43 protein-coding genes and 1 tRNA gene (1 of these 44 running past the window's edge) are annotated in these 57,671 nt (G+C 65.1%); 24 read left to right on the forward strand and 20 right to left on the reverse strand.

Annotated elements, in window-relative coordinates; translation table 11 throughout:
- The first annotated feature begins 490 nt into the window (after positions 1-490).
- A complete protein-coding gene (locus AC56LW_RS09335) occupies positions 491-3,370 on the forward strand; it encodes a PAS domain-containing protein (RefSeq protein WP_499633711.1) in 2,880 nt (959 codons plus the stop codon).
- Here the strand turns inward: AC56LW_RS09335 and AC56LW_RS09340 are convergent.
- From AC56LW_RS09340 to AC56LW_RS09360, 5 genes are all read right to left on the reverse strand, one after another.
- A complete protein-coding gene (locus AC56LW_RS09340; protein ID WP_499633713.1) occupies positions 3,367-4,932 on the reverse strand; it encodes a GH39 family glycosyl hydrolase in 1,566 nt (521 codons plus the stop codon). The genes AC56LW_RS09335 and AC56LW_RS09340 overlap by 4 nt on opposite strands.
- Positions 4,929-5,333: a helix-turn-helix domain-containing protein gene (locus tag AC56LW_RS09345; RefSeq protein WP_499633721.1), complete on the reverse strand. Its 405-nt coding sequence runs from the start codon at positions 5,331-5,333 to the stop codon at positions 4,929-4,931. Before AC56LW_RS09345 ends, AC56LW_RS09340 begins: the two co-directional genes overlap by 4 nt.
- Positions 5,334-5,374: 41 nt before the next feature.
- Positions 5,375-7,579: a beta-glucosidase family protein gene (locus tag AC56LW_RS09350; RefSeq protein WP_499633723.1), complete on the reverse strand. Its 2,205-nt coding sequence runs from the start codon at positions 7,577-7,579 to the stop codon at positions 5,375-5,377.
- A gap of 58 nt (positions 7,580-7,637) precedes the next feature.
- Positions 7,638-9,317 (reverse strand): sodium:solute symporter family transporter, encoded by a 1,680-nt coding sequence (locus tag AC56LW_RS09355; protein ID WP_499633725.1) that lies wholly within the window; start codon positions 9,315-9,317, stop codon positions 7,638-7,640.
- An 89-nt stretch (positions 9,318-9,406) separates the two neighbouring features.
- Positions 9,407-12,403, reverse strand: a complete 2,997-nt coding sequence (locus AC56LW_RS09360; protein WP_499633726.1) for a TonB-dependent receptor — start codon at positions 12,401-12,403, stop codon at positions 9,407-9,409.
- A 497-nt stretch (positions 12,404-12,900) separates the two neighbouring features.
- Here AC56LW_RS09360 and AC56LW_RS09365 point away from each other — a divergent pair, with 497 nt between their 5' ends.
- From AC56LW_RS09365 to AC56LW_RS09410, 10 genes are all read left to right on the forward strand, one after another.
- Positions 12,901-13,329, forward strand: a complete 429-nt coding sequence (locus AC56LW_RS09365) for a hypothetical protein (RefSeq protein WP_499633728.1) — start codon at positions 12,901-12,903, stop codon at positions 13,327-13,329.
- A gap of 136 nt (positions 13,330-13,465) precedes the next feature.
- Complete coding sequence (gene fdnG / locus AC56LW_RS09370) at positions 13,466-16,540, forward strand: formate dehydrogenase-N subunit alpha (protein WP_499633730.1); 3,075 nt, start codon at positions 13,466-13,468, stop codon at positions 16,538-16,540.
- Positions 16,541-16,543: 3 nt separating this feature from the next.
- Positions 16,544-17,473: a formate dehydrogenase subunit beta gene (fdxH, locus tag AC56LW_RS09375; RefSeq protein WP_499633732.1), complete on the forward strand. Its 930-nt coding sequence runs from the start codon at positions 16,544-16,546 to the stop codon at positions 17,471-17,473.
- 10 nt (positions 17,474-17,483) lie between these two features.
- Positions 17,484-18,113, forward strand: coding sequence for a formate dehydrogenase subunit gamma (locus AC56LW_RS09380; protein WP_332532100.1), 630 nt, complete (start codon positions 17,484-17,486; stop codon positions 18,111-18,113).
- A gap of 145 nt (positions 18,114-18,258) precedes the next feature.
- Positions 18,259-19,290 (forward strand): formate dehydrogenase accessory protein FdhE, encoded by a 1,032-nt coding sequence (gene fdhE, locus AC56LW_RS09385; RefSeq protein WP_499633735.1) that lies wholly within the window; start codon positions 18,259-18,261, stop codon positions 19,288-19,290.
- 2 nt (positions 19,291-19,292) lie between these two features.
- On the forward strand, positions 19,293-20,750 hold the full coding sequence (gene selA / locus AC56LW_RS09390) for an L-seryl-tRNA(Sec) selenium transferase (protein WP_499633737.1): 1,458 nt from the start codon (positions 19,293-19,295) through the stop codon (positions 20,748-20,750).
- Complete coding sequence (gene selB / locus AC56LW_RS09395) at positions 20,747-22,666, forward strand: selenocysteine-specific translation elongation factor (protein WP_499633739.1); 1,920 nt, start codon at positions 20,747-20,749, stop codon at positions 22,664-22,666. Before selA ends, selB begins: the two co-directional genes overlap by 4 nt.
- Positions 22,667-22,709: 43 nt before the next feature.
- Positions 22,710-22,805, forward strand: a tRNA-Sec gene (locus AC56LW_RS09400).
- A 41-nt stretch (positions 22,806-22,846) separates the two neighbouring features.
- Complete coding sequence (locus tag AC56LW_RS09405; RefSeq protein WP_499633741.1) at positions 22,847-23,293, forward strand: glycine cleavage system protein H; 447 nt, start codon at positions 22,847-22,849, stop codon at positions 23,291-23,293.
- Positions 23,290-23,676 (forward strand): DsrE family protein, encoded by a 387-nt coding sequence (locus AC56LW_RS09410; protein ID WP_499633743.1) that lies wholly within the window; start codon positions 23,290-23,292, stop codon positions 23,674-23,676. The genes AC56LW_RS09405 and AC56LW_RS09410 overlap by 4 nt, the downstream gene beginning before the upstream one ends.
- Before the next feature lie 310 nt (positions 23,677-23,986).
- Here the strand turns inward: AC56LW_RS09410 and AC56LW_RS09415 are convergent, their stop codons facing one another.
- Positions 23,987-27,217, reverse strand: a complete 3,231-nt coding sequence (locus tag AC56LW_RS09415; RefSeq protein ID WP_499633745.1) for a di-heme oxidoredictase family protein — start codon at positions 27,215-27,217, stop codon at positions 23,987-23,989.
- A 306-nt stretch (positions 27,218-27,523) separates the two neighbouring features.
- Here AC56LW_RS09415 and AC56LW_RS09420 point away from each other — a divergent pair, with 306 nt between their 5' ends.
- The 3 genes from AC56LW_RS09420 to AC56LW_RS09430 all read left to right on the forward strand — a co-directional run bounded on the left by AC56LW_RS09420 (position 27,524) and on the right by AC56LW_RS09430 (position 30,969).
- Positions 27,524-28,222: a hypothetical protein gene (locus AC56LW_RS09420; protein WP_499633747.1), complete on the forward strand. Its 699-nt coding sequence runs from the start codon at positions 27,524-27,526 to the stop codon at positions 28,220-28,222.
- Between the two features lie 132 nt (positions 28,223-28,354).
- Positions 28,355-29,317 carry a heme o synthase gene (gene cyoE, locus AC56LW_RS09425; protein WP_499633749.1) on the forward strand — a complete coding sequence of 321 codons (963 nt, stop codon included), beginning with the start codon at positions 28,355-28,357 and terminating at the stop codon, positions 29,315-29,317.
- A gap of 95 nt (positions 29,318-29,412) precedes the next feature.
- Entirely contained in the window at positions 29,413-30,969 is a 1,557-nt protein-coding gene (locus AC56LW_RS09430) for an alpha,alpha-trehalose-phosphate synthase (UDP-forming) (RefSeq protein WP_499633750.1), read from the forward strand.
- A 35-nt stretch (positions 30,970-31,004) separates the two neighbouring features.
- On the opposite strand, the gene AC56LW_RS09435 is transcribed toward AC56LW_RS09430, so the two are convergent.
- From AC56LW_RS09435 to AC56LW_RS09450, 4 genes are read right to left on the reverse strand one after another with little or no spacing between them, the layout of a single operon-like run.
- Entirely contained in the window at positions 31,005-31,718 is a 714-nt protein-coding gene (locus tag AC56LW_RS09435; RefSeq protein ID WP_499633752.1) for a glycosyltransferase family 2 protein, read from the reverse strand.
- On the reverse strand, positions 31,715-32,350 hold the full coding sequence (locus AC56LW_RS09440; protein WP_499633754.1) for a class I SAM-dependent DNA methyltransferase: 636 nt from the start codon (positions 32,348-32,350) through the stop codon (positions 31,715-31,717). Before AC56LW_RS09440 ends, AC56LW_RS09435 begins: the two co-directional genes overlap by 4 nt.
- Positions 32,322-33,095 (reverse strand): PIG-L deacetylase family protein, encoded by a 774-nt coding sequence (locus AC56LW_RS09445; protein ID WP_499633756.1) that lies wholly within the window; start codon positions 33,093-33,095, stop codon positions 32,322-32,324. Before AC56LW_RS09445 ends, AC56LW_RS09440 begins: the two co-directional genes overlap by 29 nt.
- Positions 33,083-34,108 (reverse strand): acyl-CoA dehydrogenase family protein, encoded by a 1,026-nt coding sequence (locus AC56LW_RS09450; RefSeq protein ID WP_499633758.1) that lies wholly within the window; start codon positions 34,106-34,108, stop codon positions 33,083-33,085. The genes AC56LW_RS09445 and AC56LW_RS09450 overlap by 13 nt, the downstream gene beginning before the upstream one ends.
- Before the next feature lie 176 nt (positions 34,109-34,284).
- Between AC56LW_RS09450 and AC56LW_RS09455 the strand changes: the two genes are divergently transcribed.
- Positions 34,285-34,743: a DUF2721 domain-containing protein gene (locus tag AC56LW_RS09455; protein ID WP_499633760.1), complete on the forward strand. Its 459-nt coding sequence runs from the start codon at positions 34,285-34,287 to the stop codon at positions 34,741-34,743.
- A 130-nt stretch (positions 34,744-34,873) separates the two neighbouring features.
- Here AC56LW_RS09455 and AC56LW_RS09460 read toward each other — a convergent pair whose 3' ends face one another.
- On the reverse strand, positions 34,874-35,254 hold the full coding sequence (locus AC56LW_RS09460) for a translational machinery protein (protein WP_332532083.1): 381 nt from the start codon (positions 35,252-35,254) through the stop codon (positions 34,874-34,876).
- Positions 35,255-35,434: 180 nt separating this feature from the next.
- Between AC56LW_RS09460 and AC56LW_RS09465 the strand changes: the two genes are divergently transcribed.
- Positions 35,435-35,848, forward strand: coding sequence for an Rrf2 family transcriptional regulator (locus AC56LW_RS09465; RefSeq protein ID WP_332532082.1), 414 nt, complete (start codon positions 35,435-35,437; stop codon positions 35,846-35,848).
- On the opposite strand, the gene AC56LW_RS09470 is transcribed toward AC56LW_RS09465, so the two are convergent.
- On the reverse strand, positions 35,826-36,788 hold the full coding sequence (locus AC56LW_RS09470) for a LysR family transcriptional regulator (protein WP_499633762.1): 963 nt from the start codon (positions 36,786-36,788) through the stop codon (positions 35,826-35,828). The genes AC56LW_RS09465 and AC56LW_RS09470 overlap by 23 nt on opposite strands.
- Positions 36,789-36,886: 98 nt before the next feature.
- Between AC56LW_RS09470 and AC56LW_RS09475 the strand changes: the two genes are divergently transcribed.
- Positions 36,887-38,137 carry an SGNH/GDSL hydrolase family protein gene (locus AC56LW_RS09475; RefSeq protein WP_499633764.1) on the forward strand — a complete coding sequence of 417 codons (1,251 nt, stop codon included), beginning with the start codon at positions 36,887-36,889 and terminating at the stop codon, positions 38,135-38,137.
- Positions 38,138-38,147: 10 nt separating this feature from the next.
- Here AC56LW_RS09475 and AC56LW_RS09480 read toward each other — a convergent pair whose 3' ends face one another.
- Positions 38,148-39,158: a tyrosine-type recombinase/integrase gene (locus AC56LW_RS09480; RefSeq protein WP_499633766.1), complete on the reverse strand. Its 1,011-nt coding sequence runs from the start codon at positions 39,156-39,158 to the stop codon at positions 38,148-38,150.
- Between the two features lie 839 nt (positions 39,159-39,997).
- Here AC56LW_RS09480 and AC56LW_RS09485 point away from each other — a divergent pair.
- Positions 39,998-40,585 (forward strand): TMEM175 family protein, encoded by a 588-nt coding sequence (locus tag AC56LW_RS09485; RefSeq protein ID WP_499633768.1) that lies wholly within the window; start codon positions 39,998-40,000, stop codon positions 40,583-40,585.
- A gap of 102 nt (positions 40,586-40,687) precedes the next feature.
- On the opposite strand, the gene AC56LW_RS09490 is transcribed toward AC56LW_RS09485, so the two are convergent.
- From AC56LW_RS09490 to AC56LW_RS09510, 5 genes are all read right to left on the reverse strand, one after another.
- A complete protein-coding gene (locus tag AC56LW_RS09490; protein WP_499633770.1) occupies positions 40,688-41,650 on the reverse strand; it encodes an alpha/beta fold hydrolase in 963 nt (320 codons plus the stop codon).
- A gap of 147 nt (positions 41,651-41,797) precedes the next feature.
- Positions 41,798-44,752 carry a sensor histidine kinase gene (locus tag AC56LW_RS09495; protein ID WP_499633772.1) on the reverse strand — a complete coding sequence of 985 codons (2,955 nt, stop codon included), beginning with the start codon at positions 44,750-44,752 and terminating at the stop codon, positions 41,798-41,800.
- A 223-nt stretch (positions 44,753-44,975) separates the two neighbouring features.
- Positions 44,976-45,809 (reverse strand): alpha/beta fold hydrolase, encoded by an 834-nt coding sequence (locus AC56LW_RS09500; protein ID WP_499571936.1) that lies wholly within the window; start codon positions 45,807-45,809, stop codon positions 44,976-44,978.
- A 59-nt stretch (positions 45,810-45,868) separates the two neighbouring features.
- The gene (locus AC56LW_RS09505; RefSeq protein ID WP_499633774.1) at positions 45,869-47,740 is read right to left on the reverse strand and encodes an amidohydrolase; all 1,872 of its coding nucleotides are present in this window, start codon (positions 47,738-47,740) and stop codon (positions 45,869-45,871) included.
- Positions 47,741-47,767: 27 nt separating this feature from the next.
- The gene (locus AC56LW_RS09510) at positions 47,768-48,394 is read right to left on the reverse strand and encodes a response regulator (RefSeq protein ID WP_499633776.1); all 627 of its coding nucleotides are present in this window, start codon (positions 48,392-48,394) and stop codon (positions 47,768-47,770) included.
- A gap of 208 nt (positions 48,395-48,602) precedes the next feature.
- Here AC56LW_RS09510 and AC56LW_RS09515 point away from each other — a divergent pair, with 208 nt between their 5' ends.
- The 6 genes from AC56LW_RS09515 (at position 48,603) to AC56LW_RS09540 (ending at position 56,176) form a co-directional block, all read left to right on the forward strand.
- Positions 48,603-49,307, forward strand: a complete 705-nt coding sequence (locus tag AC56LW_RS09515; protein ID WP_499633778.1) for a YoaK family protein — start codon at positions 48,603-48,605, stop codon at positions 49,305-49,307.
- Between the two features lie 108 nt (positions 49,308-49,415).
- The gene (locus AC56LW_RS09520; protein WP_499502244.1) at positions 49,416-50,102 is read left to right on the forward strand and encodes a hydrolase; all 687 of its coding nucleotides are present in this window, start codon (positions 49,416-49,418) and stop codon (positions 50,100-50,102) included.
- A 76-nt stretch (positions 50,103-50,178) separates the two neighbouring features.
- Positions 50,179-50,475: a XapX domain-containing protein gene (locus tag AC56LW_RS09525; protein WP_499633780.1), complete on the forward strand. Its 297-nt coding sequence runs from the start codon at positions 50,179-50,181 to the stop codon at positions 50,473-50,475.
- An 18-nt stretch (positions 50,476-50,493) separates the two neighbouring features.
- Complete coding sequence (locus tag AC56LW_RS09530) at positions 50,494-50,898, forward strand: response regulator transcription factor (protein WP_499633781.1); 405 nt, start codon at positions 50,494-50,496, stop codon at positions 50,896-50,898.
- Positions 50,895-55,556 carry an AAA family ATPase gene (locus AC56LW_RS09535; RefSeq protein ID WP_499633783.1) on the forward strand — a complete coding sequence of 1,554 codons (4,662 nt, stop codon included), beginning with the start codon at positions 50,895-50,897 and terminating at the stop codon, positions 55,554-55,556. Before AC56LW_RS09530 ends, AC56LW_RS09535 begins: the two co-directional genes overlap by 4 nt.
- The gene (locus AC56LW_RS09540) at positions 55,553-56,176 is read left to right on the forward strand and encodes a response regulator transcription factor (RefSeq protein WP_499633785.1); all 624 of its coding nucleotides are present in this window, start codon (positions 55,553-55,555) and stop codon (positions 56,174-56,176) included. Before AC56LW_RS09535 ends, AC56LW_RS09540 begins: the two co-directional genes overlap by 4 nt.
- 7 nt (positions 56,177-56,183) lie before the next feature.
- Here AC56LW_RS09540 and AC56LW_RS09545 read toward each other — a convergent pair whose 3' ends face one another.
- On the reverse strand, positions 56,184-57,281 hold the full coding sequence (locus tag AC56LW_RS09545; RefSeq protein ID WP_499633787.1) for a porin: 1,098 nt from the start codon (positions 57,279-57,281) through the stop codon (positions 56,184-56,186).
- Between the two features lie 133 nt (positions 57,282-57,414).
- Positions 57,415-57,671, reverse strand: the 3' end of a protein-coding gene (locus AC56LW_RS09550; protein ID WP_499571953.1) for a response regulator transcription factor. 376 nt of this gene lie beyond the right edge of the window; 257 of the gene's 633 nt are visible here — the last part of the coding sequence; the start codon falls outside the window, past its right edge; it ends in the stop codon at positions 57,415-57,417.

The following is a 57,671-nucleotide window of genomic DNA, read 5'->3' on the forward strand; positions in this document are numbered from 1 at the left end:
CGGCGCCGTTACGCACAAACTAGCGCATCTGATTTACGGCGTTATCCGAACAGGCAAGCCATTCGACGCAAATTTCTTATCGAATCGGCTTGTAATTCAAGACGGTATCTGACCCCGCTGGTGCTGTTAAGCTCGTGTCCGAATGTCAGACCTGACCCCGCTGGTGCTGTTAAGCTCGTGTCCGAATGTCAGACCTGACCCCGCTGGTGCTGTTCTTTCCACACAGACCCCGTCACGGCGTCATTGGCCGCGGGATGGGATGGAACAAGACCGCGCACAGCGGTGCAAGCGTGCCGTCGCGGCCAGCGCAACATGCTAATATGACCACGTTTAATGGGATGTGGGTAGGCATGTGCGTCCCATCCTGTACCTCTTTACATGGTCGTGGAATGGCAAACGTCAAGGCTCTCGAATCGCAGTATGCAGTGGCTCCAGGTGTGGCGGGGCAGCCCGATGGGCGCGCCCGTTTGACGGTCCCGCTGTAACCGGGGTGGACACCGTCTTCCCCCAAGAGCGCCTGCTCCAGGTCCTCGACATCGTATCCGCCCTGGCTGGCCTCGACAGTATCGACGACGTGGTGCAGTTGTCGCTGGACCGCCTTTCCGGGATTCTGCCGCTCGACCCATCCGCGCTGTCCTTGATCGTTCACGGGCTGGTCCAGCCTGACCAGGACGCGCCATCTGCACAGCAGATCGAGCAGGCCCTGTGCGCCGGCGCTACCGCGCACACGCACGCATTCACGCCGCACGAGCGCGAACTGCTGCACCACGTCTGCGTCGCCATGGGCGCGGCCGTGGCACGCATTGGCCAGGCGCGCGCTGGCAACGCGTTGCGTGAACGAGTCGCAAAACTTGAACAGCGCTGCGCCCCGCGCGCCCTGGCGCCGGACCGAGCATGGGCCGTGAGCCTGGAGCCACTGTGCATCATCGATGCCAATGGCTATGTCGAGCTGGCCAACCCCGCGTGGCAGACGGTGCTGGGCTGGACCGAAGCCGAGATGTCCAGCCAGCCATTCACGGCGTTCGTGCACCGCGACGACCTCGCGGCGACGCAGGCGGCCTGGATCAAGGCGAGCGAGCGGGGGCAGGCGGTCGTGCGTTTCGAGAACCGCTACCGCACGAGTGGCGGGGTCTGGCGCTGGCTGTCATGGGTTGCCGTGCCGGAGGACGGCAAGGTGTACTGCGCCGCACGCGACGTCACCGACGAAAAGCAGCAGCGCGAAGCGTTGATACTGCGCACGCGCGAACGTGACGTGCTTGCGGCTGTGTTCCAGGCTACCAATCTGCTGTTGCAGGTGATCGATGCAGACTACCGCTTCCTGGCGATCAACCAGGCCAGCGTCGATGACTACTGGCGCCTGTTCAAGCGCCGTGTCGCGGTTGGCGATCGCCTGACCGACGTGCTGGCCGACCAGCCAGAGCAACTGCGGGCAGTTCTGGCGCTGTGGGACCGCGCGCTGGGCGGCGAGACCTTCTCGCTGCAGCAGACGTCCGGCCAGGCCGCACCCGAACAGCGCACCAGTGAAATGCGTTTCGAGATCTTGCGCGATCACGACGGCAAGCAAATCGGCGCCTTCATGACGGCACTGGACGTGACCGAGTGGCATGAGCAGCAGCAAGCGCTGGTCGAAACCCAGGAGGCGTTGCGGCAGTCCCAGAAACTCGAAGCGATCGGTCAGCTCACGGGTGGTGTGGCGCACGACTTCAACAACGTCCTGGCGGTGATCAAGTCGAGCATCGAGCTGCTGCGCCGGGTACAGCTTGGCGACGAGCGCCGCCAGCGCTTCATGGACTCGATTTCCAGCGCGGTCACGCGCGGCGCCCGCCTGACCGGTCAGCTGCTTGCCTTTGCACGCCGGCAGGCCCTGCAGCCGGCCGTGTTCGACGTCGGGAACAGCACGCGCGCGATCGGGGAAATGATCGGGAGCCTGACCGGCGTCGGGGTCGAGGTCGTGCTCGACTTGCCCGACCAGGCCTGTTTCGTCAATGCGGATCAGAGCCAGTTCGATACTGCGCTGGTCAATCTCGCCGTCAATGCGCGCGACGCGATGCAGTCGCGCGGAACGCTGTCGGTCAAGGTCGCGTCGGTCGAGGGCTTGCCGCAGCATGGCGTGCAGCCGGCAATCAGCGGCATGTTCGTGGCCGTGTCGTTGCACGACACCGGCGCTGGCATCGCGCCGGATAACCTGGACAAGATTTTCGAGCCGTTTTTTACGACCAAGGGCGTGGGCCACGGCACCGGCCTGGGGCTGTCACAGGTGTTCGGCTTTGCGCGCCAGTCGGGCGGCGATGTGCGGGTCGTGAGTACGCCAGGTGCAGGCACGACCTTCACGCTGTACCTGCCGTGTGCAGCGCAACCGCTTGCCGGCGGCAGCACACCGGGCGTCCAGCACGCGCTGCCCGGCGGCGGGGGACTGCGCATCCTGGCGGTCGAGGACAATCCCGAATTGCGCGCGATGGTCGAGAGCTCGCTGCATGAACTTGGCTACGCAACGACCATCGTGACCAGTGCGGAGCAGGCGCTGGCATTGCTGCGCGACGATCCGGATCCTTACGCGGCAGTGTTTTCCGATGTTGTCCTGCCGGGGATGACCGGGATCGACCTGGGGCGCGCACTGGCACGCCTGCAGATCGACATTCCCGTCGTGCTCACCAGTGGCTACAGCCATGTGCTGGCGCAGGAATCGGACCACGGATTCCTGCTGCTGCCCAAGCCTTACGCCCTGGACGATCTTGCGCGTCTTCTGCACGAGGCCGTGCTCCGGCGCGACCGCGCTGCAAGCGTTGCCAAGGTCAGTACGACGCATGCCATGACCCTCGTCGAAACCGTCTTTGGCCAGCCGCCGCGCGCGCCCGACGAAGGGGTCGAGCGCGTACGGCTGGCGGAGCTGGCGGCCCTGCACATCATGGATACCGAAGAAGAAGCGGCCTATGACGAGCTGACGCACCTGGCCAGCACGTTCTGCCAGACGCCGATCGCGCTGGTCTCGCTGATCGACGACAAGCGTCAATGGTTCAAGGCGCGCGTGGGACTGCAGGCCCGTGAAACACCGCGCGAACACGCGTTCTGCAGCCACGCGATCGAGCAACCGGAGCAGGTCATGCAGGTCGTGGATGCGACGCTCGATGCGCGCTTCGTCGGCAATCCCCTGGTGACGGGCGATCCCGGCATCCGTTTTTATGCCGGCGCGCCGCTGGTGACGTCAACCGGTCAGGCGCTGGGTACGCTGTGCGTGATCGATACCGAGCCGCGCAAGCTGACCGCCCATCAGCTCGACGCGCTGCGCCTGCTCGCTGCACGCGTCATCGAGCGTCTCGAGGCCCGGCGCGTCGAGTTGAGCCTGGGCGCGCCGCACGACAGCGAGCGCTAACGCGCCGCCTCAAGTTGCAGCAGGTAGACATCGTTCTCGCGCAGCGGCAACGCGGTGGCAAACACGCCATCGCGCCCGACCGTCACCGCTTGCTGCTTCGACGGCTTGCCGGTCGCCGTCGCCTTCAATGCCGCGACCTGCGGACGTGTCAGCTGCTTGGGCGAGCCCATGCCGATATACGCGGTGAATGCATCGTTCTGCTTGTAGCCCACCTGCGAGACCGTCATCGTGTAGGCACCGGGCTTCAGGCCGCGCATCGCCACCTTGACCTGGCCTTTCGACTTGGGCGGCAGGTCCTTGATGAAGTATTGCTGGTTGTTGATCCCCGCCGGCAGCGTGTGCGAGTAATCCCACAGCAGCACCTGGGCGTTACCCTTGTCGTCGAGCGTCGCCGTCGAATCCTGGTCGGCGTTCTTCAGTTCGCGATCGCCCAGCTGGTTGAGGAACTGGTAGGCAAAATAGGCTGGCTTCTTGATCCCCTGCGTGTTCATCAAACCGAACCCGCCGTGGAACGCTTCGAAGCGCGGACCGGCTTCTTCAAAAATGTCGGTAAACACCCAGTACGACATCGACTGCACGGCGCCAGTGCTCTGCTTGAGCTTTCTCAGGATGTAGGCCGGCTGGTGGTAGCTGTCGTGGGTCGGATCGGACGGCGTGTACGACGAGCTCCATTCGGTGTAGTGCAACTCGAGCTTCGGCATGCTGGAGGCCGCAATCTCCTTGCGGTTCTTGAGCACGTCGTGGGTCACGGCCATCGGGTCGGGGCTCAGGACCGTGCCGGTGGTGCCGAATTCGTCGAGGAAGCCCTGGTTCACGCCGTACGAGTGGGTGGAGACGAAATCGAGCGGGACCCCGTTCTTGCTGGCGTACCCGATCATCTCGGGAATCCAGGCCGCGCCGGCAGTGCCCGGGCCGCCCACGCGGTACGACGCGTCGACGCTCTTGACGGCGCGCGCGGCGTGCGCGTACAGCTTGAAGTACTCGTCCTGCGTGCCGGCCCAGAAGCCGTCCAGGTTCGGTTCGTTCCAGACTTCGAAGTACCAGCTCGCCACTTCGGCCTTGCCGTAGCGCTCGGTCCAGTGTGTGGTGAGCGCCTTGATCAGGCGTTCCCACTGGGCGTAGTCGCGCGGCGGCGTGACATTGCCGCGCCACCAGAAGATGGTCTTGGTGCCGCTGGCCATCGCGGACGGCATGAAGCCCAGTTCCACGAACGGTTTGATGCCGATGCTGAGCAGGTAGTCGAACAGCGCATCGACATACTGGAAGTTGTACTGCTCCTTGCCCTGCGCGTCGATGCGGAACACGGCCATGTCGTCGCTCAGCAGACCATGCATGCGGATGTAGCGAAAGCCGGTGTCCTTGCGCAGTTCGGCCAGCTGCTGCTGCCAGTCGGCGCGCAAGCCCTCATTGGCGCGGCCGGCGCCAACCGACAGGTTGAACATGCGATCGAGCTGGCCCTTGACCTGGGTGACGTCGACGTCGATGACACGTTGCTGCGCATGGACCACGGCTGGCAGGGCAAGCAGCGTCGCCAGCGTCATGGTGGTAATCGTGTGCTTCATGGGGTCTTTTCTCCGGATGTGGGCGAGGGGCAGATGGGCGTGCGATGCGCTTGCGCCCGAAATGCCTTCGGTGTGCAGCCATAATCGAGCTTGAACAGCTTGTTGAAGTACGAAACGTGGTTGTAGCCCACTGTGTAGGCGATGTCGGTGATGCTGGCCGAATCGCGTTCGGCCAGCAGGCGCGCTGCTTCGGTCAGGCGCAACCGGTTCAGGTAACCGGTGAACGTGCAACCCAGTTCGGCCTTGAGCACGTTGTTGACCTTGTTGCGGTTCACGCCGGCGCCATGCGCAACCGCGCCCAGCTCGAGCTCCGCATCCGCGAAACGGCTGGCGATCGCGTACAGGATCGCCGACCTCTCGCGGTCGCGCTGCGGGTCAAGCGAGTGCTGCTGGCAGGGCACGGGCGGTCAGTCTTTCAGTCGGTGGTCGTGCAGGACCGCAATCAGCGCGCCCCGGCGGCAAACTCGCGCGCCGGCAGGCGCACCGTCACCGTCGATACCGGCGCGTCGGCCGCTGTCGACAGGATCACGCGGTAGTCGCCGGCCGCGATCTTCCAGCGGTTGCTGGCGCCGTCGAACACGGCCAGCGTGCGCGGATCGATCGTGACTTCGCTGGTGCGGCTTGCGCCGGCGTCCAGTGCCAGCTTGTCCCAGCCACCGAGACGTTTCGGTGCTTCCCAGCCGGCGCCCACTTTCGACACGTACACCTGCGGCACTGCCTTGCCGGCGCGCGCGCCGCTGTTGGTCACGTTGAAGCGCACGCGGATGCTGCCGTTTGTCGCGTCGGCCTTCAGGTTCGTGTAGGTGAAGCTCGTGTACGACAAGCCGTGACCGAATGCGAACAGCGGCTTGTGGCCTTTCAGGTCGAACCACTTGTAGCCGACGGCGGCGCCCTCGATGTCGTAGTCGACGTCGAAGCGCGTGTCCTTCGGCAGGTCGATGCCATCGATCTTTGGTCGCGGCAGCTGGTTCTCGGCCAGCGGGAAGGTTTGCGGCAGGCGGCCCGACGCATCGACTTCGCCCGTCAGCACGCGCGCGATGGCTTCGGCGCCGTTCGTGCCCGGATACCAGGCCTCGACCACCCCGACCACATCGTTCACCCATGGCATGGTGACTGGCGTGCCCGTTTGCAGCACGACGACGGTGCGGGGATTGGCCTTGGCCACCGCTGCAATCAGTGCGTCCTGGTTGTTCGGCAGCGCCAGCGTCGGCACGTCGGCCGCTTCGGACGTCCACTGCGTCGCGAACACCAGCACCACGTCGGCACCCGCCGCGACTTTCGCGGCTGCGGCGGCATCCTTGCCATCGTGCCAGGTCATTTTGGCCTTGGTGCGCGCCGCCAGCGCCTTCATCGGCGAGCCTGGCAGGTAGACCATCGGGCCTGGCCAGGCGGCCGGGCCTTCGTTCGGCACGGCCATGCCGCCGCGCGGGTAGACCTGCGCCGAGCCGCCGCCCGACAGCACGCCCTTGTTGGCGTGCCCGCCGATGATGGCGATGCGCTGCACGTTCTTTGCCAGCGGCAGTACGTTGCCCGTGTTCTTGAGCAGGACGATCGCTTCTTCGGCATCAAGCTGCGAAATCTTGCCGTGCGCCGTGTAGTCGATCTCTTTGGCCTGGACCTTGACCGGATGATCCAGCGCGCCGTGCGCGCCCAGCGCCCACAGGATGCGGGCGACCATGTCGTCCAGACGGGCCTGCGGGACGTGGCCGTTTTCGACGGCTTCCTTCAGCGCGCCGTCGAAGTAGGGCGACTTGTCGAACGGGTAGCCCGACTGCTGGTCCAGACCCGCCAGCGCGGCCGGGATCGTCGAGTGGGCCGCGCCCCAGTCGGACATCACGTAACCCTTGTAGCCCCAGTCGCCCTTGAGCACCTTGTTCAGCAGATGGTCGTTCTCGCAGCCATACGGCCCGTTGATGCGGTTGTACGAGCACATGACCGAGCCCGGGTCACCCCGTTCGATGGCGATCTGGAATGCCAGCAGGTCGGACATGCGGCCCGCAGCATCGTTGATCTTGACATTCAGGTGGTTGCGGCCTGTCTCCTGGTCGTTGTACGCGTAGTGCTTGAGCGTCGAGACGACGTGGTTGGACTGCACGCCGCGAATCTGTTCGCCGGCCATGATCCCGGCCAGCAGCGGATCTTCGCCCGTGTACTCGAAGTTGCGGCCATTGCGCGGCTCGCGCGCCAGGTTCACGCTCCCGCCCAGCATCACGTTGAAGCCCGACAGGCGCGCTTCCTTGCCGATCATCGCGGCGCCCTCGAACGCCAGCTGCGGATTCCAGGTGGCGGCGGTGGCAATCCCCGCCGGCAGCGACGTGCGCTCGCGCGCGTCCTTGCCCGGCTGCGAGGCCACGCCGATGCCGGCGTCGGTCAGCCACTGCGGCGTGATGCCCAGGCGCTCGATGCCCTTGATGAAACCGGCCGACTGGGGCAACGCGCCCTCGGGCGCTTTCTGGCCCTTGAATTCGGTGCCGAAGTAGCCGAACACCATGCCGATTTTTTCATCGAGCGTCATCTGGGCCACCAGTTTGGCGGCGCGCTCTTGCGCGGCGTCCGGTGCGGTATTTGGCGCACCGTGCGCCGCACCAAAGGCGAGGGCGGCGGCGAGGGCGATGGCCGAGCGGCAGAAGGGCAAAGCTGGATGCATGTGTGTGTCTCCTAGTGTGTCTGTTTTTGTATTGGTACGTTGTTACCGCGGCGTGAGCCTACCACCACGCACTGTAGATCGCGATCAGCGCAATGCAGATGACGGTCGCGCCAAACGCGAACCCCGGCTGCACCTTGAACATCGACGCTTCGACTTCGACGCCCTTGCTCTGCTCGAGGCCGGCCTTTGGCCACAGCTTGCTGATGATGACCATGCCGATGATGACGACGACGAACACGATCGCCATCCGGTCGACGAAAGGAATCTCGTAGACGCCGGCGCTGTTCGGCACGGCGAAACCGATCGGCGCCAGGAACGACAGGTCCATCAGGCCGGGCAAAAACTTGAGGATGATCGAGCCGAGGAAGCCGCCGACCGTGGCAAACATCGCTGCGCTGGCCGTGGCCGGCCGCCAGAAGAAGCCCATCAGGAACATGGCCAGGATGCCGGGCGAGACGAAGCCCGTGTATTCCTGGATGTACTGGAAGCCGCCTTTCTTGTCGATGCCCATGAACGGCGCGATCAGCACCGCCAGCAACATGGCCACGACCACGGTCACGCGGCCGATCCAGACCATGCGCTGTTCGGAGATGCCCTGGTTGAAGGCTTTCTTGTGGATGTCGAAGGTGTAGATGGTGGCGATGCTGTTGGCCTTGCCGGCCAGCGAAGCGACCACCGCAGCCGTCAACGCGGCAAAGGCGATGCCTTTCAGGCCCGTCGGCAGCAGCGTGAGCAGCACCGGATAAGCGCGGTCCGGATTGACGTCCGCGCCCACGCCCATCGATGCGCCCAGCACGCCCTGCTGGTGCAGCACGAACGCCGCGATGCCCGGCAGGACGACGATCACCGGCATCAGCAGCTTGAGGCCGGCCGCGAACAGGATGCCCTTGCGGGCCGTGTGCAGGTCGGCGCCCAGTGCGCGCTGGATGATGTACTGGTTGCAGCCCCAGTAGTTCAGGTTCACGATCAGCATGCCGCCGATCAGGATCGACACGCCGGGCAGGTCAAGGTAGTTCGGGTTGTCGCGCGTGAGCACCATGTCGAAGTGATCGGGCGCCACGCCCAGCAGGTGGTTGAAGCCGGCCATCACGCCGCCGCCGCCATTGTTCTGCGCGACCAGGTCGAGTGCCAGCCAGGTCGTCACGAGGCCGCCGAGCACCAGGCACAGGACCTGGATCACGTCGGTGTAGCCAATGACCTTCATGCCACCCAGCGTGATGATGACGGCGAATACGGCCAGGAACACCATGCAGGTCCAGACATCAATGCCGGCGATGGCGCCGATGGCCAGCGCGCCCAGGTACAGGATCGAGGTCAGGTTGACGATCACGTACAGTGACAGCCAGAACAGCGCCATGACGGTGGCAACGGTGCTGCCGTAACGCTGTTCGAGAAACTGGGGCATCGTGTAGATGCGGTTACGGCGGTAGATCGGCATGAAGAAGACCGCCACCAGGATCAGCGTGAAGGCACCCATCAGCTCATAGACGGCGATTGCCATGCCCATCTTGAAGCCCGAGCCGCTCATGCCGATGAACTGCTCTGCCGAGATGTTCGACGCGATCATCGAGGCGCCGATGGCCCACCAGGTCAGCGAGCCTTCGGCCAGGAAGTAGTCATGCGAGGCCGATGCCGAGCGCTGCTTGCGCTTGTAGACCCAGAAGCCGTAGCCGGCCACGATGATGAAGTAGACAAAAAAGACGAACGTGTCCAGCGACGAGAAAGTCGAGCTTTGCATGGATCGGTTTTCCTGGAAAAGCAAAAAGCCCGCTGACCTGCCGCGCGGGGCGGCAGGTCAGCGGGCGTCGGGATTACATCGGCATCGACTTAGAACGACACGCCCAGACGCACGCTGTAGCGGGGACCGCTGACAAACCACGCACGGCCCTTGTCGCCGATGTGGTGCGTCATGATCTGCTTGTACTTCGCATCGGTCAGGTTGGTGCCCTGGAAGTCGAGGCGGAAGTTCTCGTTGAACTTGTAGCTGACGCCGCCATCGAGCTGACCGTAGTCGTCGGCCCAGATCGGCAAGCCCCAGGCAATCACGTTCTGGCCGAAGGTCGGGCTGTCCGGATTGGTGTCGACGCCGTTGGTGCCGTTGGTGCCGTTGTTGTTGTTACCCAGGAGGCTCTTCGAGCGCCAGCTGTAGGCCAGACGCGCCGACCATGGGCCCTTGTCGTACAGCAGCGCCAGGTTGTACGAGTTGCGCGACAGGTATTCCAGCGGCAGGTCGCCGAAGGTACGGCCATCGGTGTCGCAACCGTTCAGGTTCAGGTTCAGGTTGGCCGCGCCGCTCACGTTCGAGCAGTAGGTCGAGAACACCGGGCTGTACAGGTCGCGCTTGCTCTTGACGTGCGTGTAGTTCGCTTGCACGCCGAAGCCCGACAGCCAGCCTGGCAGCTTGTCGAAGTACTGCTGGTATGCCATCTCGATACCGCGCGCCGAACCGCGTGCGCCGTTGACGGGCGTCGCCACATTGAAATCGATTACACGGCCGGCCGAGTCGGTCAGCTGGTAGGACGAATTCTGCTTGACGATGATGTCCTTCAGGCGCTTGTCGAACACGGCGAAGGTCAGCGAACCGGCCTGGGCGAAGTACCACTCTGCAGTCAGGTCCATGTTGCGCGAGGTGACCGGGCGCAGCAGTGGATTGCCGACGGATTCGCCGGTATGGGCCACGGACGTCACATTGGTGACCTGGGCGGCGCCGGTGCCACTGGTCGTGCTCTGGACACTCTGGCCGAGGGTCGTGTACGCCTGCAACTGGCCGAAGTCAGGGCGTGACATGCCCTTGCCCAGTGCGAAGCGGAACTGCAGCTGGTCGCTCGCCTTCATGCGCAGGTTCAGACTCGGCAGCCAGTTGTGGTAGGTGTTCTCGTAATCCTGGCGACCGGCAAACGGCGCGATGGTCGGCACGGTCAGGCCCGTGGTGCCGCCTGGCGGGATGACGAAGGTCGAGTTGTACACGGTGTAGCCGAACGACTTGTTGTCGGTCTTCACGTAGCGCACGCCGATATTACCGTCGATCGGCATCTTCAGGTCATCAAACGCAAAGCGCATCTGCGTGTAGATTGCCTTGGTCTTCTCGGACTGCTCGTTGTCGCCCGATGGATTGGCTTCGCCGAAGGCGGCTGCTTTCCACGGATCGCAGCTGTTGCCGGCCTGCGCGCACAGGATGTCATGGTAACTGTGCAGCTGGGTGTAGGAGTCCGGGTAGCCGGCCGTCAGCGACTGCGCCGGGAACACGACGGCAGGGACGCTGGCGTCGCCATTGAAGAAGTTCTTGAACTGGTTGACCGTCGTCGGTGCATTGAAACGCGGATCGCTCAGCGTCGCCAGCTGGTTGATCTGCCATGGCATCATCCAGCGCTGCGAAATGGCCGACCAGTTGTAGTTCGGGTTCGAATTGATGGTCTTGGCATCGCGGTCGGTGAAGCGCACGCCGACGCGGATGTCGCGCAGGATCGGATGGTCGAAGTCGTACTTGACGTCGCCTTTCCATGCGGTCTGCTCGGTGATGCTGCGGTCGCGGTGTTCCTGGGTGAAGGCCCAGAAGTAGTTGTTCGGGTCGCTCAGACCGACGGTCTGGGCCGCATCGAACATCAGTTTCGGGTAGCTGCCGGTCAGGTCCAGGTTCTGCTGCTGCATGATCGTGCCCAGCGCCACGGTCGAGTCGAGCCCTTCCGACTTCGCCTTGACGTGCTGGACGTCCGACGTCAGCGTCCAGTTGGTCGCTGGCTTCCACTCGACGTTCCAGGCGACGTCGGTGGTCGACGAATCGCGGTTCGAGGTGCGGGTATCGTTGCCGAACTCGATGCCGTCATTGGTCGGGTTCGACAGGATGCCACTCATGAACGCACCGTTGGCGTCGTACACGCCGTTGGTCACGCGCAGATTGGTCGGATTGCCTTCGGCCGAGAACAGCGCGTTCTCGTCCCACTGCATCTTGTACTTCGATTTGAAGTAGGTCAGGTGGCTGCGCAGCGTGTTGTCCAGCTTCCACTGCAGCGCGGCGTAGGCGCCCTGGCGCTTGCGCTCGAAGTCCAGCGTGCGCCACTGCGCGCCTTTCGGAATCCATACTGTGCGGCCCGGCTCGGCATTGGCCACCGGGTAGTACGGCTCGACCTGGAAGGCGTCGGTGCGGGTGTTGCTCTCGGAATTGGCGTAGTTGACCAGCACGCCGAATTCGCCGATGCCGGTTTTCCAGCGGTTCGAATACATGAACGAGCCGGCCGGGTCCTTCTTCTTGTTCAGTTCGGTGTACGTGCCTTCGACGCTGCCCGAAATGCGCTGGCCCTTGATGTCGAACGGCAGTGCCGTGCGCAGGTTGACCAGGCCGGAGATGCCGCCTTCGATCTGCTCGGCGGACGGATTCTTGTAGACGTCGACGCCGGCCATCAGCTCTGGCGGGACGTCCTCGAAGCTCAGTGCGCGGCCGCCGTTGGACGAGAACGAGTCGCGGCCATTGAGTTCCGAGCGCACCCAGGTCAGGCCACGGATCGATACGCCCGAACCTTCGACCGAGAAGTGCTCCGGGTCGGAGCGCGACATGGTGCGGTCGATGGTGACGCCCGGGATGCGTTGCAGGACTTCGGTGATCGACTTGTCGGGCAGTTTGCCGATGTCGTCGGCGACGATCGAATCGACGACCTCGTCCGAATTCTTCTTGAGTTGCTGTGCGCTGTTGAGTGCGGCGCGCTGACCCGTGATGGTCACGACCTGTGCTTCGGCAGGGGCCGGGGCGGCTTCCTGGGCAAACGCTGCGGACAACCAGCACAGGTGTGCCACGCCCACGGCAATCGCCGATCGATTCAGATGCTTCATTCTGTTGTCTCCGTCTTTGTTGTGAAGAGCCCATCTGCCGGGACTCTCTGCTGGAAATACCTTGCTCGTCAGGGGCGTAGGGGCGGCGTCCATGCAAGCTGTAAAATAATATAACACTAAATGTTATGCGCAACCATTTTTTGTTAAGGCCTGTTGGTAAATACCATTTTTGCTACATAGCACTTGACGCGGTCGCGTCGTTTGATGTGAATAGGGTAGGGCGCCAGCCAGAAAATACACGCCTAGTGACACCGTGGATGACAGCGATTTGTGCTGTGAAAATCTGAAATTTGACGTGTGTCTGCAACGCGCGCGAAGGCAGGCTACACTAGCCTTGCCCTATGGTTGCGACCCGCCGGAAAGCGGGCACGAAACAGTCAGGAAGTCGATAAATCCGTCAATTTGGCGGCCAGACAGCCTTTACATGCGCCGTTGACGAAAAAATTTGTCATATAAGCGGGTCAAAACTCACGGAAAATCACCCTTTACGAACGGCTATGCGTAAAATACTTATTCAAGTAGTTCCGCATTTCCGCTATATTTTCAGTTGTGTCTCTAAGTCAATGGATATTGCAATGATCTATATCAAACAAACAGCGCTTACCCTGCGCAACGCAGCCATCGTGGCGACCGCCGTATTCGCCCTGGCCGCGTGCCAGAAGAAGGAAGCGACCGCGCCGGTGCAGACGCCTGATGTGGCTGGTCCGAATGGCGCTGCCATTGACCCGCACGCAGGCCTGAAATCCGAATCGGCCACCGCCCCTGCGGCAGTGGCTGAAACCGGTCCTGCCGAAGGCGGTACCGCGATCGGCGGCATGGTTGCCGGTCAGGATGCAGAATCGAACAAACCCCGCGACAGCGGTGCTTCAGAACCAACGGGTGGCGATGGCGCCACCACGCAGGCAGCGACGCCGCCGGCAAAATAATTGCCGGCGAGTCCAACGGCGCGCACACCGGCGCATGGTGGCGTCGGTAACGGTCAGGATGGAAACAAAGCCAGGGCGACGACCCTGGCTGACCCCATTCTGATGTGCGCAATCCATTACTAGCAGGAGAATCTAGATGGGCATGAACAGAAGGCAGTTCCTCCGCGCAAGCGGTGCGGGACTCGCCGCCTCCACCATCGTCGCGCTCGGCTTCTCGCCGTTGCCGGCGATGGCAGAGACGCGGCACTATAAATTGGCGAAAGCCAAGGAGACGCGCAACACGTGTCCGTACTGCTCGGTGGGCTGCGGCCTGCTGATGTACAGTCTGGGCGACGGCGCAAAGAACGTCACCTCGGACATCATCCACATTGAAGGCGACCCGGATCACCCGGTCAATCGCGGTACGCTGTGCCCGAAAGGCGCCGGCTTGCTCGACTTCGTCCATTCGCCGAACCGTCTCAAGTTCCCGGAAATCCGTGAACCTGGCACCAACGAATGGAAACGCGTTTCGTGGGATGAGGCGATGACGCGCCTGGCCGGCCTGATGAAGGCTGACCGCGATGCGAACTTCATTCCGACCAACGCCGAAGGCCAGCTGGTCAATCGCTGGACGAGCACGGGTATGCTGTGCGCGTCCGCGTCGAGCAACGAAACGGGCTACATCACGCACAAAGCGATGCGTTCGATGGGCATGCTCGTATTCGATAACCAGGCTCGCGTTTGACACGGACCTACGGTGGCCGGTCTGGCCCCGACGTTCGGACGAGGAGCGATGACCAACCATTGGGTTGACATCAAGAATGCCGATGTTGTACTGATCATGGGCGGCAATGCCGCTGAAGCACACCCATGCGGTTTTAAATGGGTTATTGAAGCAAAGCATCACAATAAAGCCAAGCTGGTCGTGGTCGACCCGCGCTTTACGCGTTCGGCCGCCATGAGCGACTATTACGCACCGATCCGCGCTGGCTCGGACATCGCCTTCCTGGGCGGCGTCCTGAACTATCTGCTGACCAACAACAAGATCCAGACCGAATACGTCCGGAGCTACACCAACGCCCCGTTCATCGTGAACGAAGGCTTTGACTTCCAGGATGGCCTGTTCTCGGGCTACGACGAAGCCAAGCGTCGCTACAGCAATGAAAGCTGGGGCTACGAAATGGGTGATGACGGTTACGCCAAGGTCGATCCGACCATGGAACACCCGCGCTGCGTGCTGCAAGTGATGAAGCGCCACTATTCGCGCTACACCCCTGAGCAGGTCAGCAAGATCACCGGTACCCCGGTCAAGCAATTCCTGAAGGTCTGCGAATACATCGCGTCGACTGCCCAGCCGGGCCGTGCGATGACGATCCTGTACGCACTGGGCTGGACCCAGCACAGCCAGGGTAGCCAGATCATCCGTACTGGCGCGATCATGCAGCTGCTGCTGGGTAACGTCGGTATCGCCGGCGGTGGCCTGAATGCACTGCGCGGTCACTCGAACATCCAGGGTCTGACCGACCTGGGTCTGCTGTCGAACTCGCTGCCAGGCTATCTGTCGCTGGCAACGGATAAAGAGCAGGACCTCGAGACCTACTACAAGCCGCGCGCACTGAAGCCTCTGCGTCCAAACCAGATGAGCTACTGGCAGAACTATCCCAAGTTCTTCGTCAGCCTGCAAAAAGCCTGGTGGGGCGATGCCGCGACCAAAGAGAACAACTGGGCCTTCGACTACTTGCCGAAAATCGACAAGCTGTACGACGTGCTGCAGGCGTTTGAGCTGATGGGTCAAGGTAAATTGAACGGTTACATCTGCCAGGGTTTCAACCCGGTCGGATCGTTCCCGAACAAGAAGAAGATCATCGCCGGTCTGTCGAAGCTGAAGTTCCTGGTGACGATGGATCCGCTGAACACCGAAACGTCCGAGTTCTGGAAGAACTTCGGCGAGTCGAACGACGTCGATCCAAGCAAGATCCAGACGACCGTGTTCCGCCTGCCGACCACGTGCTTCGCCGAGGAAGACGGTTCGCTGTCGAACTCGAGCCGCTGGCTGCAGTGGCACTGGAAGGGCGCCGAAGCGCCGTACGAGTGCAAGCCGGACATCGAGATCATCGCCGACCTGTTCTCGCGCATGAAGAACCTCTATCTGAAAGATGGCGGTGCATTCTCGGATCCGATCACCAAGCTGTCATGGCCGTACAAGATTCCGCACAGCCCGTCTCCCGAAGAGCTGGCCAAGGAGTTCAACGGCAAGGCGCTGGCCGATATCTATGACGCAAAAGATCCGACCAAGCTGATCCTGAAGGCAGGCGAGCAGGTGCCGGGCTTCGGCGTGCTGCGCGACGATGGCAGCACGGCCAGCGGTTGCTGGATCTATGCCGGCGCCTGGACGCAGGCCGGTAACCAGATGGCGCGTCGCGACAACGCTGACCCGTACAACATCGGCCAGACGCTGGGTTGGGCCTGGGCCTGGCCGGCGAACCGCCGTGTGTTGTACAACGGCGCCTCGGCCGATCCGAAGACGGGCAAGCCGTGGAACCCTGCGCTGAACCTGATCTCGTGGAACGGTACGGCGTGGAGTGGTTCGGATATTCCGGACATCCGTCCTGACGCCGATCCGGCCGAAGAAAACCGTACGCAACCGTTCATCATGACGTCCGAAGGCGTGGCGCGTCTGTTTGCTCCGACCGGCATGGCCGAAGGTCCGCTGCCGGAGCACTACGAGCCGTTCGAGTCGCCGTTCCCGGTCAATCCGATGCACCCGAAAAACCCGCTTGCCCGCGCCAATCCGGCGGCCCGCGTGTTCAAGGGCGACATGGAAGCGTTCGGTACGGCCAAGGACTTCCCGTACGTCGCGACCAGCTACCGCTTGACCGAGCACTTTCACTACTGGACCAAGAACGTTGTCTCCAACGCGATTATCCAGCCACAGCAGTTCGTGGAAATCGGTGAAGCGCTGGCCAAGGCCAAGGGCATCACGAATGGCGATATGGTCAAGGTGTCGTCGATGCGGGGCTTCATCAAGGCCAAGTGCCTGGTGACCAAGCGCATTCCGCAACTCGATTGCGATGGCATGAAGGTCGATACAGTGGGTCTGCCGAACCACTGGGGCTTTGTCGGTGTGACCAAGCCGGGCTTCCTGGTCAATACGCTGACCCCATTCGTGGGCGATGCGAATACCCAGACCCCGGAATACAAGTCGTTCCTGGTCAATATCGAAAGGGTCTAAACAATGTCTTCATTACAATCTCTCGATATTGCGGCGCGTTCGGCGACCACCACGCAGTCTCCGGTGGCCCGTACGCACAAGCCCGAAGTGGCCAAGCTGATCGACGTGTCCAGCTGCATCGGCTGCAAGGCATGCCAGGTGGCGTGCATGCAGTGGAACGATCTGCGCGATGAAATCGGCGAAAACCACGGTACCTACGACAACCCGATCGACCTGACGCCACAGTCGTGGACCGTCATGAAGTTCTCGGAAGTCGTGACCAAGTCCGAGGAAGAGGGCGATCGTCTGGAGTGGCTGATCCGCAAGGACGGCTGCATGCACTGCGACGAGCCAGGCTGCCTGAAGGCCTGCCCGGCCCCGGGCGCGATCGTCAAGTACACGAACGGTATCGTTGATTTCATCAGCGAGAACTGCATCGGTTGCGGCTATTGCGTCGCCGGTTGCCCGTTCGACGTGCCACGCATCAGCAAGGTGGACTCGAAGGCCTATAAATGCTCACTGTGCGCCGACCGCGTGGCAGTGAACATGGAACCGGCCTGCGTGAAGATCTGTCCGACTGGCGCCATCCGTTTTGGCACCAAGGAAGACATGATCGAATACGCGGGTGACCGCGTGGTCGACCTGAAGGAACGTGGTTACAAGAACGCCGGTTTGTACAACCCGGCTGGTGTGGGCGGCACGCACGTGATGTACGTGCTGCAGCACGCGGACAAGCCGAACCTGTATGCCGGTCTGCCCGAGAATCCGACCATCAGCCCGACCGTGGCGCTGTGGAAGGGTATCGCCAAGCCGCTGGGTGTGGCTGCGATGGTCGGTGCTGCTGTGGCCGGCTTTTTCCACTACATGAAGGTCGGCCCGATCGAGACGCACCACGACGAACCCGATGTTCAGCCGACGCCTGGTCCCGACCAGCGCGACGACGAACGGGTATAAGGAGAAGACCATGTTTATCACTCGCTATCGCGACATGACGCGCATGAACCACTGGGCCGTGGCCCTGTTGTTCATCTGCGCCGGATTGACTGGCCTTGCCCTGTTCCATCCGTCGATGTACTTCTTCTCCACGCTGTTTGGTGGTGGACAGTGGACGCGTATCCTGCATCCATTCTTCGGCTTGCTGATGGTGCTGGGTTTCGTGTTCCTGTTCTTTGCCGTGGTACGTGACAACTTTTGGACCAAGACCGATACGGCCTGGGTCAAGAAGGCGCCGGAACTCCTCAAGGGTAACGAGCACGCGATGCCGCCTGTACACAAGTACAATGCGGGCCAGAAAGCCGTGTTCTGGATCTTTGCCGTGAGCCTGGTGCTGCTGTTGATCACCGGCTTCATGTTCTGGCAACCATGGTTCGCGGACTTCTTCCCGATTCCGCTGCGTCGTTTCGCGATGCTGGTGCACGCGGCTGCGGCCCTGGCACTGGTGCTGAGCGTGATCATGCACGTGTACGCCGCCATCTGGGTCAAGGGCTCGTTCCGCGCCATGACCCGTGGCACGGTGCACGAGGACTGGGCCAAGGCGCACCACCCGCTGTGGTACAAGGAAGTGGCAGAGGACGCCAAGCGCAACAAGCGCTAACGTAGTATTGTTCGGCTAAGCTGGCTGTCGAGACCGTCGTTTCCGCCACCGCGGGAACGACGGTCTTTCCACTAACGGGGGCAGTAAATGGGCCCCGGCCGATCGGATTGACCATCGCAAGAACCGAATAGGAAGCATCCTTTCCATGAGCATTACCAAAGCCTCAAAGCTGCTCAGCCCCGAAGAAATCGCTGTCCGGGCTGGCGAGCAAATGCCGTATATCCAACTCCCGGTGCGCCGCGAGTTGTTCTCCGCCCGTGCCACCCGTCTGCGCCAGCTGGCGCCGGGGCACGCGATGCATGACTTCTTGCTGTTTGCCGCCGAACTGGCCGCCGTGCAGCACGACGTGTTGCAGGATTACCCGACCGTCACGCTGCCGACGCTGGACGACCTGGCCGCCGCCGCGCGCGCCGCCCAGGCACCAGTGCCGGCGCCGCTGTGGCCGCGCGATCCGGTCTGGCGTAGCGCAATGCGCCGCATGCTGGAGCTGCTGGTCCCGCGTCTGGCGGGCAGCCCGGCGCAAGCCGCCGTGCAGGCCTTGCTGGCCGCCGGTGACGACCATCTCGAAGGCCAGGCCGAACTGCTGCTGCAGGGCGCGGCGGGCCTGGACATGAGCGCCGCACCGCTGGTAGCGGCCGGTCTGCAGGTGTACTGGACGAATATGGTCCTGGCGATCCAGGAAGCGTATGGCGCCGCGCGCCAGCAGCCGTACGGCCGCACGCTCGACATGACGACCTGCCCGTGCTGCGGCAGCCTGCCAACGTCGTCGATCACGCGCGTTGACCAGACCGGCAGCAACTTCCGCTATCTGCACTGCTCGCTGTGCTCCGCGCAGTGGCACATGGTGCGGGTCAAGTGCAGCCACTGCGAAAGCACCAAGGGCATCCACTACCATTCACTCGAAGCGCTGGCCACGGATGGCGCGGTGCAGGATGCGTCGCAGGCGTCGGTGCAAGCCGAAACGTGCGACGAGTGCCATCACTACATCAAGATCGTGCGCATGGAGCGTGAGCTCAATGTCGATCCGGTGGCGGACGACCTGGCGTCGCTGACGCTGGACATCCTGGTGTCCGAAGCGGGCTACGAGGCGCATGGCGTGAACCTGCTGCTGCTGTCGGGCGGCGAGGAAGCACCGGGCGAACCGGCCATCGCACCACCATCGAACCGGAGTAATTGATCATGTCGCTCAACGAGTCCGTGGTCCACGGCTCGAAGGCGACAGTCAAGGAGTTGCCTTCGATCGATAAACTGCTGCGCTTGCCATCAGTGCAGGCGCAGCTGTCTGCCCACGGCCACACGCTGGTCGCCGGGCAGGCACGCGCACTGGTCGACGACCTGCGCGCACAGGCGCTGTCCGGCGTGCTTGCGGCAAGCGCAGTAACGCCCGATGCACTGGGCGGGGCGCTGGCCGAGCGCATCGCTGCGCGCATTGCGCCGCGCATGCGCCGCGTGATCAACCTGACCGGTACGGTCATCCATACCAATCTGGGCCGCTCCGTGCTGCCGGACGTGGCGATCCGCCACCTGACGGCCATGATGGCCGGCCCGAACAATCTCGAATACAACCTCGACAGCGGCTCACGGGGCGATCGCGACAGCATCGTCGAAGGCTTGCTGTGCGAAATCACCGGCGCCGAAGCGGCGACGGTCGTCAACAACAACGCTGCGGCGGTATTGCTGTCGCTGGCCGCGCTGAGCGGCGGGCGCGAAGCGATCATCTCGCGCGGCGAACTGGTGGAAATCGGTGGCGCGTTCCGCATGCCGGACGTGATGGACAGCGCCGGCGCGCGCATGGTCGAAGTGGGCACCACCAACCGCACGCACCTGGCGGACTACGAACGCGCGATCACCGAGCGCACGGCGATGCTGATCAAGGTCCACACCAGCAACTACATGGTGCAGGGCTTTACCAGTGCGGTGACTGAAGCCGAACTGGCGCCATTGGCCCGCGCCCGCGGCGTGGCGCTGGTGTCGGACCTGGGCAGCGGCTCGCTGATCGACATGGGCAAGTACGGCTTGCCGCAGGAACCGACGCCGCAGCAGATGCTGGCGGATGGCTGCGACGTGGTCATGTTCTCGGGCGACAAATTGCTGGGCGGCCCGCAGGCGGGCCTGATCGTCGGCACGCGCGAACACATCGGGCGCATCCGCAAGTTTCCGATGAAGCGCGCGCTGCGGCTCTCCAAGCTGCCGCTGGCGGCGCTGGAAGCGACCTTGCAGCTGTACCTGCAACCCGAACTCCTCGTGCGCGAATTGCCGACGCTGCGCTGGCTGACCCGCACGCAGGAGCAGGTGGCGGTGGCCGCAAACGCGATCCTGGAGCCGCTGCGCGCTGCGCTGGCGCCGCGCTATACGGTCACGCTCGAACCGATGCTGAGCCAGATCGGCTCGGGCTCGCTGCCGATCGACCGTCTGCCATCGTGCGGGCTGGCGATCGCGCCGGTCTTGTCCGGCAAACGTGGCATGGGCACCGCGCTCGACGCGCTGTCGGACGCGCTGCGCGGCTTGCCGGCGCCTATCATCGGCCGCATTGCCGACGACCGGGTGCTGCTCGATTGCCGCTGCGTCGACGATCCGGGCGAGGTCATCAATCAACTGGCCGGCCTGCGCCTGGCCATCATCGGAGAAGCCCCATGATTGTCGGCACTGCAGGCCACATCGACCACGGCAAGACCGCGCTGGTGCGTGCGCTGACGGGCATCGACGCCGACCGGCTGCCGGAAGAAAAACGGCGCGGCATCACCATCGAACTCGGTTACGCCTGGATGCTGCTGGAAGACGGTCGCCGCATCGGTTTTGTCGACGTGCCGGGCCACGAAAAACTGGTGCGCACGATGGTGGCCGGCGCCAGCGGCATCGACTTCGGCTTGCTGCTCATCGCAGCGGACGACGGCCCGATGCCGCAGACGATCGAGCACGCGACGATCCTGTCGCTGCTGGGCGTTCGCCGTGGCGCGGCCGTGATCACCAAGATCGACCGCGTGGACCCGGCGCGCGTCGCCGAGACCGAAGCCCGTGTACGTGCACTGCTGGCCAGCAGCGGGCTGGATGCGTATCCGGTGCTGCACGTTTCGAGCGTGCGCGGTGACGGTATCGACAACTTGCGCGCGGATCTGGTCGACGCGCTGGCGCACGCGCCAGGCGACGGCGTGGAGGGCGCGGGTTTCCGCATGGGCCTGGACCGTGCCTTCACGCTGGATGGCGTCGGCACCGTGGTCGCCGGCAGTGTCTCGGCGGGCGGCGTGACGATCGGCGACGCGTTGTCGCTGGCGGGCTCGCCGGACGACACCTACCGCGTGCGCAGCCTGCAGGTACACAGCCGCGCGGCGCAGGCTGCCCAGGCGGGCCAGCGCTGCGCCGTTGGCCTGGCGGGCCTGGAACGCACGGATGAACTGCGTGGCCAGGTGCTGTGCGATCCGGCCATTGCGCTCACCACGCAGCGGATCGATGTCTGGCTGCAGGTCGCCGCCACCGAAGACAAGGCGCTGCGCTCGGGTACGCTCGTGCATCTGCACGCGGCCACCCAGGATTGCCTGGCGACGGTGGCCGTGCTGGGCCAGCCGTCCATCGCCCCGGGTGCCGGCGCGCCGGCCCAGCTGGTGCTGCACAAGCCGGCCAACGTCTGGCATGGCGACCGTTTCATCCTGCGCGACGCGTCGGCGGTGCGCACGGTGGCCGGTGGCCAGGTGCTCGATCCACTGGGCCCGATCCGTTACCGGCAGACGCCCGAGCGCCTCGCGTATCTGGATACCCAGCGCGCGATTGATCCGCTGACCCGCCTGCAGGGCGCGCTGGCGCAGGCGCAGTACGGCGTCAATGGCGCCACCTGGCTGCGCAGCAGTGGCCTGGCGCGCTGGCCGTTCGATCTGGCAAGCGTGCCCGACATCGTCGTGGGCGCTGGCGGCGAGTGGCTGATCGCCCGCGCGCGCCTGAATGAAGCGCAGGCCGGCCTGCTGGCGGCCTTGCGCGATTTCCACGACAAGTATCCCGATGAAATCGGCCCCGACGTACAGCGCGCGCGCCGTCTGGCCGCGCCGCGCATGCCCGAGGCCCTTTGGCTGCAGCTCACAAGCCACATGATCGAGGCCGGCGTGCTCGCGCGCCGGAATGGCTTCCTGCATTTGCCGGAGCACGGCGTGGCCTTGCGCGCGGCCGAACAGATCGTGGCCGAGCACGCGCTGCCGATGCTGCGCGAAGGGCGCTTCGATCCGCCATGGGTGCGCGATATCGCGTTGCAGGCACGGTTGCCCGAAGCGCAGGTCCGCCAGGTGCTGGGCCGCATGGCGCGCGGGGGCGACGTGTACCAGGTGGTCAAGGATTTGTTCTATCACCCGGCCGTGATGCACGAACTGGCGGCGCTGGCGCGCAAGCTCGCTGCGGAAGAAGCCGGTGGCCAGGTTACGGCCGCGCGTTTTCGCGACCTGACGGGCCTGGGGCGCAAGCGCGCGATCCAGATCCTGGAGTTCTTCGATCGCATCGGATTGCTGCGCCGCGTGGGCGACGCGCATCTGCTGCGGCCGGGAACGTTGCTGTTTTCAGAGAAAACGCTGTGACCCTGACGCAATTTTCCAGTACAAGGTAAAATCCCGGCTCAACGGAAGGAAATCGTCCCTGGTGGGGCGGCTGGGCTTCAAACCCAGTTGGTGGCGCCATGCGTCGCCGGGTGGGTTCGACTCCCGCATCCTTCCGCCATCCTTTCTGTTGCTGTTGCTGTTCCTGTTCTTCACACTCCTATGATCATCCTCGGCTTCGACTATCCGGACGACTGCTATTTCGACCTCGACAACGATATGTGGTGCCGCCCGGTGGGTGACGGCCGCATGCAGGTGGGCGTGAGCGCGTTCGGTGTCCAGATCAGCGGCAACCATTTCTATATGTGCCGGCCCAAGCCGGTGGGGAACGAGGTCGAGCAGGGCAAGACGGTGGGTGTCGTTGAGCTGAGCAAGACGGTCGTGACGATCAAGACGCCAGTCTCCGGGACGATCGTCGAGATCAACACGGCGCTCGAGGAAACGCCCGAACTGATCCATCAGGACCCGTACGGTGCCGGCTGGATTTCCGTGATCCAGGCCACCAACTGGGAACGCGACCGCGCGCAGCTGGCGCATGGCGCCGACCTCGTTGAGCAGGCCGAGCGGCGCATGCGGCTCGAGCCGGTCGATGACTGGATCAAGCCGTGAATCCAGCCCAGGCGGGTCTGGCGATCATGGTCTGGTCGTGCGACCTGACCCGGCCCGAAGCGTTGACGACGCCGTTCATGACGGCGCAGGCCGCAGCGGCGCTCGACATGCCCGTCAAGATGTTGTTCACGAACCAGTCGGTCGCGTGGCTGCTGCGCGAACATAGCGCACGTCTGACCGGCTTCGGTGCTGACCGCTGGACGGTTGCGCGGCACCTGGATGCGACGGTTGAGCTGGGCGTTGAGATCCGCGCCTGCAGCCAGGCGCTCAGCGCACTTGGCGCGGACCTCGCTGCCCTGGTGCCACAATGCGCTGGTGTCGAGGGCATGGTGACGTTCGTCGAGCAGGGCAGCGCGCCCGGTTGGCGCATGCTGGTGTTTTAAGCCTACGCGTCCAGAATTCTCGCTCAGATAACACAGCCGGGGTCAGGTCTGACATTCGGACACGGCCTCAGCCTGAGCCACGTCCAATCGTGTATCGACCAGCCTTAGCATAGCCCGGAGTCAGCTCGTTTCGACTATCTGGCTGTCGAGTTCGTGTCCGAATGTCAGACCTGACCCCGGCTTTCGATCTGGCTGTCGAGTTCGTGTCCGAATGTCAGACCTGACCCCGGCTTTCGGAGTGCAGAATACGCCAGCCAAAAAAAAAGCGCCGGGCTACGAACCCGGCGCTTCCGTCAGACTGGCACGAACGTTACAACGAGCGCAGGAACGCCAGCAACGCCTCGCGTTCCACCGTCGCCAGTTTCTCGAAGCGCTTGCGTGCGGCGGCGGCTTCGCCGTCGTGCCACAGGATCGCTTCGCTCAGGGTGCGTGCGCGGCCGTCATGCAGGTAGCCGACCTTGCCATCCTTGCCCATCACCTTGTCGCTGTAACCGATGCCCCACAGCGGCGCGGTGCGCCACATGCTGCCGGTGGCCTGGCCCTCGACGTAGTTGTCTGCCAGCCCCGGCCCCATATCGTGCAGCAGCAGGTCGGTGTACGGCCGGATGGTCTGGTCGCGCAGCTCCGCGAACTGGTGCTTTGCCCCGGTCTTCATCGACGCCGTGTGGCAGGCCACGCAGCGCATCGTTTCGAACAGCTTCTGGCCCGTGGCAACCTGGCGTGTGTCGACCCGGTGCTCGTCAAGTGGCGCGACGCCTTTCGGGAACCCGCTGGCCAGGCTGCGCTGGGCCGGTACGGCCAGCAGCGCCAGGTAGTTCGAGATCGACTGCAGCTCCGCGTCCGAGATTCCGCGCTGGCGGGGCGCCGTGGCGCATGCGGCCGGGTTGGCGTCGCAAGACAGGCTAGGGTAGACGGGCGACGTCACCGCCATGTCGGCCAGCAGCGCCGACGCGGCCTGGTGGCGTAGCGTGGCCTTCGACGCTTTCCAGCCGAAGCGGCCCAGGCGCACGGCGCCGGTTTCGGGATCGAACACGAAGTTGGCCGTACCGCGCACGCCGTCGCCGTCCGGGCTCGAGCGCACCCGCGCCAGGATGTCGGCTTCGGGAATCGCCTCGAGCAGACCGGTGCCGATCATCGGCTGGGCCGCACGCAGCGAGACGGTCTCCGGCACCGGGCCATCGAATGCGATTTTGGGCTTGCGCAGTTCGACGTTCGTGCCGTCCGCCAGCTGGACCACGCGGGTGTCGAAGCCGGTCACGCGCACGCCGGTGCCCCAGTTCTGCGGGGTGCCGTTGCCGGAGACCGCATTCATCTGCACCGTGGTGCCATAGGTCGGATGCGGCAGTTGCTGGCCCTGCGGACCAACGCGCGCCACGCGCACTGCCATGCCATCGAGGCGCTGGTTGATCGCCGCCGGAGCCGGGCTGCGGCCATTGCCGACGTGGCAGGCGATACAAGCCGACTGGTTGAAGCGGCCGCCCTGCAGACCCACTGCCGCAGCGTAGCGGTCGTTGCCTGGTTCATTGTGCTCACCGGTGGTGAAGTTGGTGTGCAGCAGGCGCCGGCCTTCGACGAAGCGCTGCATGTTCCGCATGCCGACGTTGTTGTGCGGCTGCTGGAACATGAACAGGCCATTGTCGCTGTAGTTGTACGACACCGAGCCCAGGCCGCCCGACAGTACGTCGTCCGGCAGCGGCACCGAGTTCAGGCGCGGCTGCACGCCGTACCATGGGCGCAGGCCCTGGCCGACGACGTAGCTCCATTCCTGCGAGTAGTAGCGGATGCCGCCCGTGTCACCCAGCGCGCCCAGTGCCTCGCGCGTGGTGAAGTACGATGGCGAGACTTCGATGATGTCGCCCTTGACGAGCGGCCGGCCCGGCACGCTGCGGCCGGTCCTGAAGCCGTCGCTATTGAGCTCGCTGTGGCCCGGGTAGTCCTTGACCAGCAAGGTGCAGCCGCCATTGATGCCGTTGGCGCTGGCCAGCCGGTTATTCTGCGGATAGGGCGTCGGCTTGCAGATCGGGATATCGTTGTTGACCAGTTCGCCGGGCCGCATCCAGCCGTAGCCGGTCGAATGCGGCTCGTCAAACTGGCGGAAGAAGGCGACGCCGCCCTTGAGGAAGTCGATCGTCGTGTACTGATTCACGACCAGCATCGGTTGCGTGACGCCCGCAACACGGCTGTTGTCGATGATCTCGACGCCCCAGGTACGGTTCTTGTGATACTGCGGCACGAACGTCAGGTAGTTGCCCGGGCCCTTGTCAACGGGCAGGCCGCTGGCCGGATCGATCGTGTCGTTCGGGCCGTAGCCGATCTCGTTCCACTCTTCGCCGCGCTCGCGGCCATGGCGCGCCAGGCCACGGGCGCCGAAGCGCGTCACCAGCGTGCCGTCCGCCAGCGTAAATTGCAGCGATTCGATCGGCTCGGCCGTGCCCGGCAGTGGGCTCAGGGCGGCGCCATTGGCCGGGAATGCCACGGCCGACGTCGGTGCATCGGGCAGCGTGTTGTCGCTGCCCGGCGTCTTGAACTTGACTTCAAACAGCGAGTAACCGTATTGCGTCGCGCGCGCGACACCCTGCAGGCGCAGGTAACGGGCGCGAAAACCCAGATTGAAGAATTCCTCGACGCCACCTTTACCGGTGCCGACATGGCGCAACTGCGTCCATGCAACGCCGTCGTTCGATGTGAGCACCGTATACACCTTGCCGTACGATTGTTCCCAGTTCAGCTTCATGTAGCCGATTGCGGCAGGCGCGCCGAAATCGAAATTGATCCAGGCGCCGTCCTCGGGCCGGCTCGACCAGCGCGTACCCGGCTTGCCGTCGATGGCCATGCCGGCCGCCATGCCGCCGTTCTCCGGCGTCGACGACGTCGCAGCGACTGGCTTGATGGCGACGCCGGGACGGGTCAGGTCAACGGGCAGTTCCGGCGCCGGCTGGCTGGGGCTGGGCGTCGGTGCTGCCGGGGTGCCGGCAAACGCCTGGAGTTCGAGGATCGAATAGCCATACTGGCCGGCGCGCTTGACGCCCTTCATGCGCAGGTAGCGGCCCTGGCCATTCAGTCCCGTGAAATCCTCCGTACCCCCGACACTGTCTGTGACGCTCTTGATCGTGGTCCAGCTGCCGCCGTCTTCGGACACCTGCAACAGATAGGCGCTCGCGTGGGCGGCTTCCCAGTCGATGCGCACACGGGTGATCGTCTGTGTCACACCGTAGTCGAGGGTCAACGATTCATCGTCAGTGAAGCGGCTGCCCCAGCGGGTCGTGTTGTCGTGGTCGATCGCCGCCGGGCCGTCGAGATCAGGCCGCTCGGCCGAGCTGGCCTGGGCCTTGACCGGAGTCAGCGCGGTCTCGGTGCTGGCGGACACGCCGGTCACGGTCCTGAACAGGCTGGCGCTGGCGTTCTGCATGACGGCAACAGGCGACTCCGCCGTGCCGCCGCCGCAACCCGCCAGCAGTAGCGGGAGCAGCAGGATGGGTGCAAGTGGCACGCGGGGCATGCGGATGCGGCGTGACGACTGCCCGCGAGGCAGTTGATCCATGGTGAAACTCCTTCGTATGAACGTCGATGGGCGAACTTCAACACTACTTTCCGCATGCCCCGACCATCTACGCCGACCGGGATCGTTATAATTGCTCTATAGCAATTATTGACCATAAGGTAACCGACCGGTTGAAGACGTGTCAAGGAATCTGCGCCGATGTGACAGTTCCACGCCTGTCGTCTCCAATAAATACCGTCTAGGCCCGTCGCATTTCTCCAAAAACCAATCGTGCGCGACCTGCCAATTCGTACAATTGCGAATTAGCCCGTTCAACTGGGCAACACTTTTGTAAGCGGAGAGACGATGGGGCGATTATTTTCATGGGCGAAGGCGCGTCCGGCGCAGTGGGCGCTGCTGGCAGCACTTGTGGCCTGTTACCCCGCGAGCCTGCTCCTGCCGCTTTCATGGGGCCGTGAAGCCGGCGTTCTGGAGAACCTGCAGGTGCTGGTGTTGCTGAGTGGCTTCGTGCTGGCAGTGGTCGTCTTCATGCGGCGTCGCCCGGAACGCACGGCGATGCTGGCGCTGTGGGCCGCGCCCGTCTGGTTGCTGCTGGCGGGCCGTGAGCTCAGCTGGGGCCGCGCCTGGCGCGCCGTGCCCGGGTTCGATGCGGCGGGCAGGGCGCTGCCACCGGAGCCGCTGTGGTTCCAGCCGCTGGTCTGGCCCGGCGCGGCGTTGCTCATCGGCTGGCTTGTCTACAGCGCATGGCATTACCGCATCGACGAGGTGGTGCGCGTGGCGTTCGTGCGCAGCGCGCCCTGGCTGCTGCTGTTCGTGGCGCTTGGCGCCGCCGTGGGGTCGACCTGCGCCGAGGGGCATATGTCATGCCATATCGATTTGATCGCGTCACGGTCACAGGTCTTCGAAGAACTGGTCGAGCTGCTGGCCTACGTGGCGCTGTGCAGTCTGCAAGCGGTTGTCCTGCGACACCGGGTGCCGGCCCTGGGTCCACGCCATGAGCACGGCGTCGATGCGCGCGCTGCTCGCGCAAAAGAGGTGCGCTGAACCGGTTTTGCTGGTGGCGCGCATGTGGCTCGCTTGGCAAGTAGGACAAATTGCCCGTTGGTCGCGCCGCCGTTTTCCTCTAGCATGATGGGTTCTGTGAAATGACCACCTGCCTGCAGCGGTCGCCCGATCATGTCGAATTCAAAAGTTGTCGAAATTCCGCCGGCCGCCCTGGCCATTCCCGATGTCGTTACTGGCACCCCGCCCGCTGGTGGCCTGGCGCAGCGCGCCGGCCAGTACTGGGCGCTGACCAAACCGCGCGTGACGCTGCTGACCGTGTTCTGCGCGGTGATCGGCAGCCTGCTGGCCACCGATGGCGCACCCGCCTGGTCCGTGTTGCTCTACAGCGCTGCCGGCATCTGGCTGCTCGCCGGCGCCGCCTTCGCCGTCAATTGTCTGCTGGAAGCGCAGGTCGATGCGCGGATGACCCGCACGGCGCGCCGGGCCACCGCGCGCGGCGACCTGGGGCCAGCCCAGACGGTCGTGTTTTCGCTGGTGCTGGGCGGCGCCGGCGCGGCCTTGTTGTACACGCAGGTCAATCCGCTGACGATGTGGCTGACACTGGCCACGTTTGTCGGCTACGCCTTCATCTATACCTTGCTGCTGAAACCGGCCACGCCGCAGAACATCGTGATTGGCGGGTTTGCGGGCGCCATGCCGCCGGCGCTCGGCTGGGCGGCGGTGGCCAATGGCGTACCGCTCGAGGCATGGTTGCTGGTGCTGATTATCTTCCTGTGGACGCCGCCGCATTTCTGGGCGCTGGCGATGGCGCGGCGCGACGACTACGCGCGCTCCGGCCTGCCGATGCTGCCGATCACCCACGGCATGGCCCACACGGGCCAGCAGGTATGGCGCTACAGCGTGGCGCTGGCGGTCGGGACTGCGCTGCCATGGGCGGTGGGCATGAGCGGGCTGTTCTATCTGGCGTGCGCGTGCGCGCTGAACGCCGTGTTCCTGCGGCATGGCTGGCTGGTCCACAAGCATTACAGCGACGCGATCGCGCGCAAGGCATTCGCCTGGTCGATCGTGTATCTGGCGCTGCTGTTCGGCGCGCTGCTGGCCGACCATTACCTGACCTTGCTGATGGCGGTTTGAGCCACATTGGGTTCGTCAACGAACAGAAGCGGAGAACGCTAACATCTTAAGCTGTTCCCATGACAGCTCGATACCACTCCGCCCCCACGACGAGGATGCGCAGCAATCCGGCGCCTCTACCCCTTCCAACCTTTCCGGGCGAGCGCCGCAAGATCGCGCGCCCCACAGCCTTGCTGCCCGAGGACGTGCGCGACAGCGCCGACCTGGCCCGCCTGATTGAACAACTTGGCTGTGGCGACGACCTGATCGTCGTTTCCAACCGCGCGCCGTGCGTGCATTCGCAGACTGGTGACGGCGTCAATGCCCAACGGCCCGCCGGCGGCCTGGTGACGGCGCTCGAAGCCGTGCTGTCCAAAGAAGGCGGCTGCTGGATCGCCCATGGCAGCGGCACGGCCGACCGTGCCACGGTCGACGCCAACGACCATGTCCTGCCCGAGCATCTCGATGCGCCGTACCGGCTGCGCCGCCTGTGGCTCAGCGATGCCGAAGTGGCCGGCTACTACGATGGCCTGGCCAACGAGGCGTTGTGGCCGTTGTGCCACCGTACGGGCGTCGCGCCGACCTTCCGCCTCGACGACTGGTCGCATTACGTCGCCGTCAACCGCCGCTTTGCCGACGCTGTGATTGCCGAAGCCGCAAGCGAGCGGCCGGTGGTGCTGGTGCAGGATTACCACCTGGCGCTGGTGCCGCACATGGTGCGCGAGCGGTTGCCGGACGCCGTCATCATCCTGTTCTGGCACATTCCTTTCCCCACCCCGCAGTTACTGGCCACGTTCCCATGGGCGCAGCAGATGATGGCGGGCTTGCTGGCCAGCACCGTGATGGGCCTGCAAACGCCGGCCGATCTGACCAACTTCAGCCTGGCGCGTGCTGCCATTCCCGGGGCCCAAGGCCGCGGCGCGGCACACGCCGGCGCCTATCCGATCTCGATCGCGTGGCCGGCGAGGAATGATGTGGCCACACCTGGCGTGCGTGACGCGGTGGGCAGCCAGTTCGGCATCGCGCCAGGCGTACGGCTGCTGGTCGGTGTCGATCGCATGGATTACACGAAAGGCCTGAGTGAGCGCCTGCAGGCGTTCGAGCTGCTGCTGGAGCGGCGGCCCGACTTGCGCGGGCAAGTAACGCTGCTGCAGATCGGCGCACCATGCCGCTCGGCGCTGCCCGCCTACCAAACGATCACGCGCGACGTGGGTGCGCTCACGCAGCGGATCAACGCACGCTTTGGCATGGACAACTGGCAGCCGGTCGTGCTGCACGCGCACAGCGCGGATGCAGCCACCGTGACCGCGTGCTACCGCGCGGCCGACGTGTGCCTGGTCACGAGTCTGCATGACGGGATGAATCTGGTGGCGAAGGAATTCGTGGCGGCCCGCACCGACCTGCGCGGCGCGCTGGTGCTGAGCAGCCAGGCCGGCGCGGCCGCTGAACTGCACCAAGCGCTGATCGTCGACCCACGCGACATCGCGGGCATGGCGCGCGCCATTGAACGTGCGCTGGACATGCCGCCGGATGAGCAGACCCGGCGCCTGCGCGCGATGCGCGGCGTCGTCAGTCAATACACGGTGTTCCGCTGGGCGGCGCAGCTGCTGGTGGATGGGATGCGCATCGCTGCGGCGCGAAGGATGGTTCGCAGCCACGTTCATGTAACGTAATCTGGCGGGGCGTCGCTTGCCGTCCCCGACGACGCTCAAGTCGTCGTCAGGGGCACTTCCATCTCGCACGTCACGGCCAGCAAGGTGTCGCCGAAGCCGCCGCGTGCCCGGGCATCGAGCCTGGCGCTGGTGAACACGCGCGGCAGCGCGCTCCAGGCGAAGCGGGCGCCCGACAGTTCCAGCGCCCGCACCAGCAGCACGTCTTCATGGCAGGCCACTGCCGCAAAACCCCCGGCCGCCTGGTAGGCCAGTGCGCACACGCCCAGGTTCGCCCCGTGAATGTGACGGTGATCTTCGCGGTCGTGGTAGGTGCGGGCGAAATGCTCGCGCAGCAGTTGCGCCTTGTCCGCATGGGGCGACCAGTCGTCGACCGCCACCGAGCCACAGACGACATCGGCGCCCAGCGTGACCTGCACGGCCAGCCATTGCGGCGAGACGCGCGTGTCGGCATCGGTGAACGCAAGCCAGCGCGCCTCTGCTGCAATCAGGTGCAGCGCGCCGGCAGCACGCGCGCTGCCCACCTGGCGCGCGGAGATCTCCAAAGCGTCGAGCCGGCAACCGGCCAGCGCGAATGCCGTCTGCCATTCGCGCACGATAGCGCCTGTGCCGTCGTCGCAGGCATCGAGCACGACGCACACGATGACGGGTTCGCCGGCCAGTTGCGGATGCGTCGCTGCCCGCAGGACGGCCTGCAGGCAGGCGCCCAGGCACGCTTCTTCGTTATGGGCGGGGATGGCGACGCCGATCATGCGCGTTCTCCCTGTACTCCCTGTAGCGGCGCCACGGGGCGCCAGACGTCGAGCACGAACGCCTCGTCGCGATGGTGCAGCGAGCGGCGCAGGCCGGGCAGCGCATCGGCGAGATCGTGCACGGTCGCCGTCGGCGTGATGCGGTCGTCGAAGTCGTGGAGGTAGTGGCACAGCACGAGTTCACCGTCCGGCGCCAGGTTGGCCGCAGCACCCGCCAGCATCGAGGCGATCGCGTCTTCGTCGAAGTAATAAAGCAGTTCGCTAAGCACGATCAGGTCGAAGGTGTCGTCCAGTGGCCAGTCGGCCGGCAGGCGGCGCGCCTCGAAGTGGATGCCGCGCGTGGCAGCGTCGGGGACGCGGCGCCGTGCGGCGTCCAGCGCACTGGTGGCGCCGTCGCACGCCAGCAGGCGGTCGCAACGTTCGGCCAGCGCCACGCTCATTTCACCGTTGCCGCAGCCAGGCTCGAACGCGCTGCGGTAACGCGGCTTGCCCAGGCTGGCGAGCAGGATCGCGCGTTTGCGCTGTTCATACCAGGCGCCGCGCACGTCCCAGGGATCGTCGGATGCGGCGTAGAGAGTTTCGAAATGGGCCAGAGGTTGGGCGTCACGCATGATCAGGGAAGTAAATTTCAAAAGGATGCAGGACGCGTTCCATGGCAAACGCGGGCAGGATGGGCGCTGCGCCGCTGCTGGCGTCGCCCTCGATCTGGCTGTGGAAGCACCCGAGGGCGGCGCGCTTGTGCGCCAGAACGTCAGCCGGGACCGGCAATTTGCGCGCCTGGTTCATGGGCATTGCGCCGTCGCCCGGCGCACTCCAGTGCCAGCCCCAGACCGGCGCCTGCAGCACGCGGACACCGCACTGGTGCGCGATGGCACTGCAGGCCAGCGCCGTCGATTCGTGGTCCGGGTGGCCGTCGAAGCGCCAGGTCGTGATGACGATATCGCCCGGCGTGATGATTGCGGCCAGCTGGCGCTCGAGTTTGGGCGCGGCCGCCGTGACGCCGCCGTCCGGGATATGCAGGCGCAGCACGCGGCTGGCGTCGATGCCCAGGTGGGCCAGGGCGGCATTGGTTTCGTCGGTCCGTGCCTGGCGCAGGCGTTCGGGCGGCCACGCAGGCGAGCCGGGATGGCTGGCTTCACCATCGGTGACGGCCACGATCAGCGGTGCGTCGCCCCGCGCGGCGACCAGTTGCAGCAAGGCGCCGCAGGTCAGGATTTCGTCATCGGGATGGGGCGCGACCACGACGACGCGCGTGCCCGGCGGGATCAGCGCATCCAGCGTAATCTGCGGAACGGCGGCCAGCGCAGCATCGCGCGCCCAATCGTCCGCTGCCGGGCCGGTGCCCCCAATATGACGTGATCTATTCACAAGGTCCATGGTGCATCCTCCAGCGCAGTGACGAGCTTGCCGACGGCTTCCAGGTCGCGCTCCGCATGGCTCTGGCGCATGAAGACCGGCAGGTCCGCATACAGTTGTGCGAGCGCGGCATCCTTGCACAGCGGACCGGCGCCCAGTGCGCGGCCAACGGCATGCAAGACCGTGTTGGCCGTCGCTTCAACACTCAGGCGGACTGTCATCGCCGTGCCCATGGCGTTCGCGTCCGGTGCGCTGTCGATGGCTGCCGCAGCCTCGCGGATCAGCGCGGCGCAGCCTTGCAGTGCGACCGAGACCTCGCCAAGTTGTGCCAGGCGATGGGGATCGCTGCGCTCGGCCAGCCGTTCACGCAGCGCATCGGCCAGACGCGTGGCAGCGCCGAACCAGCATGCGGCCACGCCTGCGCCGCCGTGCCAGAAACCAGCCCGCTCAACATAGAAGCCCGGACCAGCCAGTGGCGTGGCCACGGCATCATCGAACCAGACGTCGACGCTCACCGTGGCGCGCATGCCCACCGCGTTCCAGCCGTCGTCGGTAACACGCACGCCCCGCTGGCGCAGGTCGACTGCCGCCAGCATCGGGGCCCCAGCGTCATCCCAGCAACTGACCACCGCATGCGTGACGCCATGCGCCCCCGAGCACCAGGCCTTGCGACCGCGCAGAACATGGCGGTGATCGACGGCCAGCAGAGCCAGGCGCGCATCGGGTGGTTCCGCACACCAGGTGCCCCAGGTAGCTTGCGGGGTGTCGGCCAGCGCGTGCGCCTGTGCTTCGTGCAGGATGGCCAGCGCATCCGTGTGACCTTCAAACACCTTCGCCAGGGGCAGGTCATGCGCGCCAACGGCGGCGAGCGCCTGCCAGCGGGCGAGCGTCGCACCGTGGCCGGGCAATGGCAGGCGTGCATGGCCAGCGCGCACGAGTTCGCCCAGCGCCTCGGTCGGGGGCATGCCGGCAAGGCTGGTCAAGCTGCTGCGCAGGGTGGTCAGTGCAGGGACGGTTGAAACAGGATTCTGCATGGCGATGTGTTTTTATGGCAACGATCTGATCCTAGCAGGCGAGGGGCGATTTCGCCTGTTCGCCATATCACACAGTCATGCACTATTCAGTCGGCGTGGCGTCCATCCGACACGCGTGCTTTGCATTCTGTTGCTGCTACACTTCTGCCATCTTCCTTCTCACGGACAGCGTTGCAATGAACTTCCAGCTCGGCGATATCGGTCAGGTCATTCAGTTGGCAATCGCGCCCGTATTTCTGCTCGCTGGTGTCAGCATCCTGCTGATCGTACTGACCAACCGGCTTGGCCGCATCATCGATCAGATGCGCTTGCTGGAAGAGCGCGCCATCAAGTGCGTCGACGCCGAGTGTGTGGCTGCGCTGAGCGGTCTGCACCGCCGCTCCAACCTGATCAACATCGCCATTGCCGCCAGCACGCTGTGCGGCCTGCTGATCTGTCTCGTGATCGCAATGCTGTTTCTCGGCGACGCCACCGGCCTGCCGCTCGTCCATCTGATTGCTGCCAGTTTCATCGGCGCGATGCTGGCCCTGACGACCAGCTTCATCTGCCTGATGCGCGAGGTCTCGATGTCGTACCGACTGATGCGCGAGCAGCAGCTGATGGCGATGGCCATGTGCGCGGGGCGTGCGGTCTGACCGTCAGGCAGTAGGGCGCCCGAATTGATACTGCTAAAGTTGCGGTTTAAGCGCAGGCGTCAAAAAAACCCGCTATGCCATGACGGCAAGCGGGTCGGCAGCGCGCTGGCGCTGAAAGACTGTCAGCGAATTACTGCATGCCGCCGCTGCTGATGAAATGCTCGCGTGCGTAGGCCAGCAACTGGCCTTCCGATGGATGATCCACGGTTTCGACAGACTTGATCTTGTCGGCAATCGCCGGCATCTTGCTCGTCAGGTAGCTCACGAACGCGGTTTTTTCTTCGGCTGGGCCCACGACCAGGATCTGCTCGCTATCGGTCAGCGCAGCGGCGATGTCCTTGTAGAACAGCGTGTTGTCATCGCCGTTGACATGGTTGTCGCCGTGCTTCTGGTGCGGATGCGGGTGGGTCGAATGGGTTTTCATCGATTCGGATTCCGACGCATTCTTGTCGAAGTGGATGACTTGGGCTTTGGTGTGGTCGAGCCAGACGACAGCGTTATTCAGGGACATGGTTGCTTTCGTGATGTAGTGTGATTCGAGGATAGCGCATGTGCCCCGATGACTGGGTGCGTTACCACACGCAGGGCCAATGACAGGGCGCTAAACTGGAACTCGACGAATTGCATTCAAATGGCGATTATATCGATACTCCTGAAGTTTCGGTATCATTGCGTCAGGAGGATCACAACGATGAGAGCAGATTTCAGACTAGCGCGCATGCTGCACGTCCTGAGCCATATTCACGGTCGCACCAACACCACGAGTTCCGAGGAACTTGCGGTCATGCTCAACACCAATCCCGTGCTCGTGCGCCGGATGATGGGGGGACTGCGCGCCGCAGGGTATGTGACGTCGACGTCAGGGCGCAATGGCGGCTGGGTATTGGCGGTCGATCCCGACGCGATCACGGTGCTCGATGTGTATCAGGCGCTGGAAGAACCCGTGATCTTTGCAATCGGCGCGAATGTCGATCATCCGGGCTGCCCGCAGGAGCAAGCTATCAACGGGGCGCTCGAAGTGGCCATGGCCCAGGCCGCTGGCACACTGCTGCGTGAATTCGGGCAGGTACGCCTGTCGGCCTTCATTTCGCATACGGCGACGTGAAAAGGGCGTTTGTCTGATCGCTTGCCACCGGCGCTGGCACCGCTACATGAAACCCGCCCAGCTGCCGGAATTGTTCCACCGTGAAGTCGATGAACGTCTTCACGCGCAGCGGCTGGAAGCGGCGAGACGGCGTCAGCACGTACAAATCCTGGTGGCCGGCGGCCCAGCCTGGCAGCACCTGCACCAGCGCACCGCGCGCCAACAGATCGTGGATCAGCCAGTCGGGACAAACGGCAATGCCGCTGCCATGCACGACGGCTTCACGGATCGCCAGCGCGTTATTGACGCGGTACCGGCTGCGCACCGGGACCTGGATCGCTTGATCGCCGCGATGCAGTTCAATGTTAGTGCCGGGTGTCCACGCAAAGCGCACGAAGTCGTGGCCGTCCAGGTCGGCCGGCTGCCGTGGGACGCCGCGTTGTTGCAGATACGCGGGCGAGGCCGCCAGAAAGCGGGGGATCGTGGCCAGGTGGCGGCCGGTGACGTCCGGCGGCAGCGGTCCACCCAGCCGGAAAGCGATATCGACGCCTTCGGCGACCATGTCGATGTAGCGGTCGTCCAGTATCAGTTCGATCTCCACGGCCGGGTGCGCCGCAAGAAAACGCCCGACGATTGCGTTAAGTTGCAGCTGCCCCAGGCCGACCGGCGCATTGATGCGCAGGAGGCCCGAGAGTTGCCCTGCCATGCCCCGGACAGTACCGACGGCAGCGTCGAATCCGTCGAGCACCAGTCTGGCATCGAGATAGAACTGCCGCCCCTGTTCGGTCGGCGACAAGCCCCTGGTGCTGCGCTGGAACAGCCGTACGGCCAAGTGCTGCTCGAGCTGGGCCAGCAATTTGCTGACCGTCGGCTGCGTGGTCCCAAGATCGCGTGCTGCCGCCGACAAGCTGCCCAGCTCGAGTGTTCGTACAAAGGTGCGCATGGCCCGAAGGGTATCCATGGATATATTCTCGAATCGAATGAGTGATGTTCCAATTTACCATCTTCCTGCCGATATCCGAATGACCTACCGTGGGCCCATCATTTATAAGGGATCCCATGAACCATCACTTTCACACCGCAGCGATCTGGATCGCAATCACCCTCGCAGGCAACGCGCTGGCAGGAGAAGTACGCACGAACTGGGTGACGTCCTGGTATGCAGCATCCCAACCAGGCTGGGACAGCACGTTCGTCTTGCCGACGAACGTCCCTGCATTTCTGGAAGATGAAACCGTACGTGAGTACGTTCGCATCAGTGCTGGCGGAGATCGCATCAAACTGGTCTTCACCAACCGTTACGGCAAAGTCCCGCTCGACATCGGCGCGGTCAGCGTGATGACGCGGGCGGTGACGTTCGAAGGCATGCGGCATGTGATGATCCCGCCTGGCACGACGGTCACGAGTGACCCGATCACATTGCCCGTCAAGCCGCTGGCGCTGCTGCAGGTCACGACCTATCTGCCACGGCGCACCGCCATCACCGGGTTTCACTGGGGCGCGTCGCAACGTATCAGCATCGCTGCCGGCAACGCCAGGCAGGCGGCCGATTTCTCGAAGGCGGCGCGGGTGGAAGGGCGCCTGTTTCTCAGTGCCGTACTGGTCGATGCATTACCGGGTGGCCGCACCGTGGTGGCGCTGGGCGACTCCATTACCGACGGCAATGGGTCGACGCCGGATGCGGATCAGCGCTGGCCCGATTTCCTCGCGCGCCGACTGGCGCCGCATGGCATCGCCGTGGCCAATGCCGGCATTTCCGGCGCGCGGTTGCTGAAAGACGGCATGGGCGACAGCGCGCTGGCCCGGTTTGACCACGATGTGCTGGGTCAGCCCGGGGTGGCGGACGTGATTGTCCTGCTGGGTATCAACGATATCGGCTGGCCTGGCAGTCCATTCGCGCCGGCTGAACCGATGGTGACGCCCGACGAACTGACGGCGGGCTTTCGCCAGCTTGCGCTTGTCGCGCAGGCCAGGGGAATCCGGATCACGGTGGGCACGCTGCCACCGTTCGAGGGGGCGCTGGAGGGGACACCGTTTGCCGGGCATTACAGCCCGCAGAAAGAGGCATTGCGCATGCGCTTGAACGACTGGATTCGTGGCGCTGGCATATTCGATGCGGTGGTCGACTTCGACGCTGTGCTGCGCGATCCAGCGCGACCGCAGCGCATGCAGGCAGCGTTCGATTCGGGCGACCATCTGCATCCGGGCGATGCCGGGTACCGGAGAATGGCCGATGCCATTGATATTGGCGCCATCGTTGCGCGTGATCCGGGCGCTCGTCGTGAGGCTGCGTCGGCCCGGACAGAGTGAGCCGGTCGGATCAGCCCTTGTCGTCGGTGTGTTCGCCCGGATCCGGCTTGACGCGCGTGAGCTTGTAATCGGCCGCAGAGCGCTCGAGCGCCAGGCCGAGGACGTCCTTGAGGTCGTCAGGACTCGCGCCGTTGTCGAGTTGTTGCTTGGCGAACGTGTTGCGCAGCGTCCGCCCGCCGGAGCGCGCCAGATCCATCCCGGCGCGCTCGAATGTCGCGCGCATCTGCACGTAGACCGTTTTTCTCGTCATCCTGGCGCCGGCAGCATTGGCCGGGAAGACGAACTGGCCAGGGATGGCCAGCGTCTCGCGCTCGGCAAGCCACGGCAGCAGCTCATCGGCGCCGTCGCGGGGGAGGGTGATCGTGTGTTCGTGGCTGGTGTCATGCTTTTCGTCCGGCGTGATCGTCAGCACGATCGAGCCGTCGAGCGCCTGCTGGCGGCCGATCTCGGACATCAGCAAGCCGATCGCTTCCGACACGCGCAAGCCAGCCAGCGCGATGACGACCTGCATGGCACGGTCGCGTCGACGCTTCCAGCCCTCGAACGGGGTGCTGGTACGGCGCTTGGGCGCTTCGGCTGGCAAGGCCGCAAAGAACCGCACCAACTGCTCGTCGGACAATGTACGGCCGGCTTCATCGCGGGTCATATGGGCACGGTCGATGTGGAGGATGGCCAGCTGCGCAGGGTTGGGGTTGACGTCCAGGTGCTCGTAGCAGCGCTCCAGCAGGCGCAGGTAGCGGTAGGCGATCTTGCTGTTCAGGATGAGCTTTCCCTTGGTGGTGCGGCCGATGAAACGGGCCAGGTCAGTGTGGGTCACTGTGGAGAAGGTGAGGCCATTCTCGAACATCCAGCCTGCCACATTGGCGAACATGAAGTTGTAGATCTTGGCCGATGCCGCTGACGGAATGCGCAGCGTGCCATCGGCAGGCAGGCGACGGCCGGTTTCGGCGAATGCTGTCGTGGCGACGAATTGCCTGAATGCCTGGATGGGATCACGGTCCCATGAAGTTGGTGTGAGCATGGAAGATCAGGTTGGATGACGAAGCTGTAGAGTACCATAAAAAGGTAACTAACCAACATATGATTCGAGCAAAGCTACCATATCACGCTATTCGACTACATTTGAGACAGCAACTAAAAGGCAGTCTACAGAGGGGAGGTTTGATCCTGTCTTATCCGGTTGGGGGAGGCAGCACCCCGGAAGACTGATGCGATCGACTTCGGAACAGCCAGGTCAGTCCAGACACGCTGATGCAGGAGGAGGGACCGGAAAGTAGCTTATCTGGCTACGCGTGACTTTCTGTGAGGTTAAGGGGAATTTTTTGAGATACCATCAAACCGAAGCACGCGATCATTTAACCGGGAGGAAGTATGTTCCAATGTCCTCAATGTCACGATCACGCCATTTCCGCTTCCTCGACGTTATCGACTACGCTCGACAGTACCGTCACGTGCCCGACATGCATGACGACACTGCGCATCAAGCGCAAGGCGACACATTACCTGGTGATCGCGTACATGTGTCTTCGCGCAATCTTGTCGTCAGTGCTGCCAGAAGGCTATAACGTCGGAATCTTCGTCGAGTCGGGTGTGATCATTACCTTGGCCGTACTGCAATTCCTGTTGACTGAGTACGACGTAGTCGGCAGCACAGGGTCGCGGACTTCTTCACCGGGTTAGGCGCTCCACGACCCCCAGTAAACCGGAACTCCAGCAATTACGAAAACTGTCGCTGTACTTCTGTTGGTCCAATGCACCCGGAGAAGGCAGCATTCGTGGTGGGCCGAGGTCGTACGCGCCGGCCGTCACCACTATCCCTTGATAGGGGAAGCGCGCCGTGTTCCGCGCTAAGGTGGCGGCATGGACAAGAACCGCACCGAGGCATTCAGCGACGGCGTCATCGCCATCATCATCACGATCATGGTGCTCGAGCTGCATGCGCCCGCATCCAGCAGCCTGGCTGCCATCGTCGATGCCGGGCCGGCCCTGGCGCGCTACCTGCTCAGCTTTGTCTACGTCGGTATCTACTGGGTCAACCACCATGCGCTGCTGGACCGGGTGCGGCGCATCGACGCGCCGGCGCTGTGGGCCAACCTGCACCTGCTGTTCTGGATGTCGCTGATTCCCTACGTGACGGCGTGGGCCGGCCAGCACCCGATGGATCCGGTACCGGTGGCACTGTATGGCGTGATTCTAATGAACTGCGCGCTGGCCTTCACGCTGTTGTCGTGGTGCCTGCAGCGCGGTAGCGGCGCTGCAGGCACCGCCTGGGCCAGCCGCAAGAACCGCTTTTCGGTGCTGATGTATGCACTGGCCGTCCTGTTGTCGCTCTGGTCCACGCTGGCAGGTGCGCTGGTGCATATGCTGCTCGCACTTATTTGGCTCAAGCCGGACGTTCGCCCGCGGGCCACGGAAGCGGGAGACATGGCAGAGACCCGAGACAGATAAGGAGAGCGCCATGCTCGACCACGTGGAAACCCGGGTCTCTACGGAACAGGCCAGGCCGCACCGGCCCCCGTCCGGGAAGCCGGCGCAGGGGGCTGAGGCGCGTCAGGCCTTGATGAAGGCCAGCAGGTCCGCGTTGAGGCGGTGCTTGTGGGTGGTCGGCAGGCCGTGCGGCGCGCCTTCATAGACCAGCAGGGTCGCGTTCTTCACCAGCTTCGCCGCCGCCTTGCCGGAGGCGTCGATCGGGACGATCTGGTCGTCCGAACCATGCACGATCAGGGTTGGTACGTCGATCTTTTTCAGGTCGGCGGTGAAGTCGGTCTCCGAGAACTGCTTGATGCAATCGTAGGCGTTCTTCAGGCCGCACTGCATGCCCTGCGTCCGGAAGGTGTCGCGCACGCCCTGCGAGACCTTGGCGCCCGGGCGGTTATAGCCGTAGAAGGGCATCGTCAGGTCCATGAAGAACTGCGAGCGGTCTTCCACCACTGACTTGCGGATGCCGTCGAACACGTCCATCGGCAGGCCGCCCGGGTTCGTGGCCGACCGGACCATCTGCGGCGGGACCGCGCCCACCAGCACCGCCTTGGCCACGCGTTGATTGCCATGGCGACCGATGTAGTGTGCGACTTCGCCGCCGCCAGTCGAATGACCGACCAGCACCGCGTTCTTCAGGTCGAGGTGCCGGATCAGTGCCGCCAGGTCGTCCGCGTAGTGGTCCATGTCGTTGCCGTTCCACGGCTGGCTCGACAGGCCGTGGCCGCGGCGGTCGTGCGCGATCACCCGGTAGCCCCGCGCGGCCAGGAAAAACATCTGGTCTTCCCAGGCATCGCCCTGCAGCGGCCACCCATGGCTGAACACCACTGGCTGGCCGCTGCCCCAGTCCTTGTAGTGGATGACAGTGCCGTCTTCGACGGTCAGGTAGTTGCCGGCGCGCCCGCCCGGTGTGGACGGACGTTGTGGCTTGGTCGCGGCGGCAGCGTTGCCGGCCACCGCGAGGCCGGCGCCGATGGCGCCGGATGCGGCGCCCGCCAGCAGGCTGCGGCGCGACAGGGTAGCTTGGTTCGACATGGTGGATCCTTTCAGGTTGGACAGAAGCCTGTGCTCGCAAGCCCAGGGCTGTCTCCAGTCTAAAGAATCGTGCCTTGCCTGCACCCGGCCAGAAGGCCAGGCCGTCGGGACTGGCCGAACGATACGGGCAGTCCCGATGGCCGGTCGTTAACCGGCATAGGCCCGTACGGCGGGAACCGTCAGTCTGACGACTGCGCCTGCGCCTGCGTCGCTGCCCGATTCGAGTTCCAGCGTGCCGCCGATGCGATCGGCACGCTCGCGCATGCCGACCAGGCCCCAGCGGCCGTCCGCGGCGCCCTTGTGCAACACCGCTGCGTCGATGCCCCGTCCATCGTCGCTGATGGTCAGTACCAGCCGCTCGGGCTGGTACTCCAGGCGTGCTTCAACATGGGAAGCGGCGGCATGGACACAGGCGTTGTGCAGCGCTTCCTGGGCGATGGCGGCCACTTCTGCGCCGGTCCCGACAGCAAGGCGGCGCCGAAGGCCGCTGGACCGCAGGGCGATGGCAATGCCCGGATGTGCTTCCCGCAACGCGGCAATGCTGTCCTCCAGCAGGTCCTCGGGTTGTTCGCTGCCGACTGAACGCAACTCTTGCAGCTGTTCGCGCCCCTCGCCGAGCGCCCGGCGGGCATGGCCGAGCACTTGTTCGATCTCGCCGCGCGCCCCCGCGTCCTTGGGCAAACCCGCAGCGATCGCATCCACACGAAATACCAGGCTCTGGACCGTCTGCAGGAAGGTATCGTGCAAGGTGCGTGCAATGCGTTCGCGCTCGGCCATCTTCACGTGCATGCGCTCGGCCACGCGCCGTGTCAGATAGCGCACGCGGTAGCGATAGGCCAGGAACAGCAGGGCACCGATCAGCGCCATACCGAACAGTTTGAACCACGTTGTCTGCCAAATTGTCGGTTCGACCGTAAAGCGCAGCACCGCCTGCGTCGCGCTGCGCTTGCCGTCTTCGTTGATGGCGTGCAGGCGGAATACATAATTTCCGGGCTTCACATTGGTGTACGACGTCGTGCGGCGTGTGCCGGCGTCTTGCCACACCGAATCGATCCCTTCCAACAGATACTCGAAACGCACACGCTCCGGCATGCGCAACGAGGGCGCGGTGAAGTCGACACGCAAACGTTCGGTTCCCGCTGGCAGGATCGCCGCGTTCCAGCCGGGCGATCCGGGGGTGAACACGGCCTTGTCGCTTGATAGGGACAAGATCAATGGTGTCGGCGCAACGTGGTTACGCTTCAGGTTCGCGCTGTCGACCCGCATCACGCCTCCGGTCGCCACCAGCCAGAGCGTGCGGCCGTCCACGGTCCATGCGCTGCGCCAGCGACTTTCGATGACGGCGCGGCCGGGATAGCCGTCCAGGGCATCGAAGACGTCATAATTCAGCGGCAGACCGGGATTGTCGATGCTGCGCTTCCAGTTTGCAGCTGTCACATGGACCAGTCCAGCGGCGCCGTTCAACCAGCGGTCACCGTCGCCTGTGACGACAAAGCCTGAAACATTGCGCAGGACGCTCGGGTCAGCAGCGTGCAGCATGCGCAGAACGCCGCCCTGTACGACACCGGTGCCGTTGTCCCCACTGAGCACGAGATCCGTCTCCGGAAAGATCGCCGCAGTCATGCCAAGGGCACGGATATCGATGGGCGGGCGGGTGGCATCGGTCGCGAGGTCGTAATGGAACAGCTCACCGTTTCCGGTAGCCAGCCACATCTGCCCGGGCCCGGCCAGGGCCGACTGGTAAATCTTGGGCGGCAGATTGAAGTTCCTGCCAGGTTGCCATTTCCCATCGCGCCAGCCGATCAATCCGATATCGGCTGCTGCTGTCCACAACACCTTGCCGTCGTCCAGGATACCGAACAGCCGCCGGTCCATCGGCTTCCCGTCTGCCCCCAGGGGCAGTGGTATCTCCGCCGCACCATCCGCATGGTGACGCCAAATGCTGCGTTTTCCGCCCAGCAGCAGGGCGCCGGCCGGGTCCCGGCCCAGTACCGTGACCGGATGCCGAGGTTCTACTGGCACGGCGCGCTCGGGCAGCAACTGCCACATCTTGCCCGTCACTGCATTCGCGGCCCACATCCGTCCAGCGCCATCGGCCACCGTACTGTAGACAACGCCTTCTCCTTCCAGTTCAGTGGGAACTACCCGCTTCGGGCGAAACCGGTCGATGCCGCCTTCAGACGTGACCCAGGTCGCGCCTTCGCGATCCACCAGGATCGAGGTCAGGGTTTTTCCCGACATCCGGATCGTCGCGTCGGCTGGCGCGGCGCTTGGCCGCCCCACCTTGTATCCGGGAGCGGCATGGCGTGCGGCGCCTGGCACCACGCACGGCGGCCCGGGGCAGTCGAGCACCCACAGGGCGCCGTCGTCGGAGAATTGACCGGTACCGAGCGCCTCCGGGGAGCGCGGGACAGTGCGGCGACCGGGCGAGGCGCCGGCCGGAAGCAAGCGCATTTCGCCTTCGCCGGAGATCAGCCACAGCCTGCCGTCGGGCGCGCGCAGCAGGTCGCCCCCTGTGTCCAGAATGCGCACGAAGCGGCGGGTCTGCGGGTCGAGTTGCCAGATACTGTTATCCCTGCTGATCCAGAGCTGGCCTTGCCCGTCCAGGAGGAAGCCACGTACATCGAGTGCGTCCCAGTCCGCGCCAGACTGGATGGCCAGCCAGCGATTTCCTTCCAGGCGATACACCCCCTTGCTGACCATCCACACGCTGCCATCGGCATCGGCCGACAGGATGTCGATCATGGCGCCCGGCCCGGGCGTTGGCGGCAAGTCCTGCAAACGGCCGTCGGGATGCAGCACCGACATGCCTTCGGCGGCCCGGCCAATATACAACTCGCCGCGGCTGCCGGCGTGCAGATAGCGGATCATGTTGCGGTTCAGGCCCAGGCCGGGCGGAAGTGGATAGCGCGAGAACTGCACACCGTCGAACCGGTACAAACCGTCCATGGTGCCGAGCCAGAGCCAGCCGTCGGAGGTCTGCGCCATTGCGCGGATCGCTTGCGGCGCGCCTTCCTCGGCGGTCCAGCGCGTGTGGTGGTAGTCGCGCAGGTTCGGTGCAGGCGAGCGCGTCTCGACCGCCGCAACGGACGGCGCAAGCATGGCGACGGCCAGAATGGAGGATACGGCGCGCAGCCATGCGCCGGGTGAAATGAGTGCGCTTGTAACCAATTTGCGTTGAGATTGTCTGACCTGAAGTGAATGGGATACTAAATCAAGCGAGACGAAAGAGCCAGTGGCGAGTAGGGGCCGCGCGACTGCAGCGGCCGACGCCCGGTGTGGTTGACGCTCAGCGCTCCCGCCTCAGGCGGGAGCGCCAGGCATATCAGCTGCGCAGGAACGCCAGCAGTTCGGCGTTCAGCTGGTCCTTGTGGGTCACCGGCAGCGCATGACCTGCACCTTCATATACCGACAGGCGGCCCTGCGGCAGCAGCTCGACGGCGCGGCGTGCGGTGCTGGCCAGCGGGACGATCTGGTCGTCGTCGCCGTGCACCACCAGGGTCGGCACCGTCATTTTCTTCAGGTCTTCCGTGAAATCGGTCTCGGAGAACTGCTTGATACAGGCATAGGCGCTCTTCAGGCTGCATTGCAGGCCCTGGATCAGAAAGGTCTGCAGCTGGCCGTCGGAAGTCTTGGCGCCGGGACGGTTGAAGCCGAAGAACGGCACCGCCAGATCAAGGAAGTACTGGGCACGGTCGGTCTTGACGCCGTCGCGGATGCCGTCGAACACCGACATCGGCACGCCGTCCGGATTCGCAGCCGAGACGATCATCTGGGGCGTGACCGCGCCCACCAGCACTGCCTTGGCGACACGGCTGGTGCCATGGCGTCCGATGTAGCGCGCCACTTCGCCGCCGCCGGTGGAGTGGCCGACCAGGGTGGCGCCGGTGATGTCGAGCGTTTCGAGCAGTGCCGCCAGGTCGTCGGCGTACGTGTTCATGTCGTTGCCGTGCCAGGCCTTGCTCGAGCGCCCATGGCCGCGGCGGTCATGCGCGATCACCCGGTAGCCGTGCTCGGCCAGGAACATCATCTGGTTTTCCCAGGCGTCGCCGTTCAGCGGCCAGCCGTGGCTGAACACCACCGGGGTACCGTGGCCCCAGTCGGTGAAGTAGATGATGGTGCCGTCGTGGGTGGTCACGGTATTGATGGTATGGCTCATGGTGTTTCCTTTCAGGAGGATGGCGCGATGCCGGCGGCGCCGGGTTGGCGGTAAAACGCTCAGAAGGCGAAGCAGCTGCAGCCGAAGGCACCCCAGAATCCGGCGAAGTCCGACACCGGCACGTTTGATCTGCGCGCCCGGTCGTGGGCGTGAACATGCACGCCGCAGGCACCGCGGCACTGGTGGGGCAGTGCGGCAACCGGCGTCGCTTTCCGGTGGTGGCCCGGCACGGTGTTCACGGGCGACCAGTCGGGCAGCACGGGAATCGGCGGTGGCGCGATCGAACTGAATTCAGACTGGCCGTAGACGATCTTGCCGCCGACCACGGTCAGCACCGACTCGATGTCCTTGATCGATTCTTCCTCCACGCGGAAAAAGTCGCTGGAGAGTACCGCGAGGTCTGCCAGCATGCCTTCGCGGATGCAGCCTTTCTTGCCGGTCTCGCTCGAAAACCACGCGCTGCCGCTGGTCCACAGCGCGAGCGCGGTCTCGCGCGGCAGGCGCTGCGCCGCATCGTAGAGGCGCAGGCCGCCGACAGTGCGGCCTGATACCAGCCAGTACAGCGCGGTCCACGGGTTGTAGCTGGCCACGCGGGTCGCGTCGGTACCGGCGCCGACCGGCACGCCGGTCTCCAGCATGCGGGTGATGGGCGGCGTGGCCCTGGCTGCGTCAGCACCGTAGCGCTCGACAAAAAATTCACCCTGGAAGGCCATGCGGTGCTGAATGGCGATGCCGCCGCCCAGGGCCTTGACGCGGTCGATGTTGCGGGGGGTGATCGTCTCGGCGTGGTCGAAGAACCAGGACAAGCCGGCGAAGGGGATGTCGCGGTCGACTTTCTCGAACACGTCCAGCATGCGCGAAATCGATTCATCGTAGGTGGCGTGCAGGCGGAACGGCCAGCGCTGCTGCACCAGGTGACGCACCACTTTTTCGAGTTCGGCCTCCATGCCTTCGGCCAGGTCGGGGCGTGGCTGCAGAAAATCTTCGAAGTCTGCGGCCGAAAACACCAGCATCTCGCCGGCGCCGTTGTGGCGGTAGAAGTCGCTGCCGTCGCCCGGCTTGACGAGCGCGGTCCAGCGTTCGAAGTCGCCCAGCTCCTGACCCTTGTTCTGGGTGAACAGGTTGTAGGCGATCCGCACCGTCAGCTGCTCATCTTTGGCCAGCGCATCGACGACGGCATAATCTTCGGGGTAGTTCTGGAAGCCGCCGCCGGCATCGATCACGCTGGTCACGCCCAGGCGGTTCAGTTCGCGCATGAACTGGCGTGTCGAATTGACCTGCTGGTCAAGCGGCAGGGTCGGGCCCTTGGCCAGGGTGGCGTACAGAATCATGGCGTTCGGGCGCGCGATCAGCATGCCGGTCGGGTTGCCGGCCGCATCGCGCACGATTTCGCCGCCCGGCGGATTGGGCGTGTCCTTGTCGTAGCCTACCGCGCGCAGGGCGGCGCGGTTGAGCAGGGCGCGGTCGTACAGGTGCAGCACGAACACCGGCGTGTCCGGCGCGGCGCGGTTGATCTCTTCGATCGTTGGCATGCGCTTTTCGGAAAACTGGAACTCGTTCCAGCCGCCCACCACGCGTACCCACTGGGGATGCGGGGTACGCTCGGCCTGCGCCTTGAGCATGCGCAGCGCGTCGGCAAGCGAGGGCACGCCTTCCCAGCGCAGCTCCAGGTTGTAGTTCAGTCCACCGCGGATCAGGTGGATGTGCGAGTCGTTCAGGCCGGGAATCACGGTGCGGCCATTGAGGTCGATCACCTGGCTGTCCGGCTGGCGATGGCGCATCACCTCGTCCGTATCGCCCACTGCCAGGAATCTGCCGTCCTGAATCGCCACTGCGCTGGCCTGGGGGTTCTGGCGGTCAACCGTGTGAAAGCAGCCGTTGAACAGGATCAGTGGGGCGGTCTTGGCGGCGGTGCTGGTGGATTGGTTCATGATGGGTGGTCCCTGTTCCTGGATAGTCTAGAAGGCGTGCAGCAGGCCGCGTTGCTGCGCCACGGATGCAGCCTCGGTGCGGCACGATACGTTCAGCTTCGACAGGATGTTGTTGACGTGGTATTTCACGGTGCCCACGCCAATTCCCGCGTCGCGTGCGATCAGTTTGTTGCTCTTGCCCGCACTCAGGTGGGCCAGGATGTCCAGCTCGCGCCGCGACAGCGGGCTGGTGTGGATGCGCAGCGCCAGCTTGTCCGCCAGCAGCGCCGGCAGATAGCGGCGCTGTTCCACGACCTGGCGCACGCAGCGCACGATCTCCTCGAAGCCGGCCTGCTTGAGCAGGTAACCCGCCGCCCCCGCCTGCAGTGCGCGGTGCACGTTCTCATCGCCTTCGTAACTGGTGAGCATCACGATTCTCGCGTCCGGATGCATCCTGCGGGTCGCGATGATGGCTTCGAGGCCGCCGCCCGGCATGTTCAGGTCGACCAGCATCACGTCCGGGCGCAGGCGCTCATACAGCGCAACCGCCTCGGCCGCGCTGGCGCCCTGGCCGAGCAGCGCCAGGTCCGGCTCGGATTCGATAAGGCTGGCAAGACCGGCCAGGATGAGGGGGTGGTCGTCGGCGATGACCAGTGAAATTGGGGACTTGTCCATGCTGGATGCTCCGCTGTCCGTAGTCTGATGGCCGCATTGTCGGCGTGGTCGCCATGACGGTCTAGCTATACCAATGGATAGGAGGGGCAGGTCGTAAAACTGGCCAAATGGGATGGGCGCGACGTACCCCGGTTGCCTACGATGTCGGGCAGCGGTGGCCGGTGAAGGATCGATTGCCGTCCATCCACCACCCAACCTGGAGAGTCGCATGAGCGAACCAACACATCACCGCACGCAGGGTTTGGCGCTCGGCTTCCTGGCCGGCTATGTCGACACGCTGGGCTTTCTCGCCCTGTTTGGCCTGTTCACCGCCCACGTGACCGGCAATTTCATCATGATCGGCGCCGCGCTGGCCGACCCCGGCCGCGAGATGGTGCTGCTGAAGTTCCTGGCTTTCCCGGCCTTCATCGTCGGCGTCGTCATGGCGCGCCTGCTGATTGTCGCGGTCGAGCGGCGCGGCGGTGCCGCGCTGCGCCCGGCCTTGCTGCTGCAGGTCGTGCTGCTGTCGGGCTTCATGGCCTGCGGCATCGCGGCCACCCCGATCGGCGGGCACGCCGGGTGGCTGGCGATGGCGGCGGGCCTGCTGGGCACCGCGGGAATGGGGGCGCACAGCGCCACCAGCCGTCTGCTGCTGGCCCACCTGGCACCGACTTCCATGATGACCGGAAACGTCACCCAGATCGTCATCGACCTGACAGACGCCGCTCGCGGGGCCAACGATCCGGGCCTGAAAGGCCGGTGTGCCAAGTTCATCTGGCCCCTGGCGGCGTTCGCCATCGGCTGCGTCGTCGCGGCCTTCGCGTTCCACCGGTTCGGCTTTGCCGCGCTGGTACTCCCCGTCCTGATCCTGCTCGGCCTGACGGCGAGCGAAACGCCGGCAATGCCGGTGCAGGAGCGGACGACCCCACCGTAAGGCAGGTATACCTTTGGATACTGGTTCCAGGGGAAGCCGCGTCGTACGATTCCCACCATTGCGGCCCACACCACGATGAGCCGCCCCAGCAACGACATGGAGAACATCATGCCCAACCCGAAACTCGAAGTCCTGACCCCGCAAAACTCCCAGCTGATCTTCATCGATCACCAGCCGCAGATGGCCTTCGGCGTGCAGTCGATCGACCGCCAGGTCCTGAAGAACAACGTGGTCGGGCTGGCCAAGGCCGCCAGGGCCTTCAATATCCCGACCATCATCACCACGGTGGAGACCGAAAGCTTCTCCGGCCATACCTACCCGGAGCTGCTTGACGTCTTCCCGGGCAAGGAGATTCTTGAACGCTCATCGATGAACTCGTGGGACGACCAGAAGGTGCGCGACGCCCTGGCCAGCAACGGCCGGAAAAAGGTGATTGTCGCTGGCTTGTGGACCGAAGTCTGCAACACCACGTTCGCCCTGTGCGCCATGCTGGAAGGCGAGTACGAGATCTACATGGTGGCCGACGCGTCGGGTGGCACCTCGAAGGACGCCCACGACTTCGCGATGCTGCGCATGGTGCAGGCCGGCGCCGTGCCGGTCACCTGGCAGCAGGTGCTGCTCGAGTGGCAGCGCGACTGGGCGCACCGCGACACCTACAATGACGTGATGGCGATCGTGCGTGAGCATTCCGGCGCCTACGGCATGGGCGTGGATTACGCCTACACGATGGTGCACAAGGCGCCGCAGCGCATCACCGGCAGCCACGAAACGCTGGCACCGGTGCCCGCCAAATAATCCGTCAGCGCGGCAATCCGGCAGGGCCGGCACGGTGGCGCCGTGCCGCCTTGCCGTTCATTTTATGGAGGATCCCATGAAAATCTATGTCGTGGCGTTGGCAGCCGGCCTGCTGGTCGGCCTGATCTATGCGCTGCTGCAGGTGCGCTCGCCGGCGCCGCCGGTTGTTGCCCTGGTCGGCTTGCTCGGCATGCTGATCGGCGAGCAGTCGGTCCCGCTGGTCAAGCGCATGCTCGCCAGGGAACCGATCACGGCGAGCTGGCTGCGCACGCATTGCGTGGCCCAGATCACCGGCATTCCCGCCAGCCCCACCGACGCTGGAACGCCCACGGGTCGCGCTGATGCGCCGACGACAGGCGAGCCACAAGCGTGAAGCGGGACGGGCAACGGTATGAACCAGCAAGCGAGTGACGATGCAGCACCGGCGCGCATCTGCGTGGTCGACGACGACGCCGCGGTACGCCAGGCCATGGCCAACCTGCTGCAGGCGGACGGCTACGCGACATTCCTGTTCGAGTCCGGCGAAAGCTTCCTCGCATCGCCGCACTTGCCCGACATCGACCTTGTCCTGCTCGACGTCAAGCTGCGCGGCATCAACGGCTTCACGACCCGGGAGCGCTTCGCCGCCATGGGCCTGGCCATTCCCTTGCTGTTCCTGAGCGGTCACAGCGACCGCGACATGGAACTGCGCGCGGCCCGCGCTGGCGCGATCGCGCTGCTGCGCAAACCGGTCGACCCCGACCTGCTGTTCGAGCACATCGAATGTGCCCTCAGCACCCGCAAGCGACCCGGATGACGGCGTCGCCCGATCCGCCTGCCGCGCACGACCTGTCCGGATTGTATGGCCGGGAGTGGCAGCTGGCCCAGCTGGCTGCGGACTTCGGCCGGGTGCGCAGCGAGCGCACCTTCGGGGTGTCGGTCGTGCACGGCCCCTCGGGCATCGGCAAGTCGGCGCTGCTGGCGCGTTTCCTGGCCGACCCCTCTCTGTGCGATGCGACGGTGATCAGCGCCCGGGCCGACCAATACGGGGGAGACGCACCCTATGCGGCACTGGTGGACGGGATGCGCGCGCTGGTGACGGACATCCTCGGGCAGAGCGAAGCCGCGGTAGCACACTGGCGCGGCCGCATCGGCGCCGCTGTGACGGATCCCGAGCTGACGCTTGCGCTGGTGCCGGAACTCGCCCTGTTGCTGGAAGCGGCGACGCGGCAACCGCCCCAGGCTTCCCTGGATGGCGGCGGCCGGTTGGCGGCGGCGGTCCTGCAGCTGTTGCGTGCCTTCGCCAGCGCCGAGCGCCCGCTTGTTATCGTGATCGATAACGCCCATTGGCTCGACCCCGCCGCGGCCACGCTGCTCGAGCAGGTGGTCGGATTGGCCGCCGGGCTGCCGGTGATGCTCCTGATCGGGACCCGCTCGCGTGCCGGCAGTACCCTTGGAGAGGCCGCCGGCCTGGGCCGGCGCCTGGCCGCGCGCGCCGCCTACTACCGCGAGCTGGCGGTCGAGACCCTGTCAGTGACAGAACTGGGGCAGATGCTGGCCGATACCTTCGAGGGCGCGCAGCCGCAGCTGGAACAGCTTGGCGGCCTGGTGCATCACAAAACGGGCGGGCACCCGTATTTCGTGCGGCAGTTCCTGCAGGGGTTGACCGACGGTGGCCTGGCGCACTTCGGGGAGACGGGCTGGCAGTTCGACTTCGACGGGATATGGCGGCGCCCCTTCACGGACAATATGCTGGGCCTGGCCCTGCAGGGCCTGATCCAGCTGCCACAGCAACTGCATGAACTGCTCGGCACGATCGCTGTGCTGGGACGGGCGGCCGATCCGGCCCTGCTGTGCGACGTCTCCGGCGCCGAGCCGGAGGCGCTCGACGACATGCTCGCGCCAGCCTTGCGCGCCGATGTGCTGGCACGGCGCGGCGGGAGCTTCGTCTTCACGCATGACCGCCTGCAGGAGGCGGCCTGCGCCATGCTCGAGCCTTCCCGCCGCACCCGGCTGCACTACGCGGCAGCTCTCGTGCTGCTGGCGCGCGCGCGACTCGACGGCCAGGACCGTACCTTGTTTCATGGGGTCGATCACCTGGCGCACGCCGCCGCCCTGGTACCGGCCGCGCAGGCGGTCGAACTGGCAACGCTGGCGTTGCGCGCAGGCCGGCTCGCGCGCCGCGCCTGCGCCTACACTGCGGCCTGCGGCTACCAGCTGCAGGCCCTGGAGCTGCTGACGCGGGTGCCGGCGTCCGTACCGGGCGCCGCGCTCGCCCTCGACATTGAGCTCGAACTGGCCCATGGCCGCTTCCTGACCGGCCAGCTGGACGACTGCGCTGCCCTGGTGCGCAAGCTGCTGGCGACGGTGCCGGACCGGTTCGTCCAGGCCCAAGTACAGTGCCTCGCGGTCGAGCTGGAGGTGCGGCGCGGCCGCTACCGTGAGGCGAGCACCATCGCGCTCGACGCCCTGCGCGGATTCGGGATCGCCATTCCCCTGGAACCGTCGGAGCACGCCTGCGACTGGGCCTACGCCGCGCTGCGCGCGAGGCTGGACGGGCTGGGCAACCTGGCGCCGCTGACGGATCCCGAGGCCCGGATCGTGGTCTCGCTGCTGGCCAGCCTGCTGGTGCCTGCCGCCTTCACGTCGTTGAACCTGCTGTTCATGCAGCTGTGCCACATGCTGGAACTGACCCTGCGGCATGGCATGACGCCGGCATCGGCCGTGTCGCTCGCCTGGCTCGGCGTCGTTGTATGCGAGCGCTACCGCGCGTTTGACGACGGCTTCGCTTATGCGCAGCAGGCGCGCGAGCTGATCGGGCGGCATGGCTACGTTTCGCACGAGGCGCAAGTGCTATTGGCGCTCGACCAGGCCAGCGTCTGGACCCAGCCGCTGGACTTTTCGCTCGATTGCGCCCAGGCCGGCTTCGAAGCCGCGCGCGCGCAGGGAGACTTCACGATCGCTTGCTTCGAAGCCTGCCATCGGACCTGCATCCTGCTGGCGCGAGGCGACCGGCTCGAGGCGGTGCGCGAGGAAATCGAACGCGCGCTGGCCTTCGTCACTCAGGTCGGCTTTGCGGATGTGGAAGCGATCCTGTGCGTGCAGCGCGATGTCGTGGACTGCCTGAGGACGGTCCAGGCGGGCGGCAGCGAGCGAACGGCGCTGCTGTGCCGGCACGAGCAGCCCGGCAACGGCTTTGCCGAATCCATGTCGACGCTGCGCTTCTGGCACTGGCTCTACATCGGCATGCTCGATTACCTGGATGGCGATGACGCGCAGGCCCTGTTCTGCCTGGAGCAGGCCGGGTTGCTCGCTTGGTCGGCGCCAGCGCACCTGCACCAGGCCGACTACCACCTGTTCAGCATCCTTGCCTTGTGCCGCGCGCCTGGCCTGGCCGCTGGCGATGCTGGCGACGCTGGCGTCCGTGCACGTGTTGATGCGCATGTCGCGCAGCTTGCATCCTGGGCCGCCGGCTATCCGCGCGGCTTCGCCGACAAGCTGGCATTGGCCCATGCCGCCGTCCTCGACCGCAGCGGCGAGGCCATGGCCGCGCTCGCGGCCTACGAACACGCGGCGGCGCTGGCGAAGGAGGGCGGCAGCACGCACATCGAAGGAATCGCGCACGAATGTGCTGCGCGGCTGGCCCGGCACGGGGGCCTGGCCACTGCGGCGAGCGCGCACGCCAGCGACGCGTGCGCGGCCTACCGCCGCTGGGGCGCACTCGGCAAGGTGGCCCGACTCGAGGCTGCCTGTCCGGGGTCGGGCGGCGCGGCCCCTTTGGGCCCGCCCGGCGCCACCGGGGCGATCCGCGACATCGACGGCGTCATTCGTGCGACGCGCGCCCTGTCGGAAGAGATTCACCCGGCGCCACTGGTCAAGGCCTTGATGAGCATTGCACTGGAATATGCGAGCGCCCAGCGCGGCGTGCTCCTGCGGCGCGACGGCGACCGGCTGCAGGTCCAGGCCAGCGCGCGCCTCGGCGCCGACGGCGTCGACATCGACATCGACATGACTCAGGCGACGCCGGGCGAACTGGATCTTCCACTCACGCTCATCCATACCGCCTTGCGCTCGCGCACGGCGGTCAGCGTCAGCGACAGCCAGCGCCCTCCCGGCCATGCGCTCGATCCCTACCTGCGCACTCACCCGCGCTGCGCTGCGATCGCGATTCCCATGATCAAGCGATCGCAACTGGTCGGCATGCTGTATCTCGAGAACCGCCTGTCGTCCAGCGGCTTTACCGGCGAGCATACCCAGTTGCTGTCGCTGCTGGCGGCGCAGGCGGCCGTATCGCTCGAGAATGCGAACCTGTATGCCGAGCTGCTGCAGGAAAACCGCGAGCGGCGCCAGGCCGAGCGCGCCTTGCGGGAAAGCCGCGCGACCCTGCTGCTGGGGGAAGGGATCAACCAGAGCGGGAGCTGGACCTGGGAAATCGAGGACGCCGTGGTCAACTGTTCCCCCGAGTTCCGCCGTATCTTCGGCCTCGATCCCGAGGTGACGTGGATTGCCTTTGACGCCCTGATGGCACGTATCCATCCGGGCGACCGCGCCGGCGCCGCGCACCTGCTGGGCGAAGCCTCCGCCGCCCGCAAGGCGTTTCGTTTCGAGCACCGGATCACGGGGGCCAAGGGGGAAATCCGCCACCTGTCCGTCATCGGGCAGCCGATGGCCGACAACGAGACCGACATCTACGTCGGTACCGTCAGCGACGTCACGCGCCGGAAGACGGAGGAGGCTTCGCTGCAGCGGGCCCAGGAGGAACTGGTGCGCGGCGCCAGGCTGACCACGGTTGGCCAGCTGACGGCTGCGATCGCGCACGAGGTGAACCAGCCGCTGATGTCGATCTCGAGCAATGCAGGCGCCGGCCTGCGCTGGCTGCAGCGCGACACGCCGGCGCTCGATAAGCTGGGCGGCCTGCTGCACGACATCGTCGGCCAGAGCCAGCGCGCCGGCAGGATCATCCAGACCCTGCAGGCGCTGGGACACCAAAGCCCCGTATTCCACCCGGCCCACTTGCATGCGATGATACGGGATGCCCTCGCGCTCGCGCGCGGCGAGCTGGACCGCCATGAAATCAGGGTGATGCTTGACCTGGCAGCCGATCCGGACCGCATCGAGGTCGACGCGGTACAGTTGCAGCAGGTACTGGCCAACCTGCTGGGCAATGCGATCGAGGCGATGGCCGCCACCACGGGCCGTGAACGGATCCTGCAGGTGGCGACCGTCTGCGTCCGGGACGGCGTCGAGGTCCAGGTGTCGGACAACGGCGTTGGCGGCTGCGAGGCAGGGCTGGAAGCCATGTTCGAGCCGTTTGTCAGCACCAAGCCCGGGGCGATCGGCATGGGCCTGGCAGTATGCCGATCGATCATCGAAGCCCATGGTGGCAGCATCCGGGCGCAGCCGCGCGCACCGCATGGCTGTCACCTGGTCTTCATCCTGCCATTGACGGCCGACCTGAAAGGAGATTCGCCATGACGGCGCCAATGGTATTCGTGGTGGACGACGACGACGCGGTGCGCGCGTCGATCCTGAACCTGCTTGCGGCCGAGGGTTTCGAGGCGCGCGGGTTCGCAGCCGGTACGGCGTTCATCGGGGCAGCGCGCCCGGATACGGCGGCCTGCCTGGTCTGCGACATGAAGATGCCCGAGCTGGGTGGCCTGGAGGTCGCCGCTGAAATGGCGCGCCAGGGCAGCGACATGCCCATCATCTTCATGACCGGCTTCGGCTCGATTCCGATGACGGTGCAGGCGATGAAGGCCGGCGCCATCGAGTTTCTCACCAAGCCGGTCGCACCGGACGAACTTCTGCGCGCGGTGCGTGACGGCCTGCGCACCGACGAGGCGAACCTGGCGGCGCGCCGGGAAACGTCGCAACTGCGCCAGCGCCTGTCGAGCCTGACCCCGCGCGAGCGCGAAACCATGGAGCTGGTCATCGGAGGTCTGCTGAACAAGCAGGTGGCCGACGCCCTGGGCGTCAGCGAAATCATGGCCAAGACCCACAAGCGCAAGGTGATGGACAAGATGGGCGCGCGCTCCTTGCCCGACCTGGTGCGCTACGCCGAGCGGCTTCAGATCGCAAGGGCGCGCAGCCGCTAGTACGGCCTCAGAATGCGTGCCTGATGCCGAGCGCGGTGCCGCGCAGGTGGGCGCCTGCGACCGGATCCAGCCCGTTGATGGCAAAGTCGACGGTTCCGCGATCATCGTTGTGCAGACGCGTGTGGAAGGCGAACAAGGTGGTGCGACGCGACAGGGCCAGCTCATAGCCAATGGTGGCGTGCACCGCGCCGGTGTCAGGTCCTGCGCTGACGAAGCCGATCCGTTCCCTCGCTGTGCCCTTGCCGTCCTGCGCTTTTGCCACGCCGAGGCTCAGGGTATGCTGGCCAACCTGCCGGGTCGCGGACATGTACCAGGCGTCGCGTCGCAGCGCGCCGCTCTTGGTGCGGTAATCCAGGCGTTCGCCGACCAGCGCCAGGCGCGTCGGGCCGACGCGATAGGCCAGCGCCAGCCTGGTGCCACGGTCATCGCGGGCCGGCCCGTGGTAGTCGCGATGGCGTTCATGCGCCAGTGCCACGTACAGCCGTCCGCGCTCCAGCAGCAGGGCTGCCGACTCCAGCGCCGGGCGGGCGCCGCCTGCGGGGCGCTCCTCGCTGAAGCCGTGCGCCAGGCGTAGCGACAGGCCCCGCCAGGCCGGCGTCCAGTAATGCAGGCTGTTCTGCTGGCGCCGATCGAAGGAACTGATATCGGAAAGGTTGTCGCTGCTGGGCGCAGCGCCGTTGCCCATGATGCTCATGTAGCCCGCCGTCGTCACGTAGAAGGGATCGAGATCGGCGGTCGAGGCATTGTAGGGCGTGGTCCAGTTGCCGGCAAACAGGGTACCCCAGCGGCTTTCGAGGCCGACACGGGTGTTGCGCGAGGCGAGGGCGCCGGTGCCGGTGTCGGGCGCAACCGCGCCCTCGACCTGCCAGATCAGATGCAGGGTGTCGCCGAGCGGGGCGTTGCCGCGCAGCCCGATCACCGAGCGGTAGTTCGCCAGCCGCGTCAGGCGCGCTGCGGCAGGGGGCGAGCGGCCAGCTTGCGCCGATTCCAGGCCGAGATTGAGGCGCCCGTACATCTGGACCGTGTCGGACTGGTCCCGGGCGGCCGAGCCAAGGCAAAAGGGAAGAATGGCGAGTATGCCTGCCGGGAGAAGTCGTGTTTTCATGGTCGATCGATGCCGTGGTGATGAATAGCTGCGGACCATGGCTGCAAGGTCCGTCACGTCTATCCTACGGCGGCGCCGCGCAGCGCGACCCTGCCGAATGACGGGGTCGCACTGCGTGCAAGGCGGACGGGCGCTACAGGGTGATGTAGCCGCGCTTGATGGCCAGGGTCACCGCGTGGGTGCGGTCGCTCGCGCCCAGCTTGACGAGCACGGTGCTCATGTGGCTCTTGACGGTGGGTTCGCTGATGGTGAGGATGGCGCCGATCATGCGGTTGGAATTGCCGTTGGCAGCAAGACGCAGCACCTCGAGTTCGCGCGCAGACAGCTTGTCGGCAGGGAAGTGGCCATCAACCTCATCCTGGGCCACCTTCGCGATGACGCTCGCGCCCT

Source organism: Telluria sp. LT2P80 (assembly GCF_059685955.1).

What these genes read in the sequence shown, in the direction of transcription:
- AC56LW_RS09340 (WP_499633713.1), bottom strand. Translation starts at nt 4,932, where the DNA reads ATGAAGCACACGATTACCACCATGACGCTGGCGACGCTGCTTGCCCTG.
- AC56LW_RS09350 (WP_499633723.1), bottom strand. Translation starts at nt 7,579, where the DNA reads ATGCATCCAGCTTTGCCCTTCTGCCGCTCGGCCATCGCCCTCGCCGCC.
- AC56LW_RS09355 (WP_499633725.1), bottom strand. Translation starts at nt 9,317, where the DNA reads ATGCAAAGCTCGACTTTCTCGTCGCTGGACACGTTCGTCTTTTTTGTC.
- AC56LW_RS09360 (WP_499633726.1), bottom strand. Translation starts at nt 12,403, where the DNA reads ATGAAGCATCTGAATCGATCGGCGATTGCCGTGGGCGTGGCACACCTG.
- AC56LW_RS09365 (WP_499633728.1), top strand. Translation starts at nt 12,901, where the DNA reads ATGCGTAAAATACTTATTCAAGTAGTTCCGCATTTCCGCTATATTTTC.
- fdxH (WP_499633732.1), top strand. Translation starts at nt 16,544, where the DNA reads ATGTCTTCATTACAATCTCTCGATATTGCGGCGCGTTCGGCGACCACC.
- AC56LW_RS09380 (WP_332532100.1), top strand. Translation starts at nt 17,484, where the DNA reads ATGTTTATCACTCGCTATCGCGACATGACGCGCATGAACCACTGGGCC.
- fdhE (WP_499633735.1), top strand. Translation starts at nt 18,259, where the DNA reads ATGAGCATTACCAAAGCCTCAAAGCTGCTCAGCCCCGAAGAAATCGCT.
- selA (WP_499633737.1), top strand. Translation starts at nt 19,293, where the DNA reads ATGTCGCTCAACGAGTCCGTGGTCCACGGCTCGAAGGCGACAGTCAAG.
- selB (WP_499633739.1), top strand. Translation starts at nt 20,747, where the DNA reads ATGATTGTCGGCACTGCAGGCCACATCGACCACGGCAAGACCGCGCTG.
- AC56LW_RS09405 (WP_499633741.1), top strand. Translation starts at nt 22,847, where the DNA reads ATGATCATCCTCGGCTTCGACTATCCGGACGACTGCTATTTCGACCTC.
- AC56LW_RS09415 (WP_499633745.1), bottom strand. Translation starts at nt 27,217, where the DNA reads ATGGATCAACTGCCTCGCGGGCAGTCGTCACGCCGCATCCGCATGCCC.
- AC56LW_RS09420 (WP_499633747.1), top strand. Translation starts at nt 27,524, where the DNA reads ATGGGGCGATTATTTTCATGGGCGAAGGCGCGTCCGGCGCAGTGGGCG.
- cyoE (WP_499633749.1), top strand. Translation starts at nt 28,355, where the DNA reads ATGTCGAATTCAAAAGTTGTCGAAATTCCGCCGGCCGCCCTGGCCATT.
- AC56LW_RS09430 (WP_499633750.1), top strand. Translation starts at nt 29,413, where the DNA reads ATGCGCAGCAATCCGGCGCCTCTACCCCTTCCAACCTTTCCGGGCGAG.
- AC56LW_RS09435 (WP_499633752.1), bottom strand. Translation starts at nt 31,718, where the DNA reads ATGATCGGCGTCGCCATCCCCGCCCATAACGAAGAAGCGTGCCTGGGC.
- AC56LW_RS09445 (WP_499633756.1), bottom strand. Translation starts at nt 33,095, where the DNA reads ATGGACCTTGTGAATAGATCACGTCATATTGGGGGCACCGGCCCGGCA.
- AC56LW_RS09450 (WP_499633758.1), bottom strand. Translation starts at nt 34,108, where the DNA reads ATGCAGAATCCTGTTTCAACCGTCCCTGCACTGACCACCCTGCGCAGC.
- AC56LW_RS09455 (WP_499633760.1), top strand. Translation starts at nt 34,285, where the DNA reads ATGAACTTCCAGCTCGGCGATATCGGTCAGGTCATTCAGTTGGCAATC.
- AC56LW_RS09460 (WP_332532083.1), bottom strand. Translation starts at nt 35,254, where the DNA reads ATGTCCCTGAATAACGCTGTCGTCTGGCTCGACCACACCAAAGCCCAA.
- AC56LW_RS09465 (WP_332532082.1), top strand. Translation starts at nt 35,435, where the DNA reads ATGAGAGCAGATTTCAGACTAGCGCGCATGCTGCACGTCCTGAGCCAT.
- AC56LW_RS09470 (WP_499633762.1), bottom strand. Translation starts at nt 36,788, where the DNA reads ATGGATACCCTTCGGGCCATGCGCACCTTTGTACGAACACTCGAGCTG.
- AC56LW_RS09475 (WP_499633764.1), top strand. Translation starts at nt 36,887, where the DNA reads ATGAACCATCACTTTCACACCGCAGCGATCTGGATCGCAATCACCCTC.
- AC56LW_RS09480 (WP_499633766.1), bottom strand. Translation starts at nt 39,158, where the DNA reads ATGCTCACACCAACTTCATGGGACCGTGATCCCATCCAGGCATTCAGG.
- AC56LW_RS09485 (WP_499633768.1), top strand. Translation starts at nt 39,998, where the DNA reads ATGGACAAGAACCGCACCGAGGCATTCAGCGACGGCGTCATCGCCATC.
- AC56LW_RS09490 (WP_499633770.1), bottom strand. Translation starts at nt 41,650, where the DNA reads ATGTCGAACCAAGCTACCCTGTCGCGCCGCAGCCTGCTGGCGGGCGCC.
- AC56LW_RS09495 (WP_499633772.1), bottom strand. Translation starts at nt 44,752, where the DNA reads ATGCTTGCGCCGTCCGTTGCGGCGGTCGAGACGCGCTCGCCTGCACCG.
- AC56LW_RS09500 (WP_499571936.1), bottom strand. Translation starts at nt 45,809, where the DNA reads ATGAGCCATACCATCAATACCGTGACCACCCACGACGGCACCATCATC.
- AC56LW_RS09505 (WP_499633774.1), bottom strand. Translation starts at nt 47,740, where the DNA reads ATGAACCAATCCACCAGCACCGCCGCCAAGACCGCCCCACTGATCCTG.
- AC56LW_RS09510 (WP_499633776.1), bottom strand. Translation starts at nt 48,394, where the DNA reads ATGGACAAGTCCCCAATTTCACTGGTCATCGCCGACGACCACCCCCTC.
- AC56LW_RS09515 (WP_499633778.1), top strand. Translation starts at nt 48,603, where the DNA reads ATGAGCGAACCAACACATCACCGCACGCAGGGTTTGGCGCTCGGCTTC.
- AC56LW_RS09520 (WP_499502244.1), top strand. Translation starts at nt 49,416, where the DNA reads ATGCCCAACCCGAAACTCGAAGTCCTGACCCCGCAAAACTCCCAGCTG.
- AC56LW_RS09525 (WP_499633780.1), top strand. Translation starts at nt 50,179, where the DNA reads ATGAAAATCTATGTCGTGGCGTTGGCAGCCGGCCTGCTGGTCGGCCTG.
- AC56LW_RS09530 (WP_499633781.1), top strand. Translation starts at nt 50,494, where the DNA reads ATGAACCAGCAAGCGAGTGACGATGCAGCACCGGCGCGCATCTGCGTG.
- AC56LW_RS09535 (WP_499633783.1), top strand. Translation starts at nt 50,895, where the DNA reads ATGACGGCGTCGCCCGATCCGCCTGCCGCGCACGACCTGTCCGGATTG.
- AC56LW_RS09540 (WP_499633785.1), top strand. Translation starts at nt 55,553, where the DNA reads ATGACGGCGCCAATGGTATTCGTGGTGGACGACGACGACGCGGTGCGC.
- AC56LW_RS09545 (WP_499633787.1), bottom strand. Translation starts at nt 57,281, where the DNA reads ATGAAAACACGACTTCTCCCGGCAGGCATACTCGCCATTCTTCCCTTT.